This is a genomic window from Mycobacterium sp. GA-1199, assembly GCF_001500045.1.
Taxonomy (GTDB): domain Bacteria; phylum Actinomycetota; class Actinomycetes; order Mycobacteriales; family Mycobacteriaceae; genus Mycobacterium.
This window is the reverse complement of sequence record NZ_LQIX01000003.1, coordinates 57,672-115,342: the sequence shown is the minus strand read 5'-3', so window position 1 is coordinate 115,342 and position 57,671 is coordinate 57,672. Positions and strand designations below refer to the sequence as shown.

Annotated in this window: 48 protein-coding genes, 2 tRNA genes and 2 pseudogenes (1 of these 52 only partly in view); 22 read left to right on the top strand and 30 right to left on the bottom strand. The window is 67.3% G+C overall.

Annotation, left to right across the window (positions count from 1 at the left end; all coding sequences use genetic code 11):
- The first annotated feature begins 147 nt into the window (after window positions 1-147).
- The 3 genes from AU198_RS04305 (at window position 148) to AU198_RS04295 (ending at window position 5,365) form a co-directional block, all read left to right on the top strand.
- A complete protein-coding gene (locus tag AU198_RS04305) occupies window positions 148-591 on the top strand; it encodes a DUF1844 domain-containing protein (protein WP_231744564.1) in 444 nt (147 codons plus the stop codon).
- A 43-nt stretch (window positions 592-634) separates the two neighbouring features.
- Window positions 635-3,949 carry a bifunctional lysylphosphatidylglycerol synthetase/lysine--tRNA ligase LysX gene (gene lysX, locus AU198_RS04300; RefSeq protein WP_064346255.1) on the top strand — a complete coding sequence of 1,105 codons (3,315 nt, stop codon included), beginning with the start codon at window positions 635-637 and terminating at the stop codon, window positions 3,947-3,949.
- 117 nt (window positions 3,950-4,066) lie between these two features.
- Window positions 4,067-5,365, top strand: a complete 1,299-nt coding sequence (locus AU198_RS04295; protein ID WP_082690861.1) for an alpha/beta hydrolase — start codon at window positions 4,067-4,069, stop codon at window positions 5,363-5,365.
- Window positions 5,366-5,447: 82 nt separating this feature from the next.
- On the opposite strand, the gene AU198_RS04290 is transcribed toward AU198_RS04295, so the two are convergent.
- A complete protein-coding gene (locus AU198_RS04290; RefSeq protein WP_064346254.1) occupies window positions 5,448-5,744 on the bottom strand; it encodes a DUF732 domain-containing protein in 297 nt (98 codons plus the stop codon).
- Window positions 5,745-5,860: 116 nt separating this feature from the next.
- Between AU198_RS04290 and AU198_RS04285 the strand changes: the two genes are divergently transcribed.
- Window positions 5,861-6,175, top strand: coding sequence for a hypothetical protein (locus AU198_RS04285; protein ID WP_231744563.1), 315 nt, complete (start codon window positions 5,861-5,863; stop codon window positions 6,173-6,175).
- Here the strand turns inward: AU198_RS04285 and AU198_RS04280 are convergent.
- Window positions 6,169-7,248: a hypothetical protein gene (locus tag AU198_RS04280; RefSeq protein WP_064346253.1), complete on the bottom strand. Its 1,080-nt coding sequence runs from the start codon at window positions 7,246-7,248 to the stop codon at window positions 6,169-6,171. The two genes, AU198_RS04285 and AU198_RS04280, sit on opposite strands and share 7 nt — an antisense overlap.
- The gene (locus AU198_RS04275) at window positions 7,245-8,549 is read right to left on the bottom strand and encodes a hypothetical protein (RefSeq protein ID WP_064346252.1); all 1,305 of its coding nucleotides are present in this window, start codon (window positions 8,547-8,549) and stop codon (window positions 7,245-7,247) included. The genes AU198_RS04280 and AU198_RS04275 overlap by 4 nt, the downstream gene beginning before the upstream one ends.
- Window positions 8,550-8,633: 84 nt before the next feature.
- On the opposite strand from AU198_RS04275, the gene AU198_RS04270 reads away from it, so the two are divergent.
- Window positions 8,634-9,089: a hypothetical protein gene (locus AU198_RS04270; RefSeq protein ID WP_064346251.1), complete on the top strand. Its 456-nt coding sequence runs from the start codon at window positions 8,634-8,636 to the stop codon at window positions 9,087-9,089.
- Here AU198_RS04270 and AU198_RS04265 read toward each other — a convergent pair whose 3' ends face one another.
- From AU198_RS04265 to AU198_RS04255, 3 genes are all read right to left on the bottom strand, one after another.
- Entirely contained in the window at window positions 9,090-10,298 is a 1,209-nt protein-coding gene (locus AU198_RS04265; protein WP_064346250.1) for a CHAT domain-containing protein, read from the bottom strand.
- Window positions 10,280-11,899 (bottom strand): hypothetical protein, encoded by a 1,620-nt coding sequence (locus tag AU198_RS26085; protein WP_064346298.1) that lies wholly within the window; start codon window positions 11,897-11,899, stop codon window positions 10,280-10,282. Before AU198_RS26085 ends, AU198_RS04265 begins: the two co-directional genes overlap by 19 nt.
- Before the next feature lie 62 nt (window positions 11,900-11,961).
- Complete coding sequence (locus AU198_RS04255; protein WP_064346249.1) at window positions 11,962-12,435, bottom strand: lipoprotein LpqH; 474 nt, start codon at window positions 12,433-12,435, stop codon at window positions 11,962-11,964.
- Between the two features lie 119 nt (window positions 12,436-12,554).
- Here AU198_RS04255 and AU198_RS26870 point away from each other — a divergent pair.
- Window positions 12,555-13,713 (top strand): annotated as a pseudogene (locus tag AU198_RS26870) (winged helix DNA-binding domain-containing protein).
- Window positions 13,714-13,781: 68 nt separating this feature from the next.
- Here the strand turns inward: AU198_RS26870 and uvrA are convergent.
- Complete coding sequence (uvrA, locus tag AU198_RS04245) at window positions 13,782-16,691, bottom strand: excinuclease ABC subunit UvrA (RefSeq protein ID WP_064346248.1); 2,910 nt, start codon at window positions 16,689-16,691, stop codon at window positions 13,782-13,784.
- A gap of 84 nt (window positions 16,692-16,775) precedes the next feature.
- Here uvrA and AU198_RS04240 point away from each other — a divergent pair, with 84 nt between their 5' ends.
- The 5 genes and pseudogenes from AU198_RS04240 to lnt all read left to right on the top strand — a co-directional run.
- Complete coding sequence (locus AU198_RS04240; protein WP_064346247.1) at window positions 16,776-17,447, top strand: MBL fold metallo-hydrolase; 672 nt, start codon at window positions 16,776-16,778, stop codon at window positions 17,445-17,447.
- Entirely contained in the window at window positions 17,441-18,301 is an 861-nt protein-coding gene (locus tag AU198_RS04235; protein ID WP_064346297.1) for an SDR family NAD(P)-dependent oxidoreductase, read from the top strand. The genes AU198_RS04240 and AU198_RS04235 overlap by 7 nt, the downstream gene beginning before the upstream one ends.
- Before the next feature lie 10 nt (window positions 18,302-18,311).
- The gene (locus AU198_RS04230; protein ID WP_064346246.1) at window positions 18,312-21,473 is read left to right on the top strand and encodes an adenylate/guanylate cyclase domain-containing protein; all 3,162 of its coding nucleotides are present in this window, start codon (window positions 18,312-18,314) and stop codon (window positions 21,471-21,473) included.
- A gap of 107 nt (window positions 21,474-21,580) precedes the next feature.
- Window positions 21,581-22,462 carry a fructose bisphosphate aldolase gene (locus AU198_RS04225; RefSeq protein ID WP_064346245.1) on the top strand — a complete coding sequence of 294 codons (882 nt, stop codon included), beginning with the start codon at window positions 21,581-21,583 and terminating at the stop codon, window positions 22,460-22,462.
- Window positions 22,410-23,747 (top strand): annotated as a pseudogene (lnt, locus tag AU198_RS04220) (apolipoprotein N-acyltransferase); the annotation flags it as partial. The gene AU198_RS04225 and the pseudogene lnt, both read left to right, overlap by 53 nt.
- A gap of 121 nt (window positions 23,748-23,868) precedes the next feature.
- Here lnt and AU198_RS26535 read toward each other — a convergent pair.
- Window positions 23,869-24,309, bottom strand: a complete 441-nt coding sequence (locus AU198_RS26535; RefSeq protein ID WP_156431481.1) for a universal stress protein — start codon at window positions 24,307-24,309, stop codon at window positions 23,869-23,871.
- A gap of 224 nt (window positions 24,310-24,533) precedes the next feature.
- On the opposite strand from AU198_RS26535, the gene AU198_RS04210 reads away from it, so the two are divergent.
- Window positions 24,534-26,075 (top strand): glycosyltransferase family 39 protein, encoded by a 1,542-nt coding sequence (locus AU198_RS04210; protein WP_064346243.1) that lies wholly within the window; start codon window positions 24,534-24,536, stop codon window positions 26,073-26,075.
- A 36-nt stretch (window positions 26,076-26,111) separates the two neighbouring features.
- Window positions 26,112-26,771 carry a UdgX family uracil-DNA binding protein gene (locus tag AU198_RS04205; protein WP_064346242.1) on the top strand — a complete coding sequence of 220 codons (660 nt, stop codon included), beginning with the start codon at window positions 26,112-26,114 and terminating at the stop codon, window positions 26,769-26,771.
- A gap of 90 nt (window positions 26,772-26,861) precedes the next feature.
- Here the strand turns inward: AU198_RS04205 and AU198_RS04200 are convergent.
- The 4 genes from AU198_RS04200 to uvrB all read right to left on the bottom strand — a co-directional run bounded on the left by AU198_RS04200 (window position 26,862) and on the right by uvrB (window position 31,463).
- Window positions 26,862-26,932: transfer RNA gene (locus AU198_RS04200), tRNA-Cys, on the bottom strand.
- A 60-nt stretch (window positions 26,933-26,992) separates the two neighbouring features.
- On the bottom strand, window positions 26,993-28,405 hold the full coding sequence (locus tag AU198_RS04195) for an MFS transporter (protein ID WP_064346241.1): 1,413 nt from the start codon (window positions 28,403-28,405) through the stop codon (window positions 26,993-26,995).
- Window positions 28,406-28,452: 47 nt separating this feature from the next.
- On the bottom strand, window positions 28,453-29,250 hold the full coding sequence (locus AU198_RS04190; RefSeq protein WP_064346240.1) for an HPF/RaiA family ribosome-associated protein: 798 nt from the start codon (window positions 29,248-29,250) through the stop codon (window positions 28,453-28,455).
- Between the two features lie 62 nt (window positions 29,251-29,312).
- Window positions 29,313-31,463, bottom strand: coding sequence for an excinuclease ABC subunit UvrB (uvrB, locus tag AU198_RS04185; protein WP_064346239.1), 2,151 nt, complete (start codon window positions 31,461-31,463; stop codon window positions 29,313-29,315).
- 128 nt (window positions 31,464-31,591) lie between these two features.
- Here uvrB and AU198_RS04180 point away from each other — a divergent pair, with 128 nt between their 5' ends.
- On the top strand, window positions 31,592-32,035 hold the full coding sequence (locus AU198_RS04180) for a ribonuclease FAU-1 family protein (protein WP_064346238.1): 444 nt from the start codon (window positions 31,592-31,594) through the stop codon (window positions 32,033-32,035).
- 85 nt (window positions 32,036-32,120) lie between these two features.
- Window positions 32,121-32,648 (top strand): hypothetical protein, encoded by a 528-nt coding sequence (locus tag AU198_RS04175; RefSeq protein ID WP_064346237.1) that lies wholly within the window; start codon window positions 32,121-32,123, stop codon window positions 32,646-32,648.
- Window positions 32,649-32,652: 4 nt separating this feature from the next.
- On the opposite strand, the gene coaE is transcribed toward AU198_RS04175, so the two are convergent.
- Entirely contained in the window at window positions 32,653-33,864 is a 1,212-nt protein-coding gene (gene coaE, locus AU198_RS04170) for a dephospho-CoA kinase (RefSeq protein ID WP_064346236.1), read from the bottom strand.
- A gap of 73 nt (window positions 33,865-33,937) precedes the next feature.
- The gene (gene rpsA, locus AU198_RS04165) at window positions 33,938-35,380 is read right to left on the bottom strand and encodes a 30S ribosomal protein S1 (protein WP_064346235.1); all 1,443 of its coding nucleotides are present in this window, start codon (window positions 35,378-35,380) and stop codon (window positions 33,938-33,940) included.
- Window positions 35,381-35,548: 168 nt separating this feature from the next.
- Between rpsA and AU198_RS04160 the strand changes: the two genes are divergently transcribed.
- The gene (locus tag AU198_RS04160; RefSeq protein WP_064346234.1) at window positions 35,549-36,712 is read left to right on the top strand and encodes a PrsW family intramembrane metalloprotease; all 1,164 of its coding nucleotides are present in this window, start codon (window positions 35,549-35,551) and stop codon (window positions 36,710-36,712) included.
- Here AU198_RS04160 and AU198_RS04155 read toward each other — a convergent pair.
- Window positions 36,697-37,932 (bottom strand): threonine/serine exporter family protein, encoded by a 1,236-nt coding sequence (locus AU198_RS04155; RefSeq protein ID WP_064346233.1) that lies wholly within the window; start codon window positions 37,930-37,932, stop codon window positions 36,697-36,699. The two genes, AU198_RS04160 and AU198_RS04155, sit on opposite strands and share 16 nt — an antisense overlap.
- Before the next feature lie 12 nt (window positions 37,933-37,944).
- Window positions 37,945-40,692, bottom strand: a complete 2,748-nt coding sequence (polA, locus tag AU198_RS04150) for a DNA polymerase I (protein ID WP_197416021.1) — start codon at window positions 40,690-40,692, stop codon at window positions 37,945-37,947.
- 178 nt (window positions 40,693-40,870) lie between these two features.
- Here polA and AU198_RS04145 point away from each other — a divergent pair, with 178 nt between their 5' ends.
- The 4 genes from AU198_RS04145 to AU198_RS04130 are packed head-to-tail and all read left to right on the top strand — an operon-like array spanning window position 40,871 to window position 43,389.
- Window positions 40,871-41,308 (top strand): Zn-ribbon domain-containing OB-fold protein, encoded by a 438-nt coding sequence (locus tag AU198_RS04145; RefSeq protein ID WP_064346296.1) that lies wholly within the window; start codon window positions 40,871-40,873, stop codon window positions 41,306-41,308.
- On the top strand, window positions 41,305-42,504 hold the full coding sequence (locus tag AU198_RS04140) for a lipid-transfer protein (RefSeq protein ID WP_064346295.1): 1,200 nt from the start codon (window positions 41,305-41,307) through the stop codon (window positions 42,502-42,504). The genes AU198_RS04145 and AU198_RS04140 overlap by 4 nt, the downstream gene beginning before the upstream one ends.
- Complete coding sequence (locus tag AU198_RS04135) at window positions 42,494-43,168, top strand: YwaF family protein (protein WP_064346231.1); 675 nt, start codon at window positions 42,494-42,496, stop codon at window positions 43,166-43,168. The genes AU198_RS04140 and AU198_RS04135 overlap by 11 nt, the downstream gene beginning before the upstream one ends.
- Complete coding sequence (locus AU198_RS04130; protein ID WP_064346294.1) at window positions 43,165-43,389, top strand: DUF167 domain-containing protein; 225 nt, start codon at window positions 43,165-43,167, stop codon at window positions 43,387-43,389. The genes AU198_RS04135 and AU198_RS04130 overlap by 4 nt, the downstream gene beginning before the upstream one ends.
- A 13-nt stretch (window positions 43,390-43,402) precedes the next feature.
- Here AU198_RS04130 and AU198_RS04125 read toward each other — a convergent pair whose 3' ends face one another.
- The 6 genes from AU198_RS04125 to AU198_RS04100 form a co-directional block, all read right to left on the bottom strand.
- Entirely contained in the window at window positions 43,403-44,155 is a 753-nt protein-coding gene (locus AU198_RS04125; protein WP_064346230.1) for an ABC transporter ATP-binding protein, read from the bottom strand.
- A complete protein-coding gene (locus AU198_RS04120; RefSeq protein ID WP_064346229.1) occupies window positions 44,139-44,966 on the bottom strand; it encodes an ABC transporter ATP-binding protein in 828 nt (275 codons plus the stop codon). Before AU198_RS04120 ends, AU198_RS04125 begins: the two co-directional genes overlap by 17 nt.
- Complete coding sequence (locus tag AU198_RS04115) at window positions 44,963-46,132, bottom strand: branched-chain amino acid ABC transporter permease (RefSeq protein WP_064346228.1); 1,170 nt, start codon at window positions 46,130-46,132, stop codon at window positions 44,963-44,965. The genes AU198_RS04120 and AU198_RS04115 overlap by 4 nt, the downstream gene beginning before the upstream one ends.
- Window positions 46,129-47,175 carry a branched-chain amino acid ABC transporter permease gene (locus AU198_RS04110; RefSeq protein ID WP_064346227.1) on the bottom strand — a complete coding sequence of 349 codons (1,047 nt, stop codon included), beginning with the start codon at window positions 47,173-47,175 and terminating at the stop codon, window positions 46,129-46,131. Before AU198_RS04110 ends, AU198_RS04115 begins: the two co-directional genes overlap by 4 nt.
- A gap of 82 nt (window positions 47,176-47,257) precedes the next feature.
- The gene (locus AU198_RS04105) at window positions 47,258-48,472 is read right to left on the bottom strand and encodes a branched-chain amino acid ABC transporter substrate-binding protein (protein WP_064346226.1); all 1,215 of its coding nucleotides are present in this window, start codon (window positions 48,470-48,472) and stop codon (window positions 47,258-47,260) included.
- Window positions 48,473-48,661: 189 nt separating this feature from the next.
- On the bottom strand, window positions 48,662-49,294 hold the full coding sequence (locus AU198_RS04100; RefSeq protein WP_064346225.1) for an ANTAR domain-containing response regulator: 633 nt from the start codon (window positions 49,292-49,294) through the stop codon (window positions 48,662-48,664).
- A gap of 92 nt (window positions 49,295-49,386) precedes the next feature.
- Here AU198_RS04100 and AU198_RS04095 point away from each other — a divergent pair.
- Both AU198_RS04095 and AU198_RS04090 read left to right on the top strand, forming a co-directional pair.
- Window positions 49,387-49,463, top strand: a tRNA-Leu gene (locus AU198_RS04095).
- A gap of 47 nt (window positions 49,464-49,510) precedes the next feature.
- On the top strand, window positions 49,511-50,812 hold the full coding sequence (locus AU198_RS04090) for an adenylate/guanylate cyclase domain-containing protein (RefSeq protein WP_064346293.1): 1,302 nt from the start codon (window positions 49,511-49,513) through the stop codon (window positions 50,810-50,812).
- On the opposite strand, the gene AU198_RS04085 is transcribed toward AU198_RS04090, so the two are convergent.
- The 8 genes from AU198_RS04085 to AU198_RS04050 all read right to left on the bottom strand — a co-directional run.
- Window positions 50,787-51,236 carry an SRPBCC family protein gene (locus tag AU198_RS04085; RefSeq protein WP_064346224.1) on the bottom strand — a complete coding sequence of 150 codons (450 nt, stop codon included), beginning with the start codon at window positions 51,234-51,236 and terminating at the stop codon, window positions 50,787-50,789. The two genes, AU198_RS04090 and AU198_RS04085, sit on opposite strands and share 26 nt — an antisense overlap.
- A gap of 123 nt (window positions 51,237-51,359) precedes the next feature.
- On the bottom strand, window positions 51,360-51,851 hold the full coding sequence (locus AU198_RS04080; RefSeq protein WP_064346223.1) for a Dps family protein: 492 nt from the start codon (window positions 51,849-51,851) through the stop codon (window positions 51,360-51,362).
- A gap of 55 nt (window positions 51,852-51,906) precedes the next feature.
- Window positions 51,907-53,637, bottom strand: coding sequence for a DUF2339 domain-containing protein (locus AU198_RS04075; RefSeq protein WP_064346292.1), 1,731 nt, complete (start codon window positions 53,635-53,637; stop codon window positions 51,907-51,909).
- Window positions 53,638-53,680: 43 nt separating this feature from the next.
- Entirely contained in the window at window positions 53,681-54,334 is a 654-nt protein-coding gene (locus AU198_RS04070) for a response regulator (protein ID WP_064346222.1), read from the bottom strand.
- Window positions 54,307-55,434, bottom strand: a complete 1,128-nt coding sequence (gene macS, locus AU198_RS04065) for a MacS family sensor histidine kinase (RefSeq protein ID WP_197416016.1) — start codon at window positions 55,432-55,434, stop codon at window positions 54,307-54,309. Before macS ends, AU198_RS04070 begins: the two co-directional genes overlap by 28 nt.
- 4 nt (window positions 55,435-55,438) lie before the next feature.
- Window positions 55,439-56,191, bottom strand: a complete 753-nt coding sequence (locus tag AU198_RS04060) for an amino acid ABC transporter ATP-binding protein (protein WP_082690864.1) — start codon at window positions 56,189-56,191, stop codon at window positions 55,439-55,441.
- A 5-nt stretch (window positions 56,192-56,196) separates the two neighbouring features.
- A complete protein-coding gene (locus AU198_RS04055; protein ID WP_064346220.1) occupies window positions 56,197-57,129 on the bottom strand; it encodes an amino acid ABC transporter permease in 933 nt (310 codons plus the stop codon).
- Window positions 57,130-57,140: 11 nt separating this feature from the next.
- Window positions 57,141-57,671: the 3' portion of an ABC transporter substrate-binding protein gene (locus AU198_RS04050; protein ID WP_156431479.1), read on the bottom strand. 318 nt of this gene lie beyond the right edge of the window; 531 of the gene's 849 nt are visible here — the last part of the coding sequence; its start codon lies off the right edge, out of view; the stop codon is at window positions 57,141-57,143.

Genomic DNA, 57,671 nt, shown 5'->3' with positions numbered 1-57,671 from the left:
TGCTCAAAGCAGGGCCCACAGCCGACCAGGACAGGCGTTGACGCCTGTGACCGGACCGCTGAGCCGGTATGGCCAGCGGTGGGAGGGGGACTCCACTTGCTGTCCCTGGCGTTTGCCGGGACGGTCGCGCATGCCAGTCTAGCAGGCATGACCGATGACCCGAACTCAGCTGACTTCGACGGCACGGCCGGCTCAGGTGATCTGAACGGCACGGCCGGCTCAAGTGATCTGAACGGCTCAGCCGGCTCAAGTGATCTGAACGGCTCAGCCGTTCGTGAACTCGCCGAGATTCCCGCCGTCGAGGTGATCACCCGCTCGGCCGTGATGTTGATGAGCGCCGCGGCTGAGAAGCTCGGGCTGTCGGCCGACAATCCCGACGAGAGCCCGCACCGCGATCTCGACGAGGCGCGCAGGCTGATCACCGCGCTGGCCGGGTTGGTCACCGCGTCCGCCGAGTATCTCGGACCCCATGCCGGGCCGGTGCGTGACGGTTTGAAGACGCTGCAGTTGGCCTTCCGCGAGGCCAGCGCATCCCCGGACGAACCAGGGCAAGGCCCCGGCGAGAAATACACCGGACCCGTCTGGTCGTGAGTCGCCGCCCATTTGGCGCCCTGACCGAATAATGTCGCGGCCTATGACCGTCGCGAGCCTGCCCGTCACCCGCCGCAGGTCGAGGTACTGGTGGGTGCCCGCGGCAGCGGGCTGGACGGTCGGCATCATCGCGACGCTCTCGTTGATGGCGAGCGTCTCGCCGTTCGTGCGGTCGGTCATCCGGGTTCCGCGCGAGTTCGTCAACGACTACATCTTCAACTTCCCCGACACCAGCTTCGCGTGGGCGTTCGTGCTGGCGCTGCTGGCCGCGGCGCTGGCGGCACGCAAACGGATCGCCTGGTGGATCCTCGTCGGCTACATGGTGGGCGCGATCGTCTTCAACGTCGCGGACCTGGTGTCCGGCGACGAGTCGGTGGCGGAGGAGATCGGTGAGGTCATCGGACTGGTCTTCCATGTCGCCGCGATCCTGTTCCTGCTGCTGGCTCGCGGCGAGTTCTGGGCGAAGGTGCGCCGCGGCGCCCTGCTGAAGGCGGCGCTCGTGCTGGTCGCGGGGATGGCGATCGGCACCCTGATCGGCTGGGGTCTGCTCGAACTCTTCCCCGGCACCCTGGCCCGAGATGACCGGTTCTGGTACGCGCTGAACCGGGTCAGCGCGTTCGCGGGCGCGGACTCCTCGAATTTCACCGGTCATCCGCATGTCCTGATCAACGCGGTGCTCGGGCTTTTCGGCGCACTGGCCCTGATGGCCGCGGCGATCGTGCTGTTCCAGTCCCAGCGCGCCGAGAACGCGCTGACCGGCGAGGACGAATCCGCACTGCGGGGTCTGTTGGAGTTGTTCGGCAAGAACGATTCCCTCGGTTATTTCGCCACGCGCCGCGACAAGGCGGTGGTGTTCGCGCCCAATGGGCGCGCCGCGATCACCTACCGCGTGGAAGTCGGTGTGTGCCTGGCGAGCGGGGACCCGGTCGGTGATCCAAAGGCGTGGCCGGCGGCGATCGAGGCGTGGCTCGCGCTGTGTCAGACCTATGGCTGGGCCCCCGGGGTGATGGGAGCGAGTTCGGCCGGCGCCGAGGCGTTCCGCGAGGCCGGGCTCAACGCCTTGCAACTCGGCGACGAGGCCATTCTCTATCCCGACAACTTCCGGCTGTCCGGACCGGACATGCGGGCGGTCCGGCAGGCCGTGACGCGGGCGCGGCGTGCGGGCGTGAGTGTGCGCATCCGCAGGCACCGCGATTTGGGCGCCGACGAGATGGCCGACGTCATCGCTCGCGCCGACGCCTGGCGCGACACCGACGACGAGCGCGGCTTCTCGATGGCGCTGGGCCGGCTCGGCGACCCTGCCGACGGCGACTGCCTTCTGGTCGAGGCGGTCCAGAACGCGGGTGGGAGCGATGAAATCGTCGCCATGCTGTCGTTGGTTCCGTGGGGCACCAACGGCGTCTCGCTGGACCTGATGCGCCGTGCACCCCACTCCCCCAACGGCACCATCGAATTGATGGTCAGCGAACTGTGCATGCAGGCCGAAGACATTGGCATCACGCGGATCTCGTTGAACTTCGCCATGTTCCGCTCGGCGTTCGAACAGGGCGCCCAGCTCGGGGCCGGCCCGGTCGCGCGGCTGTGGCGCAGCCTGCTCGTGTTCTTCTCCCGGTGGTGGCAGCTCGAGACGCTGTACCGCTCGAACATGAAATACCAACCGGAATGGGTGCCGCGCTACGCCTGCTACGACGACGCCCGACTGGTGCCCCGGGTCGGGGTGGCCTCGGTGATCGCCGAAGGGTTTCTGGTGCTGCCCTTTTCGCGGCGTCACGAACAGCCGCACACCGGTCACCACACCGCGGTGCCGCAGAACCTGATGGCGACCGGACTGCTGCACCCCGACGGTACGGCCCCCGATCTCAGCGGGTTGGCGGCCGACCTGCCCGATGCCGACGAGCCGCGGCTGCCGGAACAGGTGCGGGTGCGCATGGCGAAGCTGAAGGCGTTGCAGGACAACGGGACCGATGCCTACCCCGTCGGTACGCCACCGTCGCACACCATCGCCGAGGCGATCGACGCAGACGACGACGTTCCGGTGACGGTGGCGGGCCGGGTGCTGCGCAGCCGCGACTACGGCGGCGTGTTGTTCGCCCAGCTGCGCGACTGGTCCGGCGAAGTTCAGTTGCTGTTGGACAACTCGTTGCTCGAATCGGCGACGACGGCGGACTTCACGCATGCCATCGATCTCGGTGACCTCATCGAGGTGTCGGGCACGATGGGGTTCAGCAAGAAGGGCACCCGTTCCCTTCTGGTGCGTGACTGGCGGATGATCGGCAAGTGCCTGCGCCCGCTACCCGACAAGTGGAAGGGGTTGACCGACCAGGAAGCGCGCGTGCGTGCCCGCTACGTCGACCTGGCGATCAACACCGAGGCTCGCGATCTCATCCGCGCGCGCAGCGGCGTGCTGCACGCGATTCGGGAAACTTTGGTGGCCAAGGGGTTCCTCGAGGTCGAGACGCCCATACTGCAACAGATCCACGGTGGCGCCAACGCCCGGCCGTTCCTCACCCACATCAACGCCTACGACCTGGACCTGTACCTCCGCATCGCTCCCGAGCTCTACCTCAAGCGGCTCTGCGTGGGTGGTGTCGAGCGGGTTTTCGAGCTGGGCAGGGCGTTTCGCAACGAGGGCGTCGACTTTAGCCACAACCCCGAATTCACGTTGTTGGAGGCCTATCAGGCGCACGCGGATTACAACGTCTGGATCGACGGTTGCCGGGAGCTGATCCAGAACGCCGCCGTCGCCGCGAATGGTGCGCCGGTGTTCTACCGGCCCCAGGAAGAGGGTGGGCTCGAGCCGGTCGACATCTCCGGTCGGTGGGCGGTCAAGACTGTGCACGATGCGGTGTCCGAGGCACTGGGTGAGCAGATCGGCCCCGACACCGAACTGCCGCGGTTGCGCAAACTGTGTGACGCCGCGGCCATTCCGTACCTCACGCACTGGGACGCAGGTGCGGTGGTGCTGGAACTCTATGAGCGGCTGGTCGAGGACCGCACCGAGTCGCCCACGTTCTACAAGGACTTCCCGACGTCGGTCTCGCCGCTGACCCGTCCGCACCGCAGCATCCCGGGCGTCGCAGAGCGGTGGGACCTGGTGGCGTGGGGCGTCGAACTCGGCACCGCCTACAGCGAACTCACCGATCCGGTCGAACAGCGCCGCCGGTTGCAGGAGCAGTCCCTGCTGGCCGCGGGCGGCGATCCGGAGGCGATGGAGCTCGACGAGGACTTCCTGCAGGCGATGGAATACGCGATGCCGCCCACGGGCGGATTGGGTATGGGCGTGGACCGCGTCGTCATGCTGATCACGGGGCGCAGCATCCGTGAGACGCTGCCGTTCCCGTTGGCCAAACCTCGTTGACAGCTGCTGCACAGCGCGCCACAAGGATCACACGTCACCCTGTAGGCCGTGACACTGGTGACACTGGCTCCTTCGCTGCGTGGGCACCTGTCGTTGATTCATGGCTGGATTCCCGCAATGGTGCAGATCGTCGCGGCGGTTCTCCTGCTCGCTGCGGTCGGATGGCGAACCCGTCGGTGGCGGTTGGTGTCGGTGCCGTGGGCCGCGGTATGTGGTATCGCGCTCGCGGCGGCGACGTACGCATACGTTGCATCCGAAGGGTTTTCAGGCAACCCGGCTCCCCGATCGCTGTGGGTGTGGGTGGCACTGACCGGTGTGGCGGGCGCCGTGCTGGTTGCGGGGTGGCGCGGCGCGCGATGGTGGCGTCGCGGTGTGTCTCTGATGACCCTGCCGCTGTGCCTGCTGTCCGTCGCGCTGGCGGTCAACCTCTGGGTGGGTTATGTCCCGACCGTGGGGGCCGCGTGGAATCAGCTGACCTCGGGACCGCTCCCCGATCAGACCGACGCGTCGACCGTGCTGGCGATGCAGCAGCGGCACCAGGTCCCGGTCAGGGGCACGGTGGTGCCGGTCAACATCGGTGACAAGGCGTCCGGTTTCAAGCATCGCGGTGAACTCGTCTACCTGCCGCCCGCGTGGTACGCGACCGATCCCCCGCCGCCGCTTCCGACGGTGATGATGATCGGCGGCGAGTTCAACACCGCGGCGGACTGGGTGCGCGCCGGCAATGCGGTCGCCACGGCCGACGACTTCGCCGCCGCGCACGGCGGTTATGCCCCGGTGCTGGTGTTCGTCGACGCGGCCGGTACGTTCCGCAACGACACCGAATGCGTGAACGGCAAGCGGGGCAACGCCGCTGACCATCTCACCAAGGACGTCGTGCCGTTCATGGTGTCGACGTTCAAAATGAGTGCCCGGCAAGCGAACTGGGGTGTCGTCGGATGGTCGATGGGCGGCACCTGTGCCGTCGACCTGGCGGTGATGCATCCCGACATGTTCGGCGCCTTCGATGACATCGCCGGCGACCTGAGCCCCAATTCCGGCACCAAGGAGCAGACGATCGAGCGCCTGTTCGGCGGCAATGCCGCGGCGTATGCGGCGTTCGACCCGATGACGGTGATCAAGCGGCACGGCCGCTATTCGGGCGTCACGGGGCGGTTCGACGTCAATACCGTGGACGCGGGTCCGCAGCGGGATGCGGCCAATGTGCTGTGCGGCCTGGCCGCCGCCAACGGCGTCAACTGTTCCGTCGTAGTCCAACCGGGCAATCACGACTGGCCGTATGCCGCACATGCCTTTGCGATGGCGCTGCCGTGGCTCGCGGCCCGACTCGGCACGCCCGGCGTCGCGCCCACACAGTTGCCTTCCGCCGTCCGCAGTGTCGCAACACCGCCGTCACCGTTGGGCAAACCGCACTGACGACGCATGACGAGCCGACATCGTCGCCACCCGCACTCACCGACTTCGTCGAGATCGTGCGAAACAGCGCAATCGGTCCGGCTCAGGACGGACAGTACGACTGGGTCGCGGCGCCGACGAAGAACCCACTCTGCTCCAGGGTCCAGTTGGCCGGTTCGCTGATCTCGACCGCAACCTGTTCGGGCTTCTGCCCGGCGGCCACGTAATCACAGACCGCGTGGGCAAGGCTGATTGCATCCTTGGGGGTCGAGAACGGGAATCCTTCTCCCTCGAGCACCGAGACGAAGATGTCGTCGGTCTCGTCGGCCAAGGCCGGTGCGGCGGTGCCGAGCGCCATGGCGACGCCGACAACCGCTGAGAAAATGATGCCGCCGCGCATGGTGGCTCCCTTCGCCGTGATGACGGCAAGACGCTACGCGTGTCGTACAAGCAACGCGCGGCTTTCGTCAAAATTGCCATAACCGTCGTGAGGGGCGGGCGGGTACCGTGAACGGCATGCCGGGCGACACCACTCCGGAGGATCAGGAACCCGCCGTCGACGCGGAAGTCGTGGAGCCGAAAACTGAGTCCACCACTCCGGTCGAGCCGGTCGACAGCGGCTACACCCCCGGTGGTGTGCCGACCTTCGACGCCGTGCGCGAGAAGATCGAGACCCGCTACGGCACCGCGATCGGCGCATCCGAACTCGCGGCCGAAACCCCCGAAGGTCGAAGCGTCGCCGAGCAGTACGACGAGCGGCAGCGGGCGGCCGCCGAGCGCCTGGAACAGATCCGCGAGCAGATGCGCAAACAGTCCGACGAGTCTCAGTAATCCGATTCGGCGGCAAGGATCTCGGCCAGGAACGCATCCGGACCGGGTTGATCCATCCGCGACCGCGCGAAGGCGCGCACCCGGTCGCGGGTTTGGGCCGACTCGTCGACGTCGGCGCCCACCACCACCCTGGCGCCGCGCCAGTCATGGTTCCAGGCAACGGCTTCGGAGATCGGTGCGCTGCCGTTGTCGACAACGGGAAACGATGCACGTCCGTCCGCTCCGAGTACGCCCGTCCCGCCGACGGTTCCCGACTCCAACCGCACGGTGATGCCGTGGGGTGTGCCCTGCCCTGTCAACTCCACGTCCACCACCGCGCTCACACCGTCGCCGGTCGCTTCGATTGACCACGTGACGGTGTCCTCGGCAGCGTCGAAGACCCCCGGTGGTACGGCCGCCCAGTTGAGCGAGGCCGTCCCGCCCGCGATGGCCGCTGAACTGCGGGCGCGCGAATCCGCCGCTGCCGCAAGCGCGTAGTCGGCGCGCCGGCCACTCACCGGGCCCGCATCGAGTGCCACCCCGACGTCGTCGGCCACGTCGCGGCACAGCTCGACAAGCGCAGCGACCCGCGGATCACCTTCGTGCACAGCGGCATCCAGCGCCGCCGCATGGGGGGCAAGCAGATGGGTGATCTCCGAGTCGAAGGTTTCGTCACCGAAGTAGTCCTGCGCCGCGGCGGTCAGCAGCGCGACCTCAGCGTCCAAAAGTGCACCGTCCAGGGTCGCGATCGCATCCCGCTGGCTCGCCGGCCACCAGCGCCGTAGCCAGTGGCCGAGCGCGAGTCGACGCAACGGAGCAAGCGCATCGGGCAGCAGGGTCACACCGGTCACCTCCACGCTGTCGACAGCGACGCGGTCACCCAGCGCGCAGATTACGGCGTGGTGGCCGGTCTCACCGACCACCCGCCACAACCAGTCGGCTCGCGCCGGATCGGTGAACGCGATCTGGGCGTCCGTCGAATCGTCGACCGTCCATGACAGCACCGCACCGCTGACTTCCAGCACGGCCACCAGCGGAGCCGGGGTCACCAGCGGTCCCGTCGTCCATAGACCCGAATCTGCCGTGAGCCTCATCCCGCCACCTGCAGCTCCAACATGGTCTTGATCCGCTGGCGGTGGTCCAGGCTGACCGAGCGGGCCACCCCTTCCAGCACCGCTCGGACGTCATCGACGTCGTCACACGGTTCCTGCCATACATCGCGGCCGTGCAGCCGGGCCCACAACCGGCTCAGGTAGGGGCGCGCGAATGCGGCCAGGTCGTCGATCACCTGCTGCTGGCGCGGATGGATCGGCTGGCCGGAGACCAGGTAGCGGCGCGCGTGCAGCACGTAGGCCTCCTTGCGCAGCCGCGCTTGGATCTGCCGGGCCAACTCGTAGCGAGAATCGGGGCGATCGGCCAACGGCGCGAGATGCACCGCGACCTCGATTCCTGCGACCAGCGTGGCCTGCTTGTCCTCTCCGATCAGACCCCACGGCGCGCACGCCCGGTCGACCTCTTCGGCGCACAACGTCGGCACGTCGGGAAGCTCGTCGCGGTCCATGGCCCTTCGCAGCGTTGCGCGCACCCTGTCGATCACGCTGCGGTTGAGGGGCCGGTCGTTGTCCGTGCTGCCGATGACGCTCGGCCGCTGTTGTGGCTCAACAGAACTGAGACCGAGGTTCACGATGGACCACGGCAACTCGGCCCGCCGGCTGCGGGCCTTGGCTCCGAGGTTGTACGGCGCGGCGTCGGCGATCAACGCCTGCCACACACGCTGCCGCGCGGCGGTGGCCGAGTGGCTGTCGGCGGAGCCGAGCACCGTGGTCAGCCCGGCCATGAACGGACCGGTGATCGCGTTGCCCGCGCGCACGTCTCGCCAGCTGCTGCTCAGTTGCTTCTCCAGTTCGGTGATGACCTTCTCGTCGGATACGAATCGGTTCAGTGCCTCGATCGCCGTGCGGTCACGTTCACCGTGGATGTCGCGCAGCACCTCCTCGGCGCCCGAACCATGTTGTGAGGGAGCGCCTTTCGTCACGGCTAACTCGAAACACACCGGGAAGTAAAGCTCCTGGGCATTGCCCGAGGTGATGCGTAAGCGGCGCCGCTCCCGTTTGAGGACGTCGAACCAGGCCGCGGTGTCCCGCAGTTGCGCAGCGTGGCCGACGATCGCGTCGTACATCGCATCGGCCACGTCGGGAGCGACGAAGGGCGCCGAGAAATGAGTGTTCGAGCGCAGTCGCAGCACCAGCGGATCGATGACCCGCTTCACCGTTCGCCGCAGCGGTCCGCCGTCTTCACCGCTGAGCACCTCGACGCCGGGCCCGATGGCACGCCAGGCCCGGTCGATGACCGCCCGGCGCGGATGGGCGACGGCGACGGCCGTCTCGGTGCTCATCAGGACAGGATAGAAGTACGTCGGCGATTGTGGGCAGCAGGAAAGTTGGGTTCGGTAGCGGCACGCCCGTCCGACCCTTAGGTCATGTTCACTGCGCTGTTCGCGTTCGTCTGCATCGTCTACATCGGCACGACGGCCGCTTCGTTACTACCGGCTTGGAAGCTCTCGCGTGTGGAGTCCGGCGAGGCCGACGAGCGTCTGGCCACGGCGGAGGACATCCTGGCCGCGCGCGCGGAGTTCGACCGGACGATGGTGCGCAAAGGCCTGCTCACCTGCGACCGACTCGAGTTGATCCGCAACGGCACTCGATCGCGGGCGGTCGTCACCGCGATGCGGCCCACCGGGCAGGCGCTCGAGGACTGCCGGGAGGTCGAACTGGATGTGATGGTCAAAAGGCCTGGAGGGGGGCAGTTTCCCGCCCGGGAGACGGCGTTGGTGCCGGCGTCCGCGCTCGTGAAGGTCTCCCCCGGCAGCGTCATCGACACCTACTACCGCCCCGGTGACGAGACCGCCGTGGCGATCTGTGTGGCGCCGGTGTGATCAGCGCGCGCCGTCGACGGCGAAGCTGGCCAGCGCCGCCCAGTACAGCGGGCTGGCGGTCAGATCGCCGCCGCGCCAGTCGCGCATCCGTTGCCGCTGCCAGCGGTTGACCGCGCGGCCGGCCTCATCGGCCTCATGGGCGCAGTCGACGGCGACGATCACCTCGCTCATCGGGTCGGCATCGGATGCGGCGAACTGCCGATAGCCCGCGGTCGTCGGTAACGACCACAACGTGGCGGTGACCAGTTGGGCGCCACCCAGGATCATCGCCGCCACCAGCCCGCTGGCCTCATCGAACTGATAGTCCCCGCCGGATGCGCACGCCAGCAGCGCAACCCGCGGAGGGAAAGGCAATCTCGCCGTCATGAGCTCACCCGCGGTGAGCGGCCGTTCTTCGGCGAGGTGCAGTGCGGCGCGGTCCGCGTGCCCGGCGTCGCCATCGGCGGCCGTGGCGTGTCCGACGTACACCATGCGGCCGGGGTGCCGAGCGAGTTGACCGGCGAGCCAACCCCGGTCGGCGTCGGTGCGCCGGAACAGCTCGACTGCGCCCGTCACGTCCGGCAGCACGGCGCGACGGGCGGCCAGATCGGCGAAATGCCGTGCCAGGACGGTATCGGGCGACGGTCTGCCGAGCACGGAGCCCAACGCCGCCTCCGGGCGTTGACCGGGAACGCGCGGGTCCAGCACCAACAGAACGGGTTTGTCGCCGCTGTCGTTCCAATCCACCGGAGCCCGCGGCGAATTGACGATGTTGGGAGGCACGGCCATCATGACCTCGGCCAGTTCCATCAGCCGGGTGCCGTCGTCGTCCGGCGATGCCAGCAGGCCCCAGGGCGTCCTGGCCAACCGTGCGCTCGGCGAGACGAACAGTGTCGCGCGTGGTGACGCCACATGCTCGACGAGCAGCTGCCAGCCGGCCGGCGCGATCAGCCGGGTGCCCAGCGCGCGGGCGAGGTCGAGTTCGGTGGGGGGCGAGGCGAATGCTCCCCTGGTGATCGCGCGGTCGAGCGCGTCGCGACGGTTCTCGGTGCCGACCGGGTCGGGCAGGGCCTCGGCCAGTCGCTGCTCGGCTGCAACGAGATCCGGCTGTTCGACCACCCAGGTGACGGTTCGCGACGGGTCGCCGACGACCCGCAGGGCCGCGTACGTCGCCACCCCGACGTCGGCGAAGCGCAGGACGAGGGTTTCGGTCAAGGCCACGTGCACCACGCGGGCTCGTCCGCGGTCACGTCGCGTCCGTACCGCTCGGCTGCCAGCGCGCGGTAGCGGCCGATGATCGGTGCGGTGGCAGGGTTCATCACCAGCGGCGGCAACGGTCCCAGCCGGGTCAGCGCCGCACCTGAAGTGACCGCCGGTCCGGCGGCGACGAGCGCGTACTCGTCGGCGGACTCCACAGGTACGGCCGCTGTGGCGGTACCCGCCCAGTCCATGGCGTCGGCGGAGGCGGGTTCGGCGGTGAACGTGCCCCGCGCGCTGTGGTATTCGATGAGCTCGCTGATGAGGTCGGTGTTGCCCCACTCCCATGCGACGGCGAAGGCACCGGCGAGGATCGGGGCGGAAACGTAGGTCGCCCAGCGCATCCGGGCATCGGCGTCGGGAATCGAGTACCGCACCGAGTCGACGGCCATCGCGGCGGGAATTTTTAGTTCGGCGGCCTTCTCCAGCTTTTCGGCCGCGTGGACGGAATCGGTCAATGCATCGGCCCGCCAGACGTTACCGAGCTGGTCGTCGAGGCGGGCGTACTGCAGCCAGCTGTGCCGTGGCCATGCGTCGAGCAGTTCGCGCGCCTCTTCGACGCGCTCGAGAGCTGAGGCGAAGTCTCCGCGGAAGATGTCTACCCAGCTGCGCTGCAACAAGATCCGGTGGATGTGCAGTGGTTTCTCGATCTCCCGCCAGTGCCGTTCGGCGTGGCCGAGCCGTTCGTCGGCATCGTCGAGCGCTTTCACAGAGATGCTGATCAGGCCGAAGTACAGCCAGCACCGCGAGACGTCGTGTGCGCGAAGATGTTCGGCGATGGCCGGATATGCCTCGTGGACCAACGTCTGCGCCTGCGGCCGGTCCCCCGCCGACCACGCCGCCGTCGCGCGTTCGAGTTGGGTGCGCGCCACCGCCAACCTCCACCCCCGCGCCTCCGCGCGCGCCCCCGCCCGCCGCAGCCAGGGCTCGGCCGCAACGAGCCGGCCGGTCTCGACGCAGAACCTGCCATAGCCGGTGGCTCCCAGGACGAGAAGGTGATCGTGGTGTTCACTACCGTCGCCCGGGCGATCGATCACGTCGATCACGCGCTCCCACAACGGGATCGACTTCACGTGCAGGTCGTCGTCGCACAGTGCGACCGCGCACAGGATCTCGGCGTACGTGATCAGGAACCGGTGTTCGGCGGCGAGTCCGGCAACCGGCTCGTCGTCGGTCAGCGCGATCAGCGCGGCCTCGGCGGTCTCGTGGTCCCCGTGTGCGGCGGCCACCCCGGTCTGCAGGAACTGTGCCCGCCGCGAGTACCGGCGCACCATCAGCTCGATCTCGGCCGTCGTCATCGTCACCTGTGCCGCGGCCTCGGGCTTGCTGCCCGCGAGGATCGCCGAATAGACGGCCAGGCACTCACGCATCCGGTTCAGGCATTCCTCGGTGCCGTTGTACGCCGTGCGGACCAGGTAGATCTCGCCGAGCAGCGCGTACACCTCGAGCATCCAGTCGTCTCGGCCGGCCTGTTCGATCTGCGGCACCAGAGACAGCAGGAGATCCTTGGCCGCCTCTTCGTTGGCGGCGAACGCCAGGTGACGCGCACGCTGGAGGTCCGCGGGGATCGCCACGGTCGAATCATAGAAAGCGGCGGGCATGCCTGGCACGCCCGCCGCTTCAGGAGGTGGATCGCTCAACTGCAGTTGACCTTGACGGTGAACGGCTTGGTGATCGACCCTGCCATCGGGTTCGAGATGTCGGTGCCCGTTGCTTCGCCGGTGATCGTGTAGGTGTCGCCGTCGACCTTCACCTCGGCCGAACCGACCTTGGCGCCCATGGTGTTGCTGACCGCGAGGGCGTTTCCGTCGACCACCATGCCCAACGACTCCACCTTCGGGTTCGCCTCATCGCTCATCACGATGCCCAGACCCTGCTGACCGCCGATCGCGCCGCTGGCGACGTTGATCCGGCCACCCTGCTTCACGCACGTGACGGTGTTGAGGTCCAGTCCCTCGAGGTCCTTGCCGTCGACCTTCACCTCGGTGCTGCCGCCACTGCTCACGCCCGCCGCGCTGACCGCGGGGGCGCTTCCCTTGTCGTCCGAACAACCCACCAGCACGGCGGCGCCGGCGACCAGTCCGATCAGACCCACAACAACGCGATTCATCGATCTTCCCTTCTTTGGGACGTCGCCCCGATGGCGCCCGTCATGGCGGTAAGTCAAAACCGCGCCGGTCGCTACCGATCCCAAACTTTGTCGGCGCCCGACGGTACGGTTCGCAGGCGATGCGCAGATTCACGATCGACGAGCGGCGGGCACGGCTCGCCCGTCGGCACTTCCTCTGTTCACCGGCGGGCTCCATCGGTGCTGTGGTCGACGGTGTGCTCGGGCTGCATGCGACCGATCCGGCGACCCCGTACCTGTCGATGTGGGCGCGGCTGCAAGGATTCGACGTCGCCGATCTGGATGCCGAACTCTACGAGCGGCGCACGCTGGTCAAACATCTCGCGATGCGCAGAACGCTGTGGACCGTGCGCACCGCCGACGTGCCGCTGATCCAGTCCGCGGCAAGCGAGCGGGTTGCCGACACCGAGCGTCGGCGACTCGTCGCTGGTGCGCAGAAGGCCGGTGTCTGCACCGATGGCGACGCATGGCTCGACGCGGCCCGCGCGGCGGTCCTGATGCATCTGGCCGAACGGGGGCCCACGAGCGCGAAGGACCTGCGCGAGGCGCTACCCGAGTTGGCGGGGTCCTGGGACCCGGCCCCGGGTAAGCGGTGGGGCGGCGAGACCCCTTTGGCACCGCGCATCTTGACCGTGCTGGCGGTGCGCGGCGACATCATGCGCGGCCCCAACGACGGAAAATGGACGACGTCACGACCGCGTTGGGTTGCCACCGGCGACTGGATCGGCACGGCCCGATGCGGCCGACCCGCAGACGGCCCGCACGGAGCTTGTGCGCCGCTGGCTCGCAGCGTTCGGCCCGGCCACCGTGACCGATGTCAAGTGGTGGTTCGGGAACACGCTGACGTGGGCGCGGGAGGCGTTGCGGGACGTCGGCGCGGTCGAGGTCGATCTCGACGGCATACCGGGGTTCGCTCTCCCCGACGATCTCGACGTCGAACCCGAACCCGAACCGTGGTGCGCCCTGCTGCCCGGTCTGGACGTCACGACGATGGGCTGGTTCGACCGCGACTGGTATCTCGGGCCGTACCGGGCGCAGGTGTTCGACCGGAACGGCAACGGCGGGCCCACCGCATGGTGCGACGGCAGGATCGTCGGTGCGTGGGTCCAGGATGACGAAGGCCGGGTCGAGTTGCGACTGCTCGAGGACGTCGGCCGTTCCGCGCAGGCCCGCTTACAGAAACGTGCCGACGAGTTGACCGACTGGCTCGACGGCGTACGGGTCAGCCCGCGATTCCCGTCGCCGCTGTCCAAGGGCTAGCGCCGAGACTGCGTTTTTTGACGGATTTCGACCGAATCCCGTCAGAAACCGCACTCTCGGCGAAGGCGCTAGGCGCTGACCTTGGCGCGCTTTCCGTTGCGCGCCTTGGGCTTCGGTCGTGCGACGCCCAGGCATTCGGCGAGGAAGTGACCGGTGTAGCTGTCGGGGTTGGCCGCGACGTCCTCGGGGGTGCCCGACGCGACGAGGGTGCCGCCGCCCGCTCCGCCCTCGGGCCCCATGTCGACGATCCAATCCGAAGTCTTGATCACGTCGAGGTTGTGCTCGATGACGATCACCGTATTGCCTTTGTCCACAAGGCCGTTGATGACCTTGAGCAGTTTGCGGATGTCTTCGAAGTGCAGGCCGGTGGTCGGCTCGTCGAGGATGTACACCGTACGGCCGGTCGACCGCTTCTGCAGCTCGGAGGCCAGCTTCACGCGCTGCGCCTCACCACCGGACAGCGTCGGCGCCGGCTGGCCCAGCCGCACGTAACCGAGGCCCACATCGACGAGCGTCTTGAGGTATCGGTGGATCGAGGTGATCGGCGCGAAGAACTCCGACGCCTCCTCGATCGACATGTCGAGTACCTCGGCGATGGTCTTGCCCTTGTAGTGCACCTCGAGCGTCTCGCGGTTGTACCGGGCGCCCTGGCACACCTCGCACGGCACGTACACATCGGGGAGGAAGTTCATCTCGATCTTGATGGTGCCGTCACCCGAACACGCCTCGCAGCGACCGCCCTTGACGTTGAACGAGAACCGTCCCGGTTGATAGCCGCGCACCTTGGCCTCTGTGGTGGCCGCGAACAGCGTGCGGATCTTGTCGAAGACGCCGGTGTAGGTGGCGGGGTTGGACCGCGGTGTGCGGCCGATCGGTGACTGGTCGACGCGGACCAGCTTGTCGAGCTTGTCGAGCCCCGTCACCCGGGTGTGGCGACCCGGCACCTGCCGCGCCCCGTTGAGCTTGTTCGCCAACACCGACGCCAGGATGTCGTTGACCAACGTCGATTTACCCGATCCCGAAACGCCGGTGACCGAGGTCAGCACCCCGAGCGGGAAGGCCACGTCGATCTCGCGCAGGTTGTGCTCGCGGGCGCCGACGACCGTCAGCAGCCGCTTCTTGTCGACCGGCCGCCGGATCGCCGGCACCTCGATCTCTTCCTTGCCCGAAAGATAGGCTCCCGTAAGCGATTCCGGGTTCTTCAGCAGCTCGTCGTACGGTCCACTGTGCACGATTTGACCGCCGTGCTCGCCGGCCGCGGGGCCGATGTCGACGACCCAGTCGGCATGGGCGATGGTGTCGAGATCGTGCTCGACGACGATCAGCGTGTTCCCCAGATCCCGTAACCGGACGAGCGTGTCGATCAGCCGACGGTTGTCCCGCTGGTGCAGCCCGATCGACGGTTCGTCGAGCACGTAGAGCACCCCGACGAGCCCCGACCCGATCTGCGTGGCGAGCCGGATACGTTGCGCCTCACCGCCGGACAGCGTGGCGGCGGCCCGAGACAGCGACAGGTAGTCCAACCCGACGTCTAGTAGGAAGCCCAGCCGCGACTGGATCTCCTTGAGCACCTGGCCGGCGATGGCCTGCTCGCGTGCGCCCAGCGTCAGCGCGTTGAGGAACTCCGAGCACTCCGCGATGGACAACTCGGCGACCTCGGCGATGGACTTCGGGCCGAACTCGCCCGCCGTCAGCGTCACCGCGAGGATTTCGGGTTTGAGCCGTGTGCCCTCGCACTCCGGACAGGGCACGTCGCGCATGAAGCCCTCGTAACGCTCCTTCATCTGCTCGGAGTCCGTCTGCTCCATCCTGCGCTGCAGGAACGCCATCACGCCCTCGAAATCGGCGTAGTACGAACGGGTTCGGCCGTAGCGGTTCTTGTACCGCACGTGGACCTGCTCATCGCAGCCTTCGAGGATGGCCCTGCGCGCCTTGGCAGGCAGCTTTTTCCAGGGCGTGTTCACGTCGAACCCGAGCGCGTCGCCGAGACCCGCCAGCATCCGCGTGAAGTACTCCGCGGTCTGCCCCATCGACCAGGGCGCGATCGCCCCCTCCGCCAGGGTCAGGTCCGGATCCGGCACGACCAGTTCGGGATCGACCTCCTTGCGGATGCCCAGGCCCAGGCATTCGGGGCAGGCGCCGTAGGGCGAGTTGAAGGAGAACGACCGCGGCTCGAGGTCGTCGACGGCCAGCGGGTGCCCGTTGGGGCAGGCCAGCTTCTCGGAGAACCGCTGTTCGCGGTGCGGGTGGTCGTCCTCACGATCGACGAACTCCAGCACGACGATGCCGTCGGCGAGATTCAGCGCGGTCTCGATCGAGTCGGTCAGCCGCTGCTTGGCGCTGGCCTTCACCGTCAGGCGGTCGACGACCACCTCGATGTCGTGTTTCTCCTGCTTCTTGAGCTTCGGCGGATCGGTGAGCGGATACACCACACCGTCGACCCGCACGCGGCTGTAGCCCTGCGTGTTCAGCTTGTCGAACAGGTCGACGAACTCACCCTTGCGGGTGCGCACCACCGGTGCGAGCACCTGGAAACGCAGGCCCTCGTCCATGGCCAGCACCTGATCGACGATCTGCTGAGGCGTCTGCCGGGCGATGCGCTCACCGCAGATGGGACAGTGCGGGGTGCCCGCGCGGGCGTACAGCAGGCGCAGGTAGTCGTACACCTCGGTGATGGTGCCGACCGTCGACCGCGGGTTGCGGTTGGTCGACTTCTGGTCGATGGACACCGCCGGGGACAGACCCTCGATGAAGTCAACGTCGGGTTTGTCCATCTGACCGAGGAACTGGCGGGCATAGGCCGACAACGACTCCACGTAGCGGCGCTGGCCCTCGGCGAAGATCGTGTCGAAGGCCAGCGACGACTTCCCCGACCCCGACAGCCCGGTGAAGACGATCAGCGCGTCGCGTGGTAAATCAAGATCGACACTTCGCAGGTTGTGCTCGCGCGCACCCTTGACGACAAGGCGGTCAGCCACCCGGTTCCTCCCGAAGACATAGTTCAAAACCACTCTATGTGGACCCACCGACAAGCCCGAGACAAGGCGGATACGGTGAAACACATGACCCTCGTCGACGACAACTACACCGGCCACGTCGAGCCAGGGACCGCGGCCCGGCGCGCGCTCCCGGGCGCCTCGATCGTCAAGGTCTCGGTCGGCCCGATGGACAACAACGCCTACCTGGTCACGTGTTCCAAAACCGGCGAAACCCTGCTGATCGACGCCGCCAACGACGCACCGGTCCTCCTCGGCCTGATCGAGAAGCACGCCCCGACACTGTCGCTGATCGTCACGAGCCACCAGCACTTCGACCACTGGCAGGCGCTGGAAGAAGTGGCCAAGGTCACCGGGGTGCCGACGGCCGCGCACCAGCTCGACGCCGACCCGCTGCCCGTCCGGCCCGATCGGATCCTCGCCCACGGGGACAAGGTCGACATCGGGGAGCTGTCCTTCGATGTCATCCACCTGCAGGGCCACACTCCCGGCTCGGTGGCGCTCGCGCTCGACGGGGCCGATGAGGCGACCCATCTGTTCACCGGCGACTGCCTGTTCCCCGGCGGTGTCGGCAAGACGTGGGAGGACGGGGCTTTCGACCAGCTGCTGGGGGATGTGACCTACCGCGTGTTCGAGGTCTACGACGATTCGACGGTGGTCTACCCGGGCCACGGCGACGACACGACGCTCGGCGCGGAGCGGCCGCATCTGGCCGAGTGGAAAGAACGCGGTTGGTAGACGCGCCGGTCGCGGTCGTCACGGGTGCCAGCCGCGGCGCCGGACGCGGAATCGCACACGCGCTGGGCAGCCACGGCTGCACGGTGTATGTCACCGGACGCACCGAGCGCGCGGTCGAGTCGGCGCTCGACGGCACGATTCACGAGACCGCCGAGCTGGTCACGGCCGCCGGCGGCACCGGGATCGCCGTCCGCGTCGACCATGCCGACGACGAACAGACGAAGGCCCTATTCGAGCGGGTCGGGCAAGAACAGGGCCGGCTGGACATCCTGGTGAACAACGCGGTGATCATCCGCGAGGAAGTGATGGGCCGGACCCGGTTCTGGGAAGAGCCCGTCAACGTCATCGACACCCTCGAGGTCGGCCTGCGCAGCAGCTATGTCGCGACCGTGTACGCGGCCCCGCTGATGCTCGCGCAGCGGCGCGGCCTGGTGGTGTTCACCTCCGCGCCCGGTGCGGCCCACTATGTGTTCGGTCCGGCGTACGGCGTGCACAAGGCCGGCACCGACAAGATGGCCGCGGACATGGCGGTCGACTTCCGCGACTTCGGCATCGCGACGGCCTCGATCTGGATGGGCGTGCTGTTGACCGAACGCTTCAAGAAGCTCGTCGCGACCGCGCCCGACAAGCTCGCCCATCTCCTCGACAACACCGAGACACCGGAGTTCACCGGGCACCTGATCTGGGCCCTGTTCAACGACCCCCAGTTGATGGACAAGAGCGGCCAGGCCTTCATCGGCGCGGAGTTGGCGGCGCAGTACGGCATCAAGGACGCCGAAGACCGCGAGCCGGCGTCGTACCGCGACCTGCACGGAATTCATCCGATCAGGCAATTCGACCGCATATTGCGGTGACACTGATGGTGTGGACGGCGCGCGGTGCCCGTCGTGCGGCACCGAAGTGGGGACGCGGGCCAAGTTCTGCAGCGAGTGCGGAACACCGCTGAGCCGCGCCGCGGGGGCGGCTGAGTACAAGCAGGTGACGGTGCTGTTCGCCGATGTCGTGCATTCGATGGGCATCGCCAGGACCGTGGGCCCCGAGCGGCTGCGCGAGATCATGACCGATCTCGTCGACGTGGCCAGCTCGATCGTCGCGCGTTACGGCGGCACGGTGGACAAGTTCACCGGCGACGGCATCATGGCGGTCTTCGGCGCGCCGCTCGCGCTGGAGGATCACGCGGTGCGCGCATGTCTTGCGGCGCTGGGCATCCAGACCGAGATGCACGCGGTTGCCGCCGACGTCGGCAAGCGCGACGGAGTCGACCTCCAACTGCGCATCGGCCTCAACTCTGGACAGGTGATCACCGGCGATATCGGTTCGGGCGCGTTGGGATACACCGCGATCGGCGAACACGTCGGGTTGGCTCAACGGATGGAGTCGATAGCCCCGCCGGGAGGGGTGATGCTCAGCGCGTCGACGGCGCGGCTGGTGGAGTCGGCGGCCACGCTCGATGCGCCGGAGTTGGTGCGCGTCAAGGGCGGCGACCAACCCATGCCCGGCCGACGGTTGCTGAGCATCGGCCGCGGGCAGGGCTCTTTGCGATCCGACACCGCACTGGTCGGACGGCGGTGGGAGAAGTCGGCGCTCGAAGGCTTGTTGGACAGGGCGATCGACGGTCAGGGCGCCGTTGTCGGTGTCTCCGGACCACCCGGCATCGGCAAGAGCAGACTCACGCGCGAGCTCGCGGCGACTGCGGCCAGCCGAGGAGTGCCGGTGTACACAACGGCATGCGAGTCACACACCACCCAGGTGCCGTTCCACGTGGTGGCCCGGCTGCTGCGGGCGGCGACCGGCGTCGAGCATCTCGATGCATCGTCCGCCCGTTCCCTGATCGCCGGGACCTTCCCCGACGCAGGCCGTGACGACGTAAGCCTCCTCGAGGACATGCTGGGCATCGCCGATCCGTCGGTCGAGCCGCCGCGGATCGACGCCGACAGCCGTCGGCAACGCCTGATCGCACTGGTCAATTCGGCTGCACTGGCCACGCCGACGCCTGCCCTCTACATCATCGAAGACGCCCACTGGATCGACGAGTCCAGCGAGTCGATGCTCGCCGCGTTCCTCACCGTCATCCCCCAGACACCGCTGCTGACGGTCATCACGTACCGACCCGAATATCGCGGATCGCTGACCCAGGTGCCGGGGACGCAGACCATCGCGCTCGGCCCGTTGAACGACGCGGAAACCGCCGATTTGGTCACCACCCTGCTCGGACCGGATCCCTCCGTGCGCCAGCTCACGCAGACGGTCGTTCAAAAGGCCTTGGGCACACCGTTTTTCGCCGAGGAGATCATTCGCGACTTCGTGGAACGCGGCGTACTGCACGGGCGCCCGGGGGCGTATGCGTCGACCGCGGAGGTCGCCGATGTCAGTGTGCCCGCCACGCTGCAAGCGACGATCGCGGCCCGCATCGACCGACTCGATCTCGCCGCAAAACGCACCCTCAATGCGGCGTCGGTCGTCGGATCACGCTTCGGCACAGAGCTGTTGAAAGCGCTCGCCATCGAACCGCGCCCGGCCGAGCTGCTGACCGCTCAGCTCATCGACCAGGTCACGTTCACCGACGAACCGGAATTCGTGTTCCACCATCCGCTCATCCGAGCGGTCGCCTACGAGGCCCAGCTCAAATCCGACCGGGCAGAATTGCACCGTCGGGTGGCCGCCGCGATCGAACGACAAAGCGCGGGCAACCTCGACGAGAACGCGGCGCTCATCGCCGAACATGCCGAGGCCGCAGGCGATCTGCACGCGGCCTTCGGCTGGCATATGCGAGCCGCCGAATGGTCGAACAACCGCGATGTCTCGGCCGCATTGCAGAGTTGGGAGCGCGCATGTCGGGTCGCCGATGCCCTGCCAGAAGACGACCCGAACCGTAGCGCGATGCGCATAGCACCGCGCACCCTTCTGTGTGCGAGCGGTTGGCGGGTGGCCCGCGAGTGCGGCGCGCGCTTCGACGAGTTGCGCGAACTCTGCGAACTCGCGGGTGACAAGAGATCGTTGGCCGTCGCGATGATGGGCCCCCTGTCGGATCATCACTTCCGCGGCGAGACACAGGAGTCATCGAGAGTGGCCACCGAACAAATGGCGCTCCTGGAATCGATCGGTGACCCTGGGCTGGCCGCGCAGGCCGCTTTCGGCGCCATCGGGATCAAGGTTCAGAACGGCGAGATCGCGGATGCGCTCCGTTGGGCGGAGACCACGATCGAGTGGGCCGCCGGTGACCTTGCCAAAGGCAGCCTGGTGGTGGGCTCGCCGCTCGCCATCGCCATGGGCCTGCGCGGCCTGGCCGGGTGGTGGTTCGGCCGTAAGGGATGGCTCGATGACATCATCGCGGCCGCCGGCATGGCGGATGAGAGCAATGAGCCACTCACGATCGCCCTCACGACGTCCTGGAATTTGGGGTTGGGGGTGCCGTTCGGTGTGTTGGCTGCCGACGAATCGGGCTGCGCCAGGGCGGAAGCGACTCTGAGGACCGCCGATGCGTTCTCGTATGGCTATGCGGGCGAGATCGCCCGATACGTGTTGGGTGGACTGCTGATTCACCGGGAGGATGCCGCCGCATGGGACCGCGGACGGGACCTGATCACACAGGTCCGGGAAGTCTGGACGCAAACCCAGACGATGCTGGTCGAGGTCACGTTCATGGATGCTCTACTCGGCATTGACCGAGCCAACCGGGGCGACCTTGATGGGGGCATCCCCCTAGTGCGCGGAGCGGCCGAGTCCATGCTCGGTCGAGGCGAGTTCACCTACTGGATTCCGGTGGCCGGTGCTCTTGTGCGGGCCCTGCTCAAGCGCGGGACAGACGAGGATCTCGCCGAAGCCGCGACCGCGATCGAGCAGTTGGAACGCGCGCCGCTCGACGGATCGGCCATCCGCGACGTCTGGGTTCTCCGACTGAAGGCGCTGCTGGCACACACCACAGGCGACGATGCCGCGTATCGCGAACTCGCAGACCGTTATCGGACGATGGCGCATGACCTCGAATACGAGGGACATCAGAAGTGGGCCGCGGCGATGCCATGATCGTCGCCTGCCACGATGCCGGGGGCTCTGCGGCGCCGTTGAGCGGCCATCTGACGATCGGCCTTGCGAACTTCGATAGATTGCCTGGTGACGAAGAAAGGGCAGATATGAACACCGATCAGTTGAAGAAGGCGCAAAGCGGCGCCGGGTTCATCGCGGCACTCGACCAGAGCGGCGGCAGCACCCCCAAGGCGCTGAAGCTCTACGGGATCGCCGAGGACGCCTACTCCGGCGACGACCAGATGTTCGACCTCGTGCACGAGATGCGCACCCGCATCATCACCAGCCCCGCCTTCGACGGCGACCGCATCATGGGCACCATTTTGTTCGAGCAGACGATGGACCGCGAGATCGAGGGCCGTCCGACCGCCGATTACCTGTGGAACGTCAAGAACATCGTGCCGTTCCTCAAGATCGACAAGGGCCTGGCCGAGGAGAAGGACGGCGCGCAGACGATGAAGCCGATGCCCGGCCTCGACGATCTGCTCGACCGCGCCGCCGCGAACGGGGTCTTCGGCACCAAGGAGCGGTCGGTCATCAAGCTGCCCGGCGCCGGCGTGGACGCGGTCGTGGCTCAGCAGTTCGAGGTCGCCGAGCAGGTACTCGCCAAGGGCCTGGTGCCGATCATCGAACCCGAGGTCGACATCAAGAGCCCGAAGAAGGCCGAGGCCGAGGACCAGCTCAAGGCCGCGCTGCTCGAGGGCGTTGGCAAGCTCGGCGACAAGAAGGTCATGCTCAAGCTGACGCTGCCCGACACCGACAACCTGTACAAGGATCTGGTCGAGCATCCGAACGTGCTGCGGGTCGTGGCGCTGTCGGGTGGTTACAGCCGCGATGAGGCGAACGAGAAGCTGGCGCGCAACATCGGTGTCATCGCGAGCTTCTCGCGGGCGCTGACTGAGGGTCTGACCGCCCAGCAGAGCGACGAGGAGTTCAATTCCACGCTCGATCAGGCGATCGCCAGCATCGCCAAGGCGTCGAGCACCTGATCTGACCGCGCTGCGGGGTTACGCGTCGGCGATCGTCGCCGGCGCGTTCCCCGCGCTCGCGCTCCCCGCGCCCGCCCTGTGGTGGCTGGCGTGGATAGCACTGGTTCCGCTGCTCGCCGTGCTCCGCGCCGCCCCGACGGCCGGGAGGTCCGCCGTGCGGGCCTGGTTGGCAATGGCGGTGTTCGTCGGCGTCACCCAGTACTGGCTGTGGCCGAGCGCCGGTCCTCTGCTCCTCGCACTCGCCGCCGGGCTTGGCGCGCTGTGGCTGCCGTTCGGCTGGGCGGCGCACCGCCTGCTCGCCGGCGACCTCACCAAGCGCGAGACATTCAGCGCCGTGGTCGTGCTGCCCAGCATGTGGGTGCTCACAGAGGCGGTCCGGTCGTGGGACCGGCTCGGCGGGCCGTGGGCCCTCCTCGGTGCATCGCAGTGGAATCAGCCGGCCACGCTGGCGTCCGCTTCCCTGGGGGGCGTGTGGCTCGTCAGCTTCCTCCTGGTGGCGGTCAATACCGCAGTCGTCGTTGCGGTGGTGCGGCGTTCGGCCGCGTCGGCGGCATTGGCAGCGGTTCTTCTCGCCATCGGTCCCGCCTGGTTCTGGTGGGGTCCGGAACCGACGTCCGGTCCGACAATCCGGGTCGCGCTCGTCCAGCCGGGTGACATCGCCGACTCCACGGCGCGACAGGCTGCGAGCGAGGCACTGACCGAGCAGCTGGCCGGGCAGCGAGTGGACCTGGTCGTGTGGGGTGAGAGCAGTGTGGGCGTGGACTTGGCGACCCACCCCGAAGTCACCGCGCGGCTCGCCGCCCTGTCCCGGCGTGTGGGGGCCGACCTGCTGGTCAACGTCGACGCGCGGGCGGCATCGGGCGGCATCTACAAATCGTCGGTGCTCGTCGGACCGGACGGCGTGCAGGGCTCGTACGCAAAAACGCGACTGGTCCCGTTCGGCGAGTACGTGCCGCTGCGGCCCTTGATCGGCTGGGCCACGTCGAACACCCAAGCCGCGGGTGAGGACCGCCGTCGCGGGGAGGGACCCGTGGTCCTGCACACCGACGCCGCCGCGATCGGACCGCTGATCAGCTTCGAGACGATGTTCTCCGACCTCGCCCGGGAAGGCGTCCGGCGAGGAGCGGAGCTGCTCGTCTACCAGAGCTCGACGTCGTCGTACCAAGGCAGTTGGGCGCAGCCGCAGCTGGCGGCGATGCCCGCCGTACACGCGGTCGAAACGGGCCGGCCCGCGGTTCATGCCGCGTTGTCCGGGGTCAGTTCGGCGTTCGACGCGCGCGGCCACCGGCTGGCATGGATGCCCGCCGCCGAGCGCGGGGTCACGGTCGTCGACGTCCCGCTGGACGCGCGAACGACCCCCTATCAGCGGTGGGGCGACTGGATGATCGTGGCTGCGCTGCTGGTGATTACGGCGTGGTGTGCACGATCAGCACGTCGCTCTTGGAGCGGCGTGCGACATTGGCGGGGACGGAACCGAGCAACCGGCCGGCGATGGTGGACAGGCCGACGTTACCGACGACCAGCAGATCGGCCTTGACCTCCTCGGCGAGTTCGACGAGCGCGTCGACGGGGGCGCCGACGACGGCCTTCTCCTCGACGTTCGTGGCGCCCGCCTGGTGGGCACGTTCTTTCGCCTCGCGAAGAATCGCATAGATGGGCGCGTTGCCGGCCATTTTGTAGCCCTCGTCCTTGAGCACGTCGGCCGCACGCTGATCTTCATCCTGGGGGAAGTACGCCGTCGCGATGACCAGCTTGGCGTCACCGGCGATCTGACCAGCTCTCTCGACCGCGCGCAGCGACGAGTCCGATCCGTCCGTGCCAACCAAGACGGTCTGATAGGCGCTCATCCACATCCTCCCGATTTCAGTTCCGTTGCCAACCGGAACAGTAGCCGCTCCGGTGGCGTTTGCCTGCGATTTCGTCCTACTTCGCACCCAACGTCACCATGGCCTATCCCAGGTGACGCCGCCTACACCCGGTCGTCACGATGACTTCCCCATCCATTCGGTGAGCGCTGCACAAGCGCACACGCTAGCGTTTTGCCGTTCGCGGGAAGGGTGGGTAGCAGGGCGTGGATCTGTCGCTGGTACAGCAACGCCTCGCGCGCCTCGACCCGTCGGGGTCCCTTCGCGCCGGCCGGTTCGACGCTGCGCTGACGGCGGTGTTCGCGGTCGCGGTGTCGGCGGCGGGTGCGGCCCGGCCGTCGCTGTGGTTCGACGAGGCGGCCACGATCTCGGCCTCGACGCGGTCGATCCCCCAGCTGTGGGGTCTGCTGCACAACATCGACGCGGTGCACGGCCTGTACTACCTGCTGATGCACGGGTGGTTCGCGGTGTTCCCGGTCACCGAGTTCTACTCCCGGCTGTCGAGCTGCCTGGCCGTCGGCCTGGCGGCCGGCGGTGTCGTCGTCCTGGCGCGACGCTTCGCCTCCCGGACGACGGCCGTCTGCGCGGGGATCGTGTTCGCGATCCTGCCCCGCGTCACGTGGGCGGGCATCGAGGCACGGTCCTATGCGCTGACGGCGGCCGCGGCCGTCTGGCTGACCGTGTTGTTGATGCTCGCACTCCGCCGCAACTCCTGGTGGCTGTGGGGCTGCTACGGGCTGGCGCTCGTGGGCTCGTCGCTGCTGAACGTCTTCGTCCTGCTGATGGTGCTGGTGCACGCGGTTGCGCTGACAGCGGTGACGGCTCGGCGAGCGGTCGTGCGCCGCTGGATCGTGACGGTGGCGGTGGCGATCGCGGTGGTGGCGCCGTTTCTGACGTTCAGCAGGACGCAGGTCGCCCAGGTGCGGTGGATTTCACCGCCGGGCTGGCACACGGTCGCAGAAGTGGTGCAGGAACAGTACTTCGACCACAGCGTGGCGTTCGCGGTCTCGGCGGGACTGGTGCTCGTTCTGCTCGTGATCCGACGGTTCCGGCTGACAGAAGCCGGCGTCCGATCGCTGGTGGCGATCAGCGCGGCGTGGATCGGGCTTCCGACGGCTGTGCTGCTGCTCTACTCCGTGTGGGGGGCGCCCATCTACTACCCGCGCTATTTGAGCTACACCTCGCCGGCGATGGCGCTGCTGTTGGCCGTCGGCATCACCGCCGTCGCCAGATCGCGCGAGGCCGTCGTGGTGGTGCTGACTGTGCTGGCGGTCGCGGCGACCCCGAACTATGTGCTCGAACAGCGGGGTCCGTACGCGAAGGAGGGCATGGACTTCAGCCAGGTGGCCGATGTCCTCACGGCGCACGCCTCCCCCGGCGACTGCCTGGTGCTCGACAACACCACCAACTGGGCACCAGGCCCGATCCGACCGTTGACGGCCGCGCGCCCTGAGGCGTATGCGGACCTCGTGGACCCCGGGCGCGGTCGCCGCGCCGCCGACCGAAACCGCTTGTGGGACGCCCATCTGGGGATCTGGGGTGTGGCCGACCGGCTTCGACCGTGCACCGTGCTGTGGACGGTTTCACAACGCGACGCCACCGTCCCAGATAGGGAGAGCGGGCCCGCGCTGGATCAGGGACCCCGCCTGCGCCGTGCGCCTGCCTACCGGGTACCGCACGCGATGGGCTTCCGGCTCGTCGAGCGCTGGCAGTTCAGCTTCGCCCAGGTGGTCAAGTCGACGCGGTAGCGGGTGACCGCTGCCGGAACCGGGTAACCATCCTCCATGCCCGCAAGCCCGGCCCACACCGCCGCGGAGTTCGTGCCCGACACCCGCGATCTCGCTGCTCTCGCCGAGGCCGCGCACGGTTGCAAGGGCTGCGATCTCTATCTCGATGCGACGCAGGTGGTTTTCGGCGGCGGTTCCTCCAGCGCGGACATGATGCTGGTCGGCGAACAGCCCGGCGATCAGGAGGACAAGGCCGGGGAACCGTTCGTCGGCCCGGCAGGCAAGCTGTTGGACAAGGCGCTGGTGCAGGCCGGCATCAACCGTGAACGGGTGTATGTGACCAATGCGGTCAAGCACTTCAAGTCCACCCTGCCCGAACGCGGCAAAAGACGGATCCACAAGACGCCGGGCCGCACGGAGGTGGTGGCGTGCCGACCGTGGCTGCTGGCCGAACTGGACGCCATCAGACCCGAGGTGTTGGTGCTGATGGGCGCGACCGCTGCACAGTCGCTGCTGGGCAGCAAGTTTCGGCTGACCGCACACCGCGGCGAGGCGCTGGAACTCCCAGCCATCGACGAGCTCGACATCGCACCCGACGTCGCCGTCACCGTGCATCCGTCATCGGTGCTGCGCGGGCCACCAGAGGATCGGGAGAAGGCGTTCGACGCGTTGGTGTCCGATCTGCGGTTTGCCGACGGCCTGCGCTCACACCGCTGACCCGTTGTCACGTCGGAAGCGGTTGGTTCGCCCATCGGAGTCGCCCCGAGTGATCCGCGATGCCCCTTGCAAAGGGGCAGGGCCAAATCGAGCGGATGGCGGGATTCGAACCCGCGTAGACGGCTTTGCAGGCCGGTGCCTAGCCACTCAGCCACACCCGCAGCGAGTGCCATCTTTCCGAGACCACGCGTACGGGCCCAGCGTTGGAATCGCCGTGATCGCTAACGCGGTTCACCAGAAGGGTGTCGTCCGCTCCGCGTCGACGCGACCAGGCCCAGCGCGGCGATCGCAGCGAACACCGCCAGCAGCCACCGCGCAGGGGTGGCGTCGCCGCTGTCGGTCATGTTCACCACCACCCCGGCCAGCCCCGCGCCGAAGGCGCCGGAGATCAGCTGGACGGTGTTGATCGCAGCAGCCGCGGTCGGCCCCTCCGACGGGTCGTCCACCAGGCTCATCGCCCACGCCGACAGATGGGGCCAGGCGATGCCCACCCCGGCACCCGTGACGATCAGCGCTACCGCCCAGACCGCTACCACGGCGGGCTGCGCGTCGTCGCGCATGGTCACCGCCGCTATGGCAAGGCCAATGGCCATAAGGGCGGGCGCGACAGCGACCGTGCGCTTGATCGCCTGCGGGTTGCTCATCGAAGCGCTGCCGATCTCCCCGACCGTCCAACCGAGCGCCAGACCCGCACCGAGAAATCCCGCCGCGACCGGTGTGAGATCGGCCAGCCGCTGCCCGAACAGCGGAACATACATGTCCGCCATCGTCGCAACCATCAACACAGCGAGGGTCAGGTAGATCCACTTCAGCGGTCCACGCCCAAAGGTGCTGGGCGGCAACACCGCAGCGGGTTGCCGCCGGTCGACGAACAGGAACACGCCCACCAGCACCCCGCCGAGGCCGAGCAGCGCGACCGTTGGCCACACCCCGCGCGGGACACCGGCTGCGCTGACGGCCAACGCCGCGATACCCAACAACAGCAGCGACCACACGGGTATCGGCGTTCGCGGCGCATCGACGTCGGCGCGAGTGCGCCTGGGCAACGCCAACGGCACCAGCACGGCGATGGTTGCGGTCAGAATCGCCAGCGCGCCGAACGCCCAACGCCACGAACCATATTGGGAGAACAGACCCCCGGCGGCGGGGCCGAGCAGCGTCCCGACACCCCACATCGCCGACACCAACGCCGACGCCTTGGTCCACAACCACTGGGGCAACGCCGTATTGATCACCGCATAGCCCAACCCGGCCAGCAGCCCGCCCGCCAACCCCTGCACCGTGCGACCGACAAGCAGGGCTTCCATCGTGGGCGCCGCCGCACAGGCGACGCTGCCCAGGCCGAATACGGACAGCGCCGCCAAATACGACACCCGCGGCCCGATACGCATCAACGTCGAGTGCACGGTGGTCGCCGCGATCACCGAAGCGACCAGGTACACCGTGGTCACCCATGCGTACAGCCGGTAACCGCCGATATCGGCCACCGCGCTGGGCATCAGGCTGATGGTGAGGAACTCGTTGGTGGCGTACAGCGCGACCCCGCCGGCAAGGACGGTGCTGGCGCCGAGGTACTTCGGTCCCAACAGGTCGCGCCAGCGCCCGGTAGTGGTTGTCGGCGCGGTGTCGGTCACGCCGGACACGCTACGAGCTCAACCTTCGTTCAGGTCAAGCGGCGACCTCAACCGGCCGGGGTGATGAGCCCGTAGTGGCCGTCGTAGCGGTGGTATAGCACGCCTGCCCGGCCCTGCGCCGCGTCGATGAAGAACATGAACGGCAGCCCGAGCAGACCCATCCGCTCGGCGGCCTGCTCAACGGTGACGCACGGCGCCGGCTGCGGACTGATGGTCAGCGGCAACTCGAACGGCGCCAGCTCCTCCTCCGAGGCCGGCTGCACCTGTGCCAGCCGGTGACCGGTCGGGCCGTCCTTGTAGAGCACACTCGCCATCCCGGTGCGCTCCTCGGTGAACAGGTGGAAGTCGTAGTCGAGCAACGCCATCTCCAGCGCCGCCTCGTCAACAGTGCACGGCGCGAGCGTGAAGGACTTGCGCCGTACGATCCGGCGTTCGTCGGGCGCCACGTTCAGGCGGGTGGGCCGTTGCGTCGGTTCGGCGTCGGCTTCGTCGGGAACCCGGATGGTCCGGCCGTCGCGTCGCGCCTCCCAGTGGTCGGCGGCTCGCCGGAGCCGACGGCGGAGGCGCTCCTCGAGCCGGTCGATCGCGTCACGCGCGGTCTCACCCTCAGCCTCCGCCCGCACCAGCCGGCCATTCAGGTCGAGGTTGCCCTGGGCCAGGACTGGACGCTCGGTATCCGGATCCCCGTGGCGGGTCAGTTTGACGTGGGCGTGCGCCAGTGGGCGGTGGACGAACCGGGACAGGTCGGCGATCTTGGTCCGCGCGTATTCGGCGGCACCCGGAAGATCACCGCGTGTGGTGACGTCGACGTGGACTGTGGGCGCGATATCGATTCTGTCACTCATACTTTCGTTCTACGTGACCCGAGCCGTAGGCGCTAGGGACGAAAGTCCCTGCGGCGCGCCGATCACTTCAGACCCGCGGCGTCCATCCCGCGCAGTTCCTTCTTGAGGTCGTGGATCTCGTCTCGGATGCGCGCGGCCAGTTCAAACTGCAGATCACGTGCCGCGGCCATCATCTGTTCGGTCAGGTCCCTGATCAGGTCGGCCAACTCGGCTCGCGGCATGTTCGAGGTGTCGCGGCCCTCGATGATGCCCGCGCTGACCGCCCGCCCAAGTTCCCCTTGCGCCCGGCGTCCACGCGACGCGTTGCGCCCGGAACCACCCACCTCGACATCGTCGGCTTCGCGGTACACCTGGTCGAGTATGTCGGCGATCTTCTTGCGCAACGGTTTTGGATCGATGCCGTGGGCCTCGTTGTAGGCGATCTGCTTGGCACGCCGACGCTCGGTCTCGTCGATGGCTTCCCGCATCGATTCGGTGATGTTGTCGGCGTACATGTGGACCTCGCCCGACACGTTGCGGGCGGCGCGGCCGATGGTCTGGATCAGGCTGCGGGTCGACCGGAGGAACCCTTCCTTGTCCGCGTCGAGAATCGCCACCAGCGACACCTCCGGCAGGTCGAGACCCTCGCGGAGCAGGTTGATGCCGACCAGCACGTCGTAGTCGCCCAGGCGCAGTTGACGCAGCAGTTCGACCCGGCGGAGCGTGTCCACCTCGGAGTGCAGGTAGCGAACCCGGATCCCCATCTCGAGCAGATAGTCGGTGAGGTCCTCGGCCATCTTCTTGGTCAGCGTGGTCACGAGCACCCGCTCGTCGCGCTCGGTGCGCGTGCGGATTTCGCCGATCAGATCGTCGATCTGACCCTTCGTCGGCTTCACGACGACCTTGGGATCCACCAAACCGGTTGGGCGAATGACCTGTTCGACGAACTCACCGCCGGACTGGCTGAGCTCGTACGGTCCCGGCGTCGCCGACAGATACACCGTCTGACCGATGCGGTCGGCGAACTCCTCCCAGGTCAGCGGCCGATTGTCGACGGCTGAGGGCAGCCGGAAACCGAAGTCGACGAGGTTGCGCTTACGCGACATATCGCCCTCGTACATGCCGCCGATCTGCGGCACCGTCACGTGAGATTCGTCGATGACGAGAAGGAAGTCCTCGGGGAAGTAGTCGAGCAGTGTGGCGGGCGCCGAGCCGGCGGGCCTGGCGTCGATGTGCCGCGAGTAGTTCTCGATGCCCGAGCAGAAGCCGACCTGACGCATCATCTCGATGTCGTAGTTGGTGCGCATCCGCAGCCGCTGCGCCTCCAACAGCTTGCCCTGCCCCTCCAACTCGGCCAGCCGCTCCTCGAGTTCCTGTTCGATGGTCGAGATCGCATGCGCCATGCGCTCCGGGCCCGCGACATAGTGGGTGGCCGGGAAGATCCGCAGCGAATCGACCTTGCGGACGACGTCGCCGGTCAACGGGTGCAGGTAGTACAGCTCCTCGATCTCGTCGCCGAAGAACTCGATGCGGACCGCCAGCTCCTCGTAGGACGGGATGATCTCGACGGTGTCACCGCGCACGCGGAACGAGCCGCGGGTGAACGCCATGTCGTTGCGGGTGTACTGCACGTCGACGAGCAGCCGCAGCAGCGCGTCGCGCGGCACCTCCTGGCCCACCTGCAGCTCGACGGACCGATCCAGGTATGACTGCGGTGTGCCCAGGCCGTAAATGCAGGACACCGAGGCGACCACGACCACGTCGCGGCGGGACAGCAGGCTCGAGGTGGCCGAGTGCCGCAGCCGCTCGACGTCGTCGTTGATCGAGCTGTCCTTCTCGATGTAGGTGTCGGTCTGGGCGATGTACGCCTCGGGCTGGTAGTAGTCGTAGTACGAGACGAAGTACTCGACGGCGTTGTGCGGCAACATCTCCCGCAGTTCGTTTGCCATCTGCGCGGCGAGCGTCTTGTTCGGCTCCATCACCAGTGTGGGCCGCTGTACCCGCTCGATGAGCCACGCCGTCGTCGCCGACTTACCGGTGCCGGTGGCACCCAGCAGCACCACGTCGTGCTCCCCCGCCCTGATGCGGCGCTCCAGCTCGTCGATGGCCGCCGGCTGATCGCCCGCCGGTGAGTACGGGCTGACCACCTCGAAGCGTCCGCCTTTGCGCACGATCGCATCGACGGGGCGGTACTCCGAGTGCGCGAGCACGGGGTGTTCAGTCGCGAAAGCCATAATCACCCAGGGTAAGCGCGTGCTCTGACAAGTTCATTCCCGCTGCGCCCTATCCTGTTCTCATCCACGCTCCCAAACACGAGACGTTCGACCTCGTCGCCCGCACCAACACCGATCCGAAGGGCATCGTGCGGGCGGTCGACGTCTACACCGTCAAGCCGTGGGGCCTGTACATGGCCCGCCCCACTCCGGGCCGGGCGCAGTTCCACTATCTGGAGTCCTGGCTGCTGCCCTCGTTGGGGCTGCGGGCGACGGTATTCCACTTCAACGCAGGTCACGAGCGGGACCAGGACTATTACCTGGACGTGGGCCACTACACGCCGGGCCCCGAGGTCTGGCACGCCGAAGACCATTACCTCGACCTGGTGGTCCGCACCGGCCGCGACGTCGAACTGCACGACATCGACGAACTGCTCACCGCGGTACGGCACAACCTGCTGGCGCCCGAGACCGGCGAGGAGGCCGTCCAGACCGCGGTGGCCGCCATCGACGGACTGGCCCGGCACGACTACGACCTCAACCGGTGGCTGGCCGGACGGGGTATGCCACTCACCTGGCGCGACGAGCGGTAACGAACCGCCTGTATTCGCCGATCTTGATCTGATGGCTATCGCTTCGAATTTGTCTGCCCAGGTACGGCCGGTATTCTCTCGTCGCATGGGCTCCGCTGACCGCATCCGGACCGCAGGCACGACGGCCGCGGTGATGCTCGCGGGCTCGCTGCTGCTCCCGGCTGGCGCGGCGGCGCAACCGGCCGCCGAGACCGAGGTGCAACCCGCCCCGCCGGCGCCCGAAGTCCTGCACAACGTCATCTACCGAGCGCGTGCGGACGGCACCTCCCGCGGGGCGGTCGTCGCGTACAAGATGGACGACCACAACGTCAACAGCGCACAGCCCACGCTGCTGCCCGGTCAGACGTTCGAGGTCAACGCGGTGCTGGCCGATCCCCAGCTGGCCGGCATGGAGATCTCCATCGAATGGCCCTACGGCTCCAACCTGCACTGCGAGATCCTCGTCGACGACCAGATCGTCGCCAAGGCCGACCAGTTCATCGCACCGCGCCTGCTCCGGCCCAAGGACGACCCGATGTACGGGGTGCTGCAATGCGGAGCCCCGCTGAACCTGCCGATCGACGGGTCGGCCACCCCTCCGGCCGACGTCGGCACACAGCCGCCCCAGGCGTGACGACTTACGGCCGCCACCCGGTGGTGTCGGCCCACTCCCACGCACGCCGGTAGGCGTCGAGGAACCAGGGCTCCTTCGCGTCGGCATAGGCTCCTGTCGAGACGTGCCCCTCCCCGGCGACCCGCCGCTTCAAGGAGAGGTAGTCGGCCTGGGCGCCGGGGTTCGCGCGCATCCAGTCCACGAACAGCAGTGCGAACTGCTGACCCGGCCATCCGTCGACGCGAATGTGAACGTTGGTCGGCCGTCCTGGATCGGCCGAGCTGTGAATACGCTTGTGCCACAAGGCCTCATCGTTGGAATGGTCGAACTCGGCGACAGTGCTGCGGGCATCGGGCTTAGCGACGTCCGCGGTGACCGGCCCGCGCACATAGCCGGCTGAGGTCAGTGCATCGGCGAGTTCGTCGGCATCCGCAAGCGACGCGACCGTCACCTGAACGTCGATCACGTCCTTGGCGTCCATCCCCGGCACCGCGGTCGACCCGACGTGGTCGACGCGGACGGCGCGGTGCCCGCATGCGGTGTTGAGTCGCGCCACGATACGCCGCGCCTGATCGGGCCAGGCCGGGTCGAAGGGCACCAGGACCGGCTTCGAGGGCGCGGGCCGATACTCGTGCAGGTTGTGCGCGAACGGCAGGATGCGCTCGTGCCACAGCGCGCGGGCTTTCTCGACCAGTTCGCCCGCGGTGCCCGAGTTGTCGAGCCAGACGTCGGCCACCGCGCGGCGCTGTTCCTCGGTGGCTTGGGCGGCGATCCGGGCCCGGGCGTCCTCTTCGGTGAAGCCCCGGTACTCGATCAGCCGCTTCACCCGCAGCTCCTCATCGGCGTGAACGATCACCACCAACGGAAACATCGGCGCCATACCGGATTCGACGAGCAGCGGGATGTCCTCGATGATCACGGCGTCGTCGGCCGCGGCAGCGATGAGCTCGGACCGGCGGTGGGCCACCAGTGGGTGCACGATCCCGTTGAGCGTTTGACGCTTCTCCTCGTCGCTGAACGCGATCGCGGCCAGTGCGGGGCGGTTCAACGCCCCGTCATCGTGCAGGATCTCGCGGCCGAACGCGTCGACCAGCTTGGCCAACCCCTCGCTCCCCGGTTCGACGACCTCCCGGGCGATCACGTCGCCGTCGACGACGATGCCCCCCAGATCACTGAACGTCGAAGACACGGTCGATTTTCCGGCGCCGATACCGCCGGACAGGCCAATGCGCAGCACGGCACCAGTCTGTCAGGGCCGCTCGACGACGAGGGCCCCGGCTCGGTGAGCCGGGGCCCTCGGTCGTTACGAGTTAGGCGTTGCCTGCGAGCTTCTCACGCAGCGCCGCGAGTTGCGCGTCGCTGGCCAGCGAGCCGCCCGCCGACTGCTCCTCGCCGCGTGAAGCGCCGTTGGCCGCCGGACGGCTGGCCGCCTCGGCCTCGGCCGCGGCGAACTTCTCCATCTGCGCGGTGTGCATCTTGTGCCGGCGCTCGGCCTCGGCGTAGCGGGACTCCCACTCCTCACGCTGCTTCTCGAAACCCTCGAGCCACTCGTTGGTCTCGGAGTCGAAGCCCTCCGGGAAGATGTAGTTGCCCTGCTCGTCGTAGCTGTCGGCCATGCCGTACTTGCTGGGGTCGAACTCCTCGGTGTAGTCCTCGTTGGCCTGCTTGAGGCTCAGCGAGATGCGGCGACGCTCCAGGTCGATGTCGATGACCTTGACCATCGCGTCGTCGCCGACCTGCACCACCTGATCCGGCACCTCGACGTGGCGCTCGGAGAGCTCGGAGATGTGCACCAGGCCCTCGATGCCCTCTTCGACGCGGACGAACGCACCGAAGGGCACCAGCTTGGTGACCTTGCCAGGCACGATCTGGCCGATCGCATGCGTGCGGGCGAAGTGGCGCCACGGGTCTTCCTGAGTTGCCTTGAGCGACAACGAAACCCGCTCACGATCCATGTCGACGTCGAGCACCTCGACGGTGACCTCGTCGCCCACCTGAACCACCTCGGACGGATGGTCGATGTGCTTCCAGGACAGCTCGGAGACGTGCACCAGGCCGTCGACGCCGCCGAGATCGACGAACGCACCGAAGTTGACGATGCTGCTGACGACGCCCTTGCGGATCGCGCCCTTCTGCAGCTGGTTGAGGAACTCGCTGCGGACCTCGGACTGGGTCTGCTCCAGCCACGCGCGGCGGCTCAACACGACATTGTTGCGGTTCTTGTCGAGCTCGATGATCTTGGCCTCGATCTCCTTGCCGATGTACGGCTGCAGATCGCGGACACGGCGCATCTCGACCAGCGACGCCGGCAGGAAGCCGCGCAGACCGATGTCGAGGATCAGGCCGCCCTTGACGACCTCGATGACGGTGCCCTTGACGGCCTCGTCCTTCTCCTTGAGCTCCTCGATGGTGCCCCAGGCGCGCTCGTACTGGGCGCGCTTCTTGGACAGGATCAGGCGGCCTTCCTTGTCCTCCTTGGTGAGAACGAGGGCTTCGACCTCATCGCCCACGGAAACGACCTCGTTGGGGTCGACGTCGTGCTTGATGGAGAGCTCACGGGAAGGGATGACGCCTTCGGTCTTGTAACCGATGTCGAGCAGGACTTCGTCACGGTCAACCTTGACGATGGTTCCCTCGACGATGTCGCCATCGTTGAAGTACTTGATGGTCTTGTCGATGGCGGCGAGAAAGTCCTCGCTCGAGCCGATGTCGTTGACGGCTACTTGGGGCGAGGTGACGGAGGGACTTGGCATGTGGTGGGTTGCTCCGGACAGGTTCGATCGTAGGGACTTAGGACATTCGAGTTAAGGGTGTTACCCGCCGCAGAAGATGACAAAAACCACAGACAGGTACCCGTAGAGGTTACTCGACTGGGCACATGCTGGACAAACTCGGTCCCCACCGGCCGCTAGTCTGCTCTGGTGTCACATCCCGGCGCCCCGCATCACCCCTGGCTGGTTGCACCGCCGTTCCAACGCAAGGTTCGCAAAGTCGGGGCGCCGCTGGCGGTGCTCATCCTGCTCGCCACGGTCGTCGGGCTGATCATCATCGGGCTGACCGCGCTCAATCCGATCGGCGCCGGCATCGGGCTGGTGCTGTCGAGCCTGGCCATGGTGGTCGTGGTCCTGGCGTATGTGTGGCTGGACCGCTTCGAGCCCGAACCGCCGCGGTTGTTGGCCTTCGCCTTCCTGTGGGGCGCATCGGTCGCGGTCGTGTTGTCGGTGATCCTCGGGCTCTACCTCGAGTCGTTGATCGTCACAGGTGACTCAGACGGGGTCAGCCCCGTTTCGGTGGTGGTCATCGCGCCGGTCATCGAGGAGGCGGCCAAGGGCGCGTTCCTGCTGGTCATGATGACCGGCCGCCGCCGCCGGGAGTTGAACTCCCTGACCGACTGCCTGGTCTACGCCGGGCTGGTCGGCGCCGGATTCGCCTGGCTGGAGGACATCCTGTACATCGCCAGCGGTGAATCGCTCGGCGACTCGCTGCTGACGGCGGCATTACGACTGGTCATGGCCCCATTCGCGCATTCGCTGTTCACCACGTTCTTCGGTATCGGCGTCTACTTCGCAATGCACCGCCGCGACTCGTCCGCCAAGGCCGGCGCTGTTGTCCTCGGGTACCTGGCGGCGGTCTTCACCCACGCGCTGTGGAACGGGTCGTCGCTGCTGGGCGTCGGCTGGTATTTCGGTATCTACCTGTACTGGATGATGCCGCTGTTCGCGCTGGCGATCGTCCTGGGCGTGCAGAGTCGCCGTCGCGAGCAGGCGATCGTCGCGAGCAAGCTGCCCGGCATGGTGCACGCCGGTCTGGTCACGCCCGTCGAGGCCGCCTGGCTGGGCTCGCTACGGAACCGCAAGCTGGTGCTCGCCCAGGCCGCCCGCCAGGGAGGGCGCCCGGCCCGCAATGCGGTCAAGAGGTTCGCCGGCCAGGTCGTCGAGTTGGCGTTCGTGCGCGACCGCATCGACCGCGGGTTCGGCGATCCGCGGGTGCAGGCGATGCTGGTCGAGGAGACCTACGCGCTCTACGCCGCCCGGGCCGCCGCTGGCCCGGCGCTGCAGTCGTTGGCCGGCTACCGCGCGCCCTGACCTGTATGCCTGCGGTGCTGAAACAGCTGCCACAGCACCAGCCCGGCTTGCAGCCCCAACGCCACGGAGATCATCGAGATCACCGTCGCCGGGAAGGCGGAGTCTCCGTCGGCGCCGAAGAGTTCGGTCACCCCGATCAGGCCCAACGACCCCGGCACGAGCAACCAGAAACCGGGCAGGATCATCGTGATGGCCGGCGGTGCACCGCGTCGGCGGGATATCGCCAGCGCGGCGACCGTGAGTACCAGCCCGCCGCAGAAGCCGCTGGCGTAACTCCCGAGCATGAGGTCGCCGGCGAACTGGGCGGCGAATGCGGTGTACACGATCAACGTGAGCCACGGCAGGAATGACAGGGGCGGCGCCAGGAAGAGCAGTACGCCGACGGCATAGACCGCGACTCCCACCCACGGCGACCACGGCCCGATCTTGTTGACCACATCGGGACTGAGCTGGCTGCCGTCTGCGCCGAGCAGCTGGGTGGCGATGAGAATGCCGAAAGCCAGCTGGGCGATCTGCATGAAACCACTGATCAACCGGCTGGAGCCGGAGATGACGTCCCGGGCGGTCAATTCGACCACGGCCAGCGTGATGGCGGCACCGGGCAGGAAGGTCGCCAGCGGCGGGATCAGGGCACGTAGGCTGACGTGGTCGAGGCCCATGCGTTGTGCGCCGGCGATGCAGATCGCCGACACCGCGAACGCGCTGATGGCCGGGATCAGATGTTGCAGCACGGCGACGCGGCGGCCGGCCGCGCTGAAGGCACCCACCATGAACCCCAGCACGGTGGCGACCAGCAGATTCAACGGCGTCGGCTCCATCACCAGCGCGAGACCGGCGCTCTGGACGCCGTACCCGAACACGGTGACCCAGCTCGGATACCTGCTGCGCATCGCCAGGATGTCATCGAGTCGGGCTTCACCCTCCTCAGGAGAGACCCGGCCGTGCCGGGCATCGGAGATCAGTCGCGCCAGCGGGAACGTCTGGTCGAACCGCAGGTCCTGATCGAGGTTCGCCGCCTCGACCACCGTCCCGCTATCGGTGGAGGGACCCACCACCTGCACGTAGTTGGGCAGCGCGATGTAGTGGTTGGGCACGCCATAGGCCGCCGATACCTGAGCCAGCATCTGCCGGATCAGGGTGACCGGATAGTTGGCGGCACCCATGGCCGCCCCCAACCGAGCGATGAACCGGATTTGTTGGTGCGCAACGGATTCGGTCATCGCGATGGCTCTCTAGTGCGCCGCGGCATCCCAGCTGCGGCCGTAGCCGACCGACACCTCGAGCGGCACGTCCAGCGGATAGGCGTTGCCCATCTGCTCGCGGACCAGGGCCTCGACCGTCTCCCGTTCGCCCTCGGCGACCTCGAAGAGCAGCTCGTCGTGCACTTGCAGCAGCATCCGCGACTTCAGGCCGGCGTCTTTGAGCGCCGTGTCGACGTTGATCATCGCGACCTTGATGATGTCGGCCGCGCTGCCCTGAATCGGCGCGTTGAGCGCGGCACGCTCGGCGGCCTCGCGGACGTTGCGGTTGCTGCTGTCCAACTCCGGCAGATAGCGCCGCCTGCCGAACACGGTGGACGTGTAGCCGTCCTTGCGCGCCTGGTCCACCACGTTGCGCAGGTAGTCGCGCACCCCGCCGAACCGGTCGAAGTACTGCTCCATCTGCACCTTGGCTTCTTCGGTGGAGATCTTGAGCTGGGCGGCCAGCCCGTAGGCGCTCAGCCCGTAAGCCAGCCCGTACGACATCGCCTTGACGCGGCGTCGCAGTTCGGCGTTGACCTCGTCGATCGGCACCGAGAATGCCCGTGATGCGACGAAGGAGTGCAGGTCCTCTCCGGTGCGGAATGCCTCGATCAGGCCCTCGTCCTTGGACAGGTGCGCCATGATGCGCATCTCGATCTGGCTGTAGTCCGCGGTTATCAGCTCCGCGTAACCCTTGCCCACCACGAAGGCATCGCGGATCCGGCGACCGGCGTCGGTGCGGATCGGGATGTTCTGCAGGTTCGGCTCGGTCGATGACAACCGTCCGGTCGCCGCGATCGTCTGGTTGAACGTGGTGTGAATGCGACCATCCGACGCGACGGAATTGAGCAGCCCGTCGACGGTGACCTTCAGCCGCGTGGCGTCGCGATGGGCCAGCAGATGCTGCAGGAACGGATGGCCGGTCTTGTCGAACAGCGACTGCAAGGCGTCGGCGTCCGTCGTGTAACCGGTCTTCGTGCGCTTGGTCTTGGGCATCTCCAGCTCGTCGAACAGCACCACCTGCAGCTGCTTCGGCGAACCGAGGTTGATCTGCTTGCCGATCACCGCGTACGCCGCCTCGGCCGCATCGCGGATGTGGTCGGCGAACTCGCTCTGCAGCCGGCCGAGTTCCTCGAGGTCCACCGCGATGCCCGCGGTCTCCATCTCGGCCAGCACCCGCTGAACCGGCAACTCCATGTTGCTCAGCAGCGCCAGCGAGTCGATGCGGGCCAGTTCCTCGTCGAGCGCGTCGGCGAGGTCCATCACCGCGCTGGCCCGCAGTATCACGGTCTGCACGGCCTGGTCATCGACGCCGTCCGTATCGTCAAGCAGCGAAAGCTGTTGCTGCTTAGGGTTTTCGGCGCGCAGTTCGCGTTTCAAATAACGCAGCGAGAGGTCGTCGAGCGTGAAGCTGCGCTGCCCGGGCCGGACCAGGTATGCCGCGAGCGCGGTGTCCGAGGTAACCCCCGCCAGCTTCCACCCACGGCCCTCGAGGTCGTGAATCGCAAGCTTGGCCTCGTGAAGCGCCTTCGGCGGGCCGGGGTCGGCGAGCCATGAGGCCAGCGCGGCCTCGTCCTCCTCGGTCAACGTGGCCGTGTCGATGTAGCGCCCGTCGCCGTCGGCCGCGACGATGCCCAACGCCGTCGCGTCCGCGTCGAAGGCCAGATGCGTGCCGACGACGGCCAGCCCGAACCGCTTGCCCGAGCTGTGCTCGGCCAGCCACGCCGCGAGCTCTCCCGGTTCCAGGGCCCGCCCGCGCACGTCGAAGCCCTGATCGACCTCCGGATCCGCCGAGGCCAGCGTGTCGAACAGCCGATCCCGCAGGACGCGGAACTCCAGGTCGTCGAACAGCCGGTGGATCTGGTCGCGATCCCACGGCTGCATGCGCAGGGTGTCGGGGGTTTGCGGCAGCGGCACGTCCTTGACGAGATCGGTCAGTTCCCGGTTGAGCACGACGCTGGACAGGTTGGCCCGCAACGCGTCCCCGACCTTGCCCTTGACGGTGTCGACGTTGTCGACCAACGCCTGTAGTGAGCCGAACTCCGCGATCCACTTGGTCGCCGTCTTCTCGCCGACACCGGGGATGCCGGGCAGGTTGTCGCTGGGGTCGCCGCGCAGGGCCGCAAAGTCGGGGTACTGCGCAGGGGTCAGGCCGTACTTGTCCAGCACCGCCTCCGGCGTGAACCGGGTCAGTTCGCTGACGCCCTTGCGGGGATACAGCACCGTGACGTCATCGCTGACCAACTGCAGCGAGTCGCGGTCTCCCGTGACGACAAGGACCCGGTAGCCGCCCTGCTCGGCCTGCGTGGCCAGCGTGGCGATGATGTCGTCGGCCTCGAAGCCCGGTTCGGCGAGCACGGTGATGCCCAGCGCGCCGAGCACCTCCTTGGTGATGTCGATCTGGCCGCGGAACTCATCGGGCGTCGACGAGCGGCCCGCTTTGTACTCGGGGTATTTGTCGACGCGGAACGTCTGGCGCGACACGTCGAACGCGGCGGCGATGTGGCTGGGTTGCTCGTCGCGCAGCAGGTTGATCAGCATGGCGGTGAACCCGTACACCGCGTTGGTGGTCAGCCCGCCCTGTGTCTTGAAGTTCTCGGCCGGCAGCGCGTAGAACGCCCGGTATGCCAACGAATTGCCGTCGAGCAACATCAATGTCGGCTTCTGGTCGGTCGGCTGGGACGCCGTCTTCTTGCCGGTGGCGGTGGTGGCAGGGCTCACGGCCTTAACTCTATGCATCCGGCCCGACATCGAGACCACCGCCGCAGCGACCAACCCGGGCCCGCGAATGTGCGATTTCATCCCCGACTCGCCGCTGCGGTCGAATGCTTTCGCACACTCACGACGCGGCGTACCGTTCCTCCCACTGAACTGGAACACGTTTCAGTTCTGCCGCATGACTCGGTACTCTGAGCGGGTGTCAGCTTCCACTCAGCCCGCGATCGACGGTTGGTTCGCCACCGCCGGGTCCGGAGAGCCCTATCTGATCGGCGGCAAGTGCCACCAGTGCGGCACCTACGTTTTCCCGCCCCGCGCCAACAACTGCCCCAACCCGGCATGCGACGGTGACGAACTGGCGCAGGTTCCGCTGTCGCGGCGCGGAACCCTGTGGAGCTACACCGAGAACCGTTACGCTCCCCCGCCTCCGTATCCGGCGCCGGATCCCTTTGAGCCCTTCGCCGTTGCCGCGGTGCAACTCGCCGACGAGGGCCTGATCGTGCTCGGCAAGGTCGTCGAGGGAACCTTGGCCGCCGACCTGAAGGTCGGGATGGAGATGGAACTGACCACGATGCCGTTGTTCGTCGACGAGGACGGTGTCGAACGTGTCGTCTACGCGTGGAGGCCCGCCTCATGAGTCCCGAACCGCTGTACATCCTCGGCGCCGGCATGCACCCGTGGGGGAAATGGGGCCGCGACTTCACCGAGTACGGCGTCGTAGCCGCGCGGGCGGCGCTGGCCGAGGCGGGCCTGGACTGGCGTCAGATCCAGCTCGTCGCGGGAGCCGACACGATCCGCAACGGTTACCCCGGCTTCGTGGCCGGCTCGACGTTCGCGCAGAAGCTGGGCTGGAACGGTGTGCCCGTGTCGTCGAGTTACGCCGCGTGCGCCAGCGGCTCGCAGGCACTGCAGAGTGCCCGGGCCCACATCCTCGCGGGATTCTGCGATGTGGCGCTCGTGATCGGCGCCGACACCACCCCGAAGGGCTTCTTCGCCCCGGTCGGCGGCGAGCGGAAGAACGACCCCGACTGGCAACGTTTCCACCTGATCGGCGCCACCAACACCGTCTACTTCGCCCTGCTGGCGCGCCGCCGCATGGACCTCTACGGCGCCACGCTGGAGGATTTCGCCGCGGTGAAGGTGAAGAACGCCAAGCACGGGTTGGATAATCCGAACGCTCGCTACCGCAAGGAAGCCACGATCGACGACGTGCTCGCCAGCCCGGTGGTCTCCGATCCCCTTCGGCTGCTTGACATCTGCGCGACGTCGGATGGTGCGGCCGCGTTGGTGGTGGCGAGCAAGTCGTTTGCCGAGAAGCATCTGGGCTCGGTCGACGGGGTGCCGTCGGTGCGCGCGATCAGCACGGTGACACCGCAGTACCCGCAGCATCTGCCCGAATTGCCGGACATCGCAACGGATTCCACGGCAGTGGTGAATGCACCCGAGCGGGTGTTCAAGGACCAGATCCTCGACGCCGCCTACGCCGAGGCCGGTATCGGCCCGGAGGACCTGAGCCTGGCCGAGGTGTACGACCTGTCCACCGCGCTCGAACTCGACTGGTACGAGCATTTGGGCCTGTGCCCGAAGGGGGAGGCCGAGCAGCTGCTGCGCAGCGGTGCGACGGCGATCGGCGGGAAGATCCCGGTGAACGCGTCCGGCGGCCTGGCATGTTTCGGTGAAGCCATTCCGGCGCAGGCCATCGCGCAGGTGTGCGAGCTGACCTGGCAGCTGAGAGGACAGGCGACCGGCCGCCAGGTCGAGGGCGCCAAGGTCGGCGTCACCGCCAACCAGGGCCTGTTCGGGCACGGCTCGTCCGTGATTGTTGCTCGCTAGGCAGTTCGAACCGTACGGCCCCTCGTACTGGGGCGCCATCGCCGTGTTCGTGGCCGGCGCCGTCGTGCTGGTGTGGGCGGGCCACAGACAGACGGACGCCCAGGCACAGCGGTGGGGCCGCGCGCTCGGCGGGCTGACCGCGCTGATCTACGGCGCGGTCCTGGTCTACAACCTGGTGCCGCCGACGCTGGCCGGTTCGGTGCCCCTTCAGCTCACCGACCTCGCGACCGTCGTCGCGGCCTACGCGCTGTGGTCCCGACGGCAGTGGGCGTATGCGCTCACCTACTACTGGGGTCTGGTGCTGAGCGTGCAGGCGCTGATCTCACCGGTGTTGCGGGGGCCCGACTTTCCGCACTACCGCTTCCTCGCCTTCTACGCGATCCACCTGCTCGTGGTGTGGGCGGCGATCTATCTGACGTGGGGCCGCGGTATGCACCCCGATTGGCGCGACTACCGGCTGGCGGTGGCGGTCACCAGCGTGTGGGCCGTGGTGACCGTCGTGTTCAACAGGATCGCCGACACCAACTACGGCTTCACGAACTACAAACCGGATACCGCGTCGGCGTTGGACATCCTGGGGCCGTGGCCGGTGTACATCGTGGTGACCGCCGCGCTGGTGTTCGCCGTGTGGGCGTTGATGACATGGCCATGGGTGCGCCGATGATAGTCGTCGTCCGGGTCAAGCCCGGCAGCGCGAAAGGCCCGCTGGTGCAGGTCGACGATGCCGGCGAGCTGACGGTGTACGTGCGTGAGCGCGCCGTCGACGGCAAGGCCACCAAGGCCGTGATCCAGCTCCTCGCGTCGCATTTTGGAGTACCGCCCTCGCGGATCGGCTTGGCATCGGGGGCCGCATCGCGGATCAAGCGCTTCACAATCGAGCGTTGAGCGCAAAGTCAGGTCAGGCGACGCCGAGGTAGGCGGCGCGAATGCTGTCGTCGCTCAACAACTCTCGGGCATTCCCGGTGCGGGTGACCTCACCGGTCTCGAGGATGTAGGCCCGGTCCGAGCGGCTCAGCGCCTGCTGGGCGTTCTGCTCGACCAGCAGCACGGTGGTGCCTTGAGCGTTGATCTCCGCGATGATCTTGAAGATCTGCGAGATCACCATCGGCGCCAGGCCCATCGACGGCTCGTCGAGCAGCAGCACCCGCGGCCTGGCCATCAGCGCACGGCCGATCGCGAGCATCTGCTGCTCACCACCCGACAGCGTGCCGCCGACCTGGCTGCGCCGCTCGGCCAGGCGCGGAAACGTCTCCAGGATCCAGTCCAGCCGCTGCTTGTGCTCGGAGCGGGAGGGGAACCTGCGGCCGTAGCAACCCATTTCGAGGTTCTCCACGACCGTCATGCCTGGGAACACGCCGCGCCCCTCGGGCGCCTGCACCAGCCCCTCGATCACGCGTTGGTGGGCCTTGACCTTGCTGATGTCGCGACCCTCGAACCATATCGAGCCCGCCGTCAGGGGCAGCAACCCCGAAATCGCGCGCATGGTGGTCGTCTTACCGGCACCGTTGGACCCGAGCAGCGTGACGAGCTCACCCTCGTGAACCTTCAACGAGATACCGTGCAGTGCACGGATTCTCCCGTACTGCACGACGATGTCGCGCAACTCGAGGATGACGGGCCGTTCGGATGCCTGATCACTCGACTGCGTCATCGGACACCCCCAGATAGGCTGCGATGACCTTCGGGTCCTCGCGGATCTCCGAAGGCAGGCCGTCGGCGATCTTGCGCCCGAACTCCAGCACGACGATGCGATCGGTCACGCCCATCACCAGCCTCATATCGTGTTCGATCAACAGCACCGTGTAGCCGTCGTCGCGGATCTTCTGGATCAGTTCGATCAAGGCGGCCTTCTCGCGCGGGTTGAACCCGGCGGCCGGTTCGTCCAGACACAACAGCTTCGGTTCGGTGGCCAGTGCACGCGCGATCTCCAAGCGGCGCTGGTCGCCGTAGGGCAGATTCTTGGCCTTCTCCTCGCCGCGGTGCCCGATCCCGACGAAATGCAGTAGCGCCGCCGATCTTTCGATGGCCGAGCGTTCCTCGCGGCGGTGACGCGGGGAGCGGACCAGCGCGCCCGGCACCGAGGTGAAGTGCCGGGCGTCGGTGCCGACCATGACGTTCTCCAAAGCCGTCATCTCGCCCCACAACCGGATGTTCTGGAAGGTGCGGGCGATACCGCGCCGGGTGATCTGGTGACGTTTGATTCGGCCCAGCGGCGCACCGTCGAATGTGACCGTGCCCGACGTGGGGCGGTACACCCCGGTGATCGCGTTGAAGCATGTGGTCTTGCCCGCCCCGTTCGGCCCGATCATGCCGAGGATCTCACCGCGGCGGATGTCGAACGACACCGAGTCCAGAGCTGTCAACCCGCCGAACTTCATTGTGAGATCGGTTGTCCGCAGAAGAATTTCACCCTCAGCGGCCTGGATCTCGCGGTGGACGCCCGCCAGCTCTTCGATGGTCATCGCGCCGACTCCTTCTCCGGCGAACGCAGCAGGTCGCGTGCGGCCTTGCCGTAGGCCAGCAACTGCGCTCGTGCCGGGAACAGGCCCTGCGGCCGGAAGATCATCAACATCACCAGCGCCAGCCCGAAGAACAGGTACTTCAGGTCGCCGAGGTTGATGCCGAGGAACTCCACACCCAGCAGCCGGTTCGGCAGGTAGACGATGATGAACGCACCGACCACCACGCCGAGCTTGTTGCCCTGCCCGCCGAGCACCACCGCGCACAGGAAGAGCATCGAGTTGATGATGTTGAAGGTCGGCGGCGCCACGAACTGCACCTGACCGGCGTACAGGGCGCCCGACAGCCCGCCGATCGCCGCCCCGATGACAAAGGCCCACAGCTTGAACCGGAACGTGTTGACGCCCATCACTTCCGCGGCGTCCTCGTCCTCGCGGACCGCGATCCAGGCACGTCCGACCCGGCTGCGTTCGAGGTTGCCCACCAGGACCAGGATCCCGATCATCAGCACGATGCCCAGCCAGAACCACCACGTCCCGTAGTTGGCGTCGCCCGCGGAGTTACCGCTGGAGAAGACGCCGTCGGGCACGCGTTCGCTGGCACCCACCCGCGGATAGGCGACCTCGTTCAGGCCGCGGGGCCCGTTGGTCACCTCGGAGAGGTTGTCGGCCATGAGCCGGATGATCTCGCCGAAACCCAGCGTGACGATCGCCAGATAGTCGCCGCGCAACCTCAGCGTCGGCGTACCCAGGATGAGACCCGTCAGCGCGGTGATGGCCATCGCCAGTGGCACACAGGCCAGCCAGGCCCAGTCCTCGTTGAACCACCCCGTGGCGCCCATCTTGTTCCATGGACTGTTCGGACTGGTCAGCAGCGCAACGGTATACGCACCCACGGCGTAGAAACCGACGTAGCCGAGGTCGAGCAGGCCGGCCTGGCCGACGACGACGTTGAGGCCGATCGCGATGATCGCGACCATCGCGAACTGTGCCATCGTGCCGCCGAAGCTGATGTTCGGCGTGTTGAGGAAGGGCGGCGGAAACAGCGGCAGCAGCGCGAGCAGGCCGAACGCGAGCAGACCGAAGCCCCACTTCTGTACGCGGGAAAGCCCGTCCCACCAACGACGCAGTGCGTCGCCGGGTGCCAAGACCTTCTCGCTGGCCCTCATGCGCGCGCCTTCCCGAGGCTTTCGCCGAGTATCCCCGTCGGCCGGAAGAACAGCACCAGAACCAGCAGCACGAAGGCCACGACGTCACGCCACTGGGTCCCGAACACGGCCTGTCCGTAGTTCTCCATGATGCCCAGCAGCAGTCCGCCCAGCAGGGCGCCGCGCAGGTTGCCGATGCCGCCGAGGACCGCGGCCGAGAATGCCTTGATGCCCAGCAGGAAGCCGCCGGAGTAGATGATGCCCTGCGGCACCTTCAGCGTGTACAGCAGCGCGGCGGCACCCGCCAGAAGGCCTCCGATCAGAAACGTCGTCATGATGATGCGTTCGCGGGAGACTCCCATCAGGGTCGCAGTGTCCGGGTCCTGCGCCACCGCCCGAATTCCGCGGCCGAACCTGGTTCGGTTGATGGTCAGGTCGGTCATCAGGGCGAGGACCAGCGCCGCACCGACGATGATCAGCGTGATGTTGGACACCGCGGAACCGAAAACCGTGAACTGGGTTTCGGGCGCGACGAGCCGGATCGGTTGTTGCGCATTGGATCCGCCGTACCCGTCGATGATCTTCGGCAGGATGAAGTGCACGAACTCCTGCAGCACGAACGACATGCCGATCGCGGTGATCAGAAACGACAGCCGGTCGGCCTTGCGTCGCCGCAGCGGCCGGTAGGCCACCGCCTCCAGGCCGACCGCGGTGGCGCCGGACACCGCCATCGCGAACAGCATGGCGATCCCGAGATACAGCACCGTCAGCGCGACGCCCTTGTCGTAGGTGTTACCGCTCGGTGTGAAGCCCAGGATCATGTCGAGGCAGAAATAGGCGCCGAACATGCCGAACATGAACACTTCCGAATGCGCGAAGTTGATCAGCTTGAGCACGCCGTAGACCAACGTGTAGCCGACCGCCACCAACGCGTAGATTGCCCCCCACGACAGGCCGTCGATCGTCAACTGCCAGAAGCCGTCTCGCAACCCGTCGAGGTTGAAGCTGATGTTCGCGGCCAAGCAGGTGTACTGGTCGACGCACTCGGGTGGGATCCCGGTCATCCGGTGGCGGCTCCTCGCGGGAACGGGCCTCTAGCGAAAACGCGTCCGAGCCTTGCGGTCTCGGACGCGTTCGCCTCAGCGGCTATTGAACTTTGTAGATCCAGATCAGGCTGGTGGTCAGCTCACCGTTCGGGGTCCACTGGTACTGCCGAGCCACGCCGCGACCGTTGTAGTTGCGGACGAAGTCGAGCAGCGCGGGCCGGGTGATGGCGCCGGAGTCGATGCCCTTCAGCAGGATGGCGCCCAGGTCGTAGCCCTCGCTGCTGTAGGTGCCCGGTTCCTGGTTGAACTTCTTGGTGTACTCGTCGGCGAAACTGCCGGTGGCCGGGCCGCACGGGCAGGACAGCACGGCGTCCTTGGACGCGTCGCCGGCCTGCTTCACGAACTCGGGGTCCTTGGTGCCGTCGGCGCTGGCGAACGTCCCTTCGTACCCGCCGTCGCGCAGCTGCTGTACGAACGGCGCCGCCTCAGCGTAGTAGCCGCTGAAGAACACCGAGTCCGGGTTGGCGCCCTTGATCTGGGTCACCGCCGCCGAGAAGTCCTTGTCGCCCTTCTTGACCGAGATGTTGCAGGACGAGTCGGCCACCGGGCCGAGCGTCTCACGAACGGTCTGCCCCAGCCCCAGGCCGTAGTCCGTGCTGTCGTCGACCACGCAGACCTTCTTGTGGCCGAGGGTGTTCTTCAGGTAGTTGGCCACCGAAGGCCCCTGAACGCCGTCGTTGCCCAGACCGCGGAAGAAGGTCCGCCAGCCCTTGTCGGACAGCGTCACGTTGGTCGCCGAGGCTGTTGCGGCGACGAGCCCGGCCTGATTGAAGACGTCGCCGGTGGCCATGGTCTCACCGGAGAAGGCGGGACCGATCAGGCCGATGGTGGAGGCGTCGTTGATGATCTGCGGCGCGATCTGGGTGGCCTTCTGCGGGTCGCCTTCGGTGTCGAAGGTCTTCAGTTGGACCTGGCAACCCGGGTTCGCGGCGTTGTGCTTGTCCACGGCCAGCTGAATGCCGTTCTTGATGTTGATGCCCAGTGCCGCGTCGGGGCCGTTGAGCGCACCGGCCATGGCCAGCGACACCGGCGGGCACTGCGCGTTGCCGTCACCGGCGGGATCGGCGGGCGCGGCACCCTCGTCGGCCTTGACTTCGGCCCCGTTCTCGTCGATCTGCACCTGTTCGACGATCTTCAAAGCAGTCTGCGCCTCACCACCCTCGCTCGGCTCGGCCTGCTGGCAGCCGGCCATGCCGAGCACAACCAGACCAGCGCTGCTGATAGCAAATGCTTTCCGTGCCACGCGACCGCGCACGCTTCACCTCCGGGTCGTTGTGTTGGTCGGCTCCGGCGCCTCAGCCCGGCGGGCGGGGGCGGCGACGTTCCGGGAAGACCATAGCCAACGCTCGGCGCTGGTGCGCGCTGTTGAACGACGCGTCGCGGTCGCCGCGGTCAAAATCGCGTCATCGGAAACGCAGTTTTTACCGGGTCGCCGGGCCGGAAGTCAGCTCGGTTCCGGCGCACCGCTGGGCGTGTCGAGGGTTTCGAGGACCACTTCGGCGACGCGTTTCATGGTGGTGCGCCGGTCCATCGCGGCGCGTTGGATCCACTTGAACGCCTCGGGTTCGGTCATCCCCTGTTTGGTCTGCAGCAAACCCTTCGCCCGTTCGACGAGCTTGCGCGTCTCGAGCCGGTCGGACAGCGTGGCAACTTCCTGCTCCAGCGCGGCGATCTCCCCGAAGCGGCTCACCGCGACCTCGATGGCCGGGATGAGGTCGGTGACAGTGAAGGGTTTGACCAGGTAAGCCATGGCGCCGGCATCCCTGGCGCGTTCGACCAGTTCCCGCTGACTGAACGCGGTGAGGATGACGATCGGCGCGATGCGCTTGCCGGCGATCTCGGCGGCCGCGTCGATGCCGTCGCGACGGGGCATCTTGACGTCCATGATCACCAGGTCGGGCTTCAAGCTCTCGGCGAGATCGACGGCCTCCTGTCCGTCGCCCGCCTCACCGACGATCTCGTAGCCCTCTTCGCGCAGCATCTCGGCTAAGTCCATCCGGATGAGCGCTTCGTCTTCGGCGACGAGAACACGGCGTCCCTTCACGGCCTCGGGTGGTGCCCCAGCAGCGGTTGCCATGGAAACCATTGTGGCGGTAGCAGTGCCGTTCAGCGAGTTCGGGGCATCATCTAAGGTGGTAAGCCGCGCAACAGAGCCGTACACCTACCAGAGCCCTCGTAGCCCAATTGGCAGAGGCACACGACTCAAAATCGTGACAGTGTGAGTTCGAGTCTCACCGAGGGCACCAAGAATCGGCAGGTCCAGCCAGTTCGGCGTTACGCTCTAGTCGTGGAGATGAGGCTGCGGCCGGTCTGCGTTCCCGAAGTGGCGCTGCAGAACCGGACGCCCGCCCGGGTTCGGCACCACGCGGAACGGTCCGTGCGGCGCCGCCGGGTGCTCGACGTCACCGCAATGATCAGCGCCGCCATCAGCGCCTTCTTCGGTTTTCAGGGTCTGCTCGTCGGCGTCGAAGTGTGGTGGATCCCGGTCCTCAGCCTTGTCAGCGCTGTCGCGTTCGCGACGATCCCGCTGCTGTGCCGGTTCGGCGAACTCGTCGCACCGCTGGTGTTCTTCGCCGTCGCGTACGTGACGATCGCGATTCAGTGCATCCAGCTCGGCACCGGGTCGGGACTGCAGTTCTACTTCGTCGTCGCGGCGGCGATCGTGGTGATCATCCTCGGCATCGACCACATCGTGCTGGCCTCGGTGCTGTCGGCGCTGGGCGCGGCGACGGTGGTGGCACTGGAGTTCCTCGTCCCCGACGACACCGGCGTTCAACCGGACTGGGCCCGCACGATTTCGTTCATCCTCACCGTGGCCACGGCGTGGATCCTCGTCGTCGCCACGCTGTGGTTCGCGCTACGGGAGATCCGCCGGGCGCGGTTGGCGATGGAAGCCGAATACCAGCGCTCCGAACGGCTGCTGACGAACGTCCTGCCCGCGACCATCGCCGAGCGGCTCAAAGATCCGACCCGCACGGTCATCGCCGACAGGTACGACGACGCGTCAATCCTGTTCGCCGACATCGCCGGGTACACCGAGCGGGCCAGCGACACCAATCCGGTCGATCTGGTCCGGTTCCTCGACCGGCTCTACACGGATTTGGACGCACTCGTCGACCGTCACGGCTTGGAGAAGGTCAAGAGCAGCGGCGACTCCTACATGGTGGTCAGCGGTGTGCCACACCCACGGCCGGATCACCTCGAAGCGCTGGCCTGCCTGGCGCTCGACATGGCCGACGCCGTCGCCGACCTGCGCGACCCACGCGGACGCAAGGTGCCGCTGCGGATCGGTCTGGCCGCGGGTCCGGTTGTCGCCGGGGTCGTCGGGGCGCGCAAGTTCTTCTACGACGTGTGGGGCGATGCGGTCAACGTCGCATCCCGGATGGAGAGCACCGACGTCGAGGGACGCATTCAGGTGCCCCACGACGTGTACGAACGCCTGCGCAGCACGTTCGTGCTGGAGCCTCGCGGCGAGATCGAGGTCAAGGGCAAGGGCGTCATGAGGACGTGGTACCTCGTCGGACGTCGCGACGACGCGGCCGTGCGCGACGCGGTGGAACTCGAACCACTCAGTTTTCGACCTCAGTCGGTTTGAGCCGCTCGGCCAGCGCGGCCAGCCGCCACAGGGTCTCCCGGTTACGCGGGTACACGGCGATATCGCTCAACTTGTTGGGCATGACCGCCGCGGGACCGCTGACCGGCATCTCCGTCATCTCCACCCGGCAACCGTCGGGAATGTCGTGCAGGCGCAGGATGATTCGTGCGCCACCGAATGGACGACCCTTGGCGTGCAGCACCAACTCCTCGGGCGGCACACTCTTCTCGACCACGGTTTTGTCGTCGAGCAGCAGCGGCCAGACACCCACCGAATGGCGGATCTCGGATCCCGGGGCCGGCCAGTTCGGGTCGACGGCTCGCATCCGGCTGTTGCCGACCACCCATTGCGAGTACGTCCATCCGTCGGCCATGACGTCCCAAACCTGCTGACGAGAGGCGTGAATATCGCGTGTCACAGTCACGGCGAGAGATATACCCGTTCGCTGGAAAACGACTCACCCCCGCGACTGTGCAATCGCAGACGCAAAACGCCGCGACCGGCGTCGTGAAACGCACAGTCGCGGCGTCGGTAGCGCGCGAACCTACTAGACCTTGCGGTTCTCGGACTTGATCAACCAGGCCAGCTTCTCGAGGCCTTCGATCAGCTGATGGAGGATGTCGGCGGAGGTCGGGTCCTCGGCGTCCACGGCGTCGTGAACCTGACGCATCGTGTCGACAGCGGCGTACACCCGGCCCGTGATCAGGTCGACGGCATCCTGCGTGCTCACCGCGTAGGCGGGGAACTGCGGTAGCGAGGTGCCGGCGGTGACCGTGTCCGACCGTCCGTCGGGCCATGCTTCAAGCGCGCGCATCCGCTCGGCGATGGTGTCACTGCCCTCACGGGCGAAGTCGACGAGTTCGTCGAGCTGTAGATGAAGGTCGCGGAAGTTGGTGCCGACGATGTTCCAGTGCGCCTGCTTACCCTGGAGATGCAGCTCGACCAGATCGACGAGAACCCGCTGCAGGCTGTCGCTGAGTTCCGGTGAGGCCTCGAATGCCTGGATATCTGCTTCTGAACGACGTGTTGTGGTGGTCATGATCGCTACAACCCCTCCTTGTTTGGACTGATTCCAGTTTAGCATATTTTCCTGGTCAGAGGCTGTTTTGTTGGTCCTGTTTTTCCAGGAGACGGGCGTATCCGGCGCCCATGCCCAGCAGCACCAGGCCGACGACGATGAACACCACGACCCGGAAGATGCCGTCGAGGGTGCCCAGGTCGAACAGGAACAGCTTCGCCATCGCCGCGGCCACCAGCGCCAGTCCCCCGGCGATCGGAACGGACCGGTCGGCTCGACCCAGCCGCGCCGCGTAACCGAACAACGCGGCGGCCAGGCCGATCCAACAGATGGTCGCCGCCATGTGACCGGCGTAGAAGCCGCTGTCGGTGCCACCGATCAGCACGCCGGTGGTGACGGCGAAGGTGGTGACGGCGTATCCCGCGACGACGGCGGCGGCCGCCCACCAGGCGGAGTTGCGGCGGTCGAACGCCCACACGATCGTCACCGACCACGCGATCAGCAGGATGCTGGCGATCAGCGTCGATGCGGCCACCCCGGCGCTGGTCGACGTTCCCCACAGCAGCGCGGGCGGCGGCGCCCAGCTCAGGTAGTAGATGGCGCCGACGGCTGCGAAGCCGATCGAGATCGCCTTGGCCATGGCGTGCTGCCGCCCTGCCGTCGCCACCACCAGAGCCATCGCGAACAGAACCGGTCCCGCGATCGGGCCGTCGAACGCCACCACCACCGCGGTCAGCGCCGACAGCGCCGAGAGCACCGTCCAGATGCGCCGCACCGCGCCGTCCACTCCCGGCAACCGGTCGCTGATGAGCACGATGGCAAGCAGACCGGCCGCCAGTGCGGCCGCCATCAACGCCGCGACGACACGGTCGACGGCCAGTGCGACCGACAGCACAGGCAGCACACCCGCGCCCGTCAGCACGGCCATCGCCGACTTGTTCGCCGTACCTGGCAGCAGGATGAGCGCGGCGGCGATCGCGAGCAGCGCCGCGATGCCACACGCCCCGACCAGCCACGGATCGCGTCCGTCGGCGAAGTACACCCCGAGCAGCGCCACCAACAGCGGCAGCGTGCCCGCCGCGATCCGGGCGGCGTGCAGCCAGAGCCAGTCCTTGCCGATCTGCACGGGCAGCGAGGCCGCCGACAGCGCAAGCATGAACGCCACGAGCAGCAGCGTGACACCACCGACCACGATCGGCGCCAGCACCAACAACGGCACCAGCACGAGCAGCCCCAACTGCTCGGAGTCCCAGCGCCTGGCCAACGTGAGCCCGCCGCCGCCGATCAGTGCGGCGAGAACCAGCCCGGCGGGCGCAGACACCCAGTCGTAGATCGTGGTCAACGCGATGACGTCCATATAGGCCGCGGCGATACCGGTCGCCGTCAAGGCAACCGCCCCGGTGCGGCCGCCCGGCCTGCGATACAGCCACCAGCCGGCACCCACAAGTCCACCGGCCAGCGCCGCCCCCGCCGCGACGCGGATCTCCGGCCTCAACAGCCCCGCCTGCGCGGCCAGCACGAGCAGGAACACCACCCCGATCAGCGTCACCGCGACACCGGCGACCGCCAGCAGCTTGCCGATCCAGCCCTCGTCCCGGGCCGGCTTCGGCGGGGAATACCCAACGGGCTCAACGTGATGCGGCTGGTACTGCGGCGGCGCGACGTAAGTCTGCGGCACGTGTTGCGACGACGACACCAGCTGCCGGTCGAGTTCGGTCAGGTCCGCCGACACCCGCGCCAGATACGCGGAGATCGCGGCGACGTCAGCGGACAGGCGGGCGACAACAGCTCGCTGCGGTTCGGTCATGCAGCCATCGTCGCAGCGCGACGGCGCCACGGGATGAGTAGGACTACTCGTCAAGCCCGTGTTCGATCGCGTATCGCGCCAACTCGACGCGGTTGGCGACCTGTAGCTTGCGGAACGTGGCCTGCACGTGGTTCTCGACGGTGCGGTGGCTCAGCGACAGCCGCGCGGCGATCTGTTTGGCGGTCAGCCCTTTGGCGACGTAACGAAGTATCTCGGTCTCCCGTTCGGTCAGGCTCGGGGTTTCCGGCCCGCTCCGCGTCTGCGCGATCCGCCGGTACTCGCCGAGTACCAGGCCAGCCAGGCCGGGGGTGAACACGGCCCTGCCCTCGGCGGTGGCGCGAACCGCATCGCCGAGTTCCTGTTTCGATGCGCTCTTCACCAGATAACCGGTCGCCCCGGCCTTCACCGCCTCGAGCACGTCCTCTCGTTCGTCGGATGCCGAGAGCACAAGGATCTTCGACGACGGCGACACCGCGAGCACTTCCGCGGTCGCCTGCGCGCCGTCACCATCGGCGAGCCGCATGTCCATCACCACGACATCGGGCTGGACCGCTGCGGCGCGGCGCCGGGCAGCGCCCACGCCGTCGGCGGTGGCGACCACGGTGAAACCGTCCTCTTCGAGGTCGCGGGCCACCGCGTCGCGCCAGATGGGATGGTCGTCGACCACCATCACCGTCGGGGTAGCGTCAGTTCCCATTCCGTCCCGCTCTCCGGCCCGGTGGTCAGCTTGGCGCTGCCACCCAGCCAGTTCATCCGTCCGACAATCGATTTCGCGACACCGATGCGACCCTCCCGCACCGCTTCCTCGAGCCGTCCCTCGGGGATCCCGGTGCCGTCGTCACGGATGCTCACCGTGATCGTGTCGCCGAGGTCTTCGAGGAGCACGTAGGCATGGGCACCCGGCCCGGCGTGGGCGACCACGTTGTCGAGCGCGTTGACGACCGCGGCGGACAACTCCGTGGCGACGACGGCGTCGAGGAGCACCGGTTCGGCGGGCAGGCTGACCGAGACGCGGTCGGACGCCCGCTGTCGCAGCAACGCGCCGACGTCGGTCATCGCCCCGACGCGTGGTTCGGCCTCACCGGAGCTGACCAGCCGCCTCAGCGCACGTTCCTGCTCGCCCGCGAGTTCGGCCAGTTCGGCTGTCGCTCCCCCGATTTCGCGGCCGCGGCGCGAGACCAGCGCGAGCACCTGGATGGCGCCGTCATGCACCTCTCGAGACAGCCGTTCGCGCTCCTGGTGGGCCGCCGCCAGCCGAGTCGCCTGCTCCAATTCGGAATGGGCCCGTCGGGCGGTCTGCGCGGCCATGCCCACCGCGAGGCCGACGGCGAGTTCGATGACGATGGTCGCGTTGCGGCCGAGGTCGTAGTTGATGAAGCCCTTGACGACGGTGCTGGCGGCCATCACGAGCACGCCGGTGAACATGCCCGCGATCGGCCCCGCGACGATCGCCGCCGAGATCGTCGCATTGGTCGCCCACAGCGTCGTCGGCCACGACTGGTTGTCGAACGCCCACTGGGAGGAGGCAACCACCTCGGTCGACAGAATCAAAGCCAGGACCACCCCGATCTCGGCCAGCACGAACGCCGGGCGCCGGCCGAACCCCTGCAGATAGGCGACGGCGCACAGGGCACTGAACCCCAGCAGCACGGCGAACAACGTCCACGCCACGCCCGGGCGGTCCAGGTCGGGGTTCACCGACACCTGAAATCCGAGCGCGTACAGGCAACTCAGCAGTCGGAACACCTGGGCGGCCCGCCACAGCGGTGTCGCCGGATCCGGGGCGTTGGCCGGCATCTGTCTACAGCACCTTGGACAGAAACGCCTTCGTGCGTTCGTGCTTCGGGTGGGACAGCACTTCGCGCGGCGGTCCGCTCTCCACGACCACGCCGCCGTCCATGAACACCAGTTGGTTGGCCACCTCGCGGGCGAACCCCATTTCGTGTGTCACCACAACCATCGTCATACCCTCGGCGGCAAGCGTTTTCATCACTTCGAGGACTTCACCGACAAGTTCGGGGTCCAGCGCCGAAGTGGGTTCGTCGAAGAGCATCAGTTTGGGGCTCATCGCCAAGGCGCGGGCGATCGCGACGCGTTGCTGCTGACCGCCCGACAGCTGGGCGGGATAGGCGTCGGCTTTGGTGGTCAGCCCCACCTGGTCGAGCAGGTCTCGGGCGCGCGCTACCGCCTCGTCCTTCTTGACGCGTTTGACGTGAATGGGCGCCTCGATCACGTTCTCGAGCACGGTGCGGTGGGGAAACAGGTTGAAGTGCTGGAAGACCATGCCGATGTCGCGGCGCTGCCGGGCAGCTTCGCGCGGGGGCATCTCGTAGATTTTGTTGCCCCGCTGCCGGTATCCGATCAACTCCCCGTCCACGTACAGGCGCCCGGCATTGACCTGTTCGAGGTGGTTGATGCACCGCAGGAACGTGGACTTGCCCGAGCCGGAGGGCCCGACCATGCACAGCACCTCGCCGCGTCCGATCTCGAGCGTGACGCCCTTCAGCACCTCCAACGCACCGAAGTTCTTGCACACGGCCTCGGCTTTGACCATCGGTGTCACGGGTGCGCCTCCCCGAGCGTCTGCGCCTTGGCCAGCGCCTCGAGTTGTTTGGTGGTCAGCTTGCGCGACGCACCGCGCGAGTAGTGGCGCTCCAGATAGTACTGGCCGACCATGAGCACGCTGGTGATCGCCAAATACCACGTCGCGGCGACAAGCAGGAGTGGAACGGGTTCGAAGATGCGCGCGGCGATCTCGCGCGAGGTGATGCCGTACAAGTCAAGCGTGAAAGGCACCGCGGTCACCAGCGACGTGGTCTTCAGCATGCTGATCACCTCGTTGCCGGTCGGTGGGATGATCACCCGCATCGCCTGCGGAAGCACGGTGCGCCGCATGGTCATCCCCCACGACATGCCCAGCGCCGTCGAGGCCTCGGTCTGACCCTCGGGCACGGAACTGATTCCCGCACGGATGATCTCGGCCATGTACGCGGCCTCGTTCAGCGCCAGTCCGAGGATTGCCAGCAGGAAGGGGATCGACAGCGACTGCAGGTCCACCTGAAGCAGCGAGGGCCCGAACGGCACCCCGAGCTGAACGTTCTGGTAGATCGTCGGCAACAACCCCCAGAACACCAGCTGCACATACACCGGCGTGCCGCGGAAGATCCACAGATACACCCACGCAACGGCTTTCAACACCGGGTTCGGAGACAGCCGCATCACCGCAAGCAGCACACCCAGCACGATCGCGAGAACCATCGAGTAGATGGTCAGCTGCACTGTGTTGAGCACCCCCACCGTCAACACCCGTTCGTTGAACAGGTACTCCCAGTACGTCGACCAGCGGTAGGAGTCGTTGGTCGCCGCGCCGTAGAGGAACAGGGCAACGAGTATGACGATGACGACCGCCGCCACCCACCGCCACGGATGGCGCAGCGGCACCGCATCGATGGCGGCAGGGGCATCGGGTGATGACGTGTCGACATCGCTCATGGAAACGTCCTCTACGAGACCGCGCCGTTGATGACGGGTTTGTCGATCATCCCGTTCTCAACGCCCCAGTTGACAGCGATCTCGCGGTAGGTGCCGGTTTCGATCAGATGCTCGAGCGCCTTCTGCAGTGCCTGCGCGAGGGCCGACCCCTTCTGCACGGGCCATCCGTACGGCGCCGAATCGAAGATGTCACCGGCGGGTTCGAGCTTTCCGTTACTCTGCTTGATCGCGTACGAGGTCACCGGGGAGTCCGCCGACATCGCGTCGACCTGACCCAGCACCACCGCGTTGGTGGCGGCGTCCTGCCCGTCGAACGGAACGATCTCGATCGGCGGCTTGCCGGCATCGGTGCACGCCTTGCTCTTCGCCGGAAGTTCCTCGGCCTCTTGGGTGGTGGTCGCCTGCACCGCCACCTTCTTGCCGCACGCGTTGTTCGGGTCGATCGAGGATCCCGGCCGCTGCGCCCACATCGTGCCCGCGTTGAAGTAGGTGACGAAATCGACGGTCTCCTCACGCTCTTTGGTGTCGGTGAACGACGACAT

What these genes read in the sequence shown, in the direction of transcription:
- AU198_RS04305 (WP_231744564.1), top strand. Translation starts at nt 148, where the DNA reads ATGACCGATGACCCGAACTCAGCTGACTTCGACGGCACGGCCGGCTCA.
- lysX (WP_064346255.1), top strand. Translation starts at nt 635, where the DNA reads ATGACCGTCGCGAGCCTGCCCGTCACCCGCCGCAGGTCGAGGTACTGG.
- AU198_RS04295 (WP_082690861.1), top strand. Translation starts at nt 4,067, where the DNA reads ATGGTGCAGATCGTCGCGGCGGTTCTCCTGCTCGCTGCGGTCGGATGG.
- AU198_RS04290 (WP_064346254.1), bottom strand. Translation starts at nt 5,744, where the DNA reads ATGCGCGGCGGCATCATTTTCTCAGCGGTTGTCGGCGTCGCCATGGCG.
- AU198_RS04285 (WP_231744563.1), top strand. Translation starts at nt 5,861, where the DNA reads ATGCCGGGCGACACCACTCCGGAGGATCAGGAACCCGCCGTCGACGCG.
- AU198_RS04280 (WP_064346253.1), bottom strand. Translation starts at nt 7,248, where the DNA reads ATGAGGCTCACGGCAGATTCGGGTCTATGGACGACGGGACCGCTGGTG.
- AU198_RS04275 (WP_064346252.1), bottom strand. Translation starts at nt 8,549, where the DNA reads ATGAGCACCGAGACGGCCGTCGCCGTCGCCCATCCGCGCCGGGCGGTC.
- AU198_RS04270 (WP_064346251.1), top strand. Translation starts at nt 8,634, where the DNA reads ATGTTCACTGCGCTGTTCGCGTTCGTCTGCATCGTCTACATCGGCACG.
- AU198_RS04255 (WP_064346249.1), bottom strand. Translation starts at nt 12,435, where the DNA reads ATGAATCGCGTTGTTGTGGGTCTGATCGGACTGGTCGCCGGCGCCGCC.
- AU198_RS04240 (WP_064346247.1), top strand. Translation starts at nt 16,776, where the DNA reads ATGACCCTCGTCGACGACAACTACACCGGCCACGTCGAGCCAGGGACC.
- AU198_RS04225 (WP_064346245.1), top strand. Translation starts at nt 21,581, where the DNA reads ATGAACACCGATCAGTTGAAGAAGGCGCAAAGCGGCGCCGGGTTCATC.
- AU198_RS26535 (WP_156431481.1), bottom strand. Translation starts at nt 24,309, where the DNA reads ATGAGCGCCTATCAGACCGTCTTGGTTGGCACGGACGGATCGGACTCG.
- AU198_RS04205 (WP_064346242.1), top strand. Translation starts at nt 26,112, where the DNA reads ATGCCCGCAAGCCCGGCCCACACCGCCGCGGAGTTCGTGCCCGACACC.
- AU198_RS04190 (WP_064346240.1), bottom strand. Translation starts at nt 29,250, where the DNA reads ATGAGTGACAGAATCGATATCGCGCCCACAGTCCACGTCGACGTCACC.
- uvrB (WP_064346239.1), bottom strand. Translation starts at nt 31,463, where the DNA reads ATGGCTTTCGCGACTGAACACCCCGTGCTCGCGCACTCGGAGTACCGC.
- AU198_RS04175 (WP_064346237.1), top strand. Translation starts at nt 32,121, where the DNA reads ATGGGCTCCGCTGACCGCATCCGGACCGCAGGCACGACGGCCGCGGTG.
- rpsA (WP_064346235.1), bottom strand. Translation starts at nt 35,380, where the DNA reads ATGCCAAGTCCCTCCGTCACCTCGCCCCAAGTAGCCGTCAACGACATC.
- AU198_RS04155 (WP_064346233.1), bottom strand. Translation starts at nt 37,932, where the DNA reads ATGACCGAATCCGTTGCGCACCAACAAATCCGGTTCATCGCTCGGTTG.
- polA (WP_197416021.1), bottom strand. Translation starts at nt 40,692, where the DNA reads ATGCATAGAGTTAAGGCCGTGAGCCCTGCCACCACCGCCACCGGCAAG.
- AU198_RS04140 (WP_064346295.1), top strand. Translation starts at nt 41,305, where the DNA reads ATGAGTCCCGAACCGCTGTACATCCTCGGCGCCGGCATGCACCCGTGG.
- AU198_RS04130 (WP_064346294.1), top strand. Translation starts at nt 43,165, where the DNA reads ATGATAGTCGTCGTCCGGGTCAAGCCCGGCAGCGCGAAAGGCCCGCTG.
- AU198_RS04125 (WP_064346230.1), bottom strand. Translation starts at nt 44,155, where the DNA reads ATGACGCAGTCGAGTGATCAGGCATCCGAACGGCCCGTCATCCTCGAG.
- AU198_RS04120 (WP_064346229.1), bottom strand. Translation starts at nt 44,966, where the DNA reads ATGACCATCGAAGAGCTGGCGGGCGTCCACCGCGAGATCCAGGCCGCT.
- AU198_RS04115 (WP_064346228.1), bottom strand. Translation starts at nt 46,132, where the DNA reads ATGAGGGCCAGCGAGAAGGTCTTGGCACCCGGCGACGCACTGCGTCGT.
- AU198_RS04110 (WP_064346227.1), bottom strand. Translation starts at nt 47,175, where the DNA reads ATGACCGGGATCCCACCCGAGTGCGTCGACCAGTACACCTGCTTGGCC.
- AU198_RS04100 (WP_064346225.1), bottom strand. Translation starts at nt 49,294, where the DNA reads ATGGCAACCGCTGCTGGGGCACCACCCGAGGCCGTGAAGGGACGCCGT.
- AU198_RS04090 (WP_064346293.1), top strand. Translation starts at nt 49,511, where the DNA reads ATGAGGCTGCGGCCGGTCTGCGTTCCCGAAGTGGCGCTGCAGAACCGG.
- AU198_RS04080 (WP_064346223.1), bottom strand. Translation starts at nt 51,851, where the DNA reads ATGACCACCACAACACGTCGTTCAGAAGCAGATATCCAGGCATTCGAG.
- AU198_RS04075 (WP_064346292.1), bottom strand. Translation starts at nt 53,637, where the DNA reads ATGACCGAACCGCAGCGAGCTGTTGTCGCCCGCCTGTCCGCTGACGTC.
- AU198_RS04070 (WP_064346222.1), bottom strand. Translation starts at nt 54,334, where the DNA reads ATGGGAACTGACGCTACCCCGACGGTGATGGTGGTCGACGACCATCCC.
- macS (WP_197416016.1), bottom strand. Translation starts at nt 55,434, where the DNA reads ATGCCGGCCAACGCCCCGGATCCGGCGACACCGCTGTGGCGGGCCGCC.
- AU198_RS04060 (WP_082690864.1), bottom strand. Translation starts at nt 56,191, where the DNA reads ATGGTCAAAGCCGAGGCCGTGTGCAAGAACTTCGGTGCGTTGGAGGTG.
- AU198_RS04055 (WP_064346220.1), bottom strand. Translation starts at nt 57,129, where the DNA reads ATGAGCGATGTCGACACGTCATCACCCGATGCCCCTGCCGCCATCGAT.